48 protein-coding genes and 5 tRNA genes (2 of these 53 cut by a window edge) are annotated in these 57,509 nt (G+C 73.1%); 15 read left to right on the top strand and 38 right to left on the bottom strand.

The annotated features are described in order from the left end of the window. The 9 genes from rnc to OH807_RS26895 all read right to left on the bottom strand — a co-directional run. Positions 1-142: the start of a ribonuclease III gene (rnc, locus tag OH807_RS26935; protein WP_406203458.1), read on the bottom strand. It extends 650 nt beyond the left edge of the window; the window shows 142 of its 792 coding nt (coding positions 1-142); the start codon lies at positions 140-142; the stop codon falls past the left edge of the window. Positions 143-162: 20 nt separating this feature from the next. Further along, positions 163-336: a 50S ribosomal protein L32 gene (rpmF, locus tag OH807_RS26930; protein WP_188303282.1), complete on the bottom strand. Its 174-nt coding sequence runs from the start codon at positions 334-336 to the stop codon at positions 163-165. A gap of 2 nt (positions 337-338) precedes the next feature. Then, positions 339-995 carry a YceD family protein gene (locus OH807_RS26925; RefSeq protein ID WP_406203454.1) on the bottom strand — a complete coding sequence of 219 codons (657 nt, stop codon included), beginning with the start codon at positions 993-995 and terminating at the stop codon, positions 339-341. Positions 996-1,160: 165 nt separating this feature from the next. Continuing rightward, on the bottom strand, positions 1,161-2,387 hold the full coding sequence (locus OH807_RS26920) for a cell division initiation protein (protein WP_406203451.1): 1,227 nt from the start codon (positions 2,385-2,387) through the stop codon (positions 1,161-1,163). 256 nt (positions 2,388-2,643) lie between these two features. After that, positions 2,644-3,135 (bottom strand): pantetheine-phosphate adenylyltransferase, encoded by a 492-nt coding sequence (gene coaD, locus OH807_RS26915; RefSeq protein ID WP_406203448.1) that lies wholly within the window; start codon positions 3,133-3,135, stop codon positions 2,644-2,646. 52 nt (positions 3,136-3,187) lie between these two features. Then, entirely contained in the window at positions 3,188-3,772 is a 585-nt protein-coding gene (gene rsmD, locus OH807_RS26910; protein WP_406203445.1) for a 16S rRNA (guanine(966)-N(2))-methyltransferase RsmD, read from the bottom strand. 129 nt (positions 3,773-3,901) lie between these two features. Further along, positions 3,902-4,435, bottom strand: a complete 534-nt coding sequence (locus OH807_RS26905; RefSeq protein WP_406203442.1) for a hypothetical protein — start codon at positions 4,433-4,435, stop codon at positions 3,902-3,904. 148 nt (positions 4,436-4,583) lie between these two features. After that, positions 4,584-6,815, bottom strand: a complete 2,232-nt coding sequence (gene recG, locus OH807_RS26900; RefSeq protein WP_406203439.1) for an ATP-dependent DNA helicase RecG — start codon at positions 6,813-6,815, stop codon at positions 4,584-4,586. Between the two features lie 52 nt (positions 6,816-6,867). Further along, positions 6,868-8,499 (bottom strand): DAK2 domain-containing protein, encoded by a 1,632-nt coding sequence (locus OH807_RS26895; protein ID WP_406203437.1) that lies wholly within the window; start codon positions 8,497-8,499, stop codon positions 6,868-6,870. Between the two features lie 282 nt (positions 8,500-8,781). Here OH807_RS26895 and rpmB point away from each other — a divergent pair, with 282 nt between their 5' ends. Beyond that, entirely contained in the window at positions 8,782-8,967 is a 186-nt protein-coding gene (rpmB, locus tag OH807_RS26890) for a 50S ribosomal protein L28 (RefSeq protein ID WP_014138233.1), read from the top strand. A 147-nt stretch (positions 8,968-9,114) separates the two neighbouring features. Here rpmB and thiD read toward each other — a convergent pair whose 3' ends face one another. The 3 genes from thiD to OH807_RS26875 form a co-directional block, all read right to left on the bottom strand. After that, positions 9,115-9,927 carry a bifunctional hydroxymethylpyrimidine kinase/phosphomethylpyrimidine kinase gene (thiD, locus tag OH807_RS26885; protein WP_406203433.1) on the bottom strand — a complete coding sequence of 271 codons (813 nt, stop codon included), beginning with the start codon at positions 9,925-9,927 and terminating at the stop codon, positions 9,115-9,117. 23 nt (positions 9,928-9,950) lie between these two features. After that, entirely contained in the window at positions 9,951-10,976 is a 1,026-nt protein-coding gene (locus tag OH807_RS26880; protein WP_406203430.1) for a 6-phosphofructokinase, read from the bottom strand. 217 nt (positions 10,977-11,193) lie between these two features. After that, positions 11,194-12,159, bottom strand: coding sequence for a thiamine-phosphate kinase (locus OH807_RS26875; protein ID WP_406203427.1), 966 nt, complete (start codon positions 12,157-12,159; stop codon positions 11,194-11,196). A gap of 199 nt (positions 12,160-12,358) precedes the next feature. Here OH807_RS26875 and OH807_RS26870 point away from each other — a divergent pair, with 199 nt between their 5' ends. Together OH807_RS26870 and OH807_RS26865 are read left to right on the top strand one after the other, a co-directional pair. Continuing rightward, on the top strand, positions 12,359-12,592 hold the full coding sequence (locus OH807_RS26870; protein ID WP_406203424.1) for an Lrp/AsnC family transcriptional regulator: 234 nt from the start codon (positions 12,359-12,361) through the stop codon (positions 12,590-12,592). Positions 12,593-12,612: 20 nt separating this feature from the next. Next, a complete protein-coding gene (locus tag OH807_RS26865) occupies positions 12,613-13,131 on the top strand; it encodes a DUF3515 domain-containing protein (protein WP_406203421.1) in 519 nt (172 codons plus the stop codon). A 79-nt stretch (positions 13,132-13,210) separates the two neighbouring features. On the opposite strand, the gene OH807_RS26860 is transcribed toward OH807_RS26865, so the two are convergent. The 3 genes from OH807_RS26860 to OH807_RS26850 form a co-directional block, all read right to left on the bottom strand. Beyond that, positions 13,211-14,353 carry a D-alanine--D-alanine ligase family protein gene (locus OH807_RS26860; protein WP_406203418.1) on the bottom strand — a complete coding sequence of 381 codons (1,143 nt, stop codon included), beginning with the start codon at positions 14,351-14,353 and terminating at the stop codon, positions 13,211-13,213. Positions 14,354-14,433: 80 nt separating this feature from the next. Then, a complete protein-coding gene (locus OH807_RS26855) occupies positions 14,434-15,435 on the bottom strand; it encodes an NAD(P)H-dependent glycerol-3-phosphate dehydrogenase (RefSeq protein WP_406203415.1) in 1,002 nt (333 codons plus the stop codon). Continuing rightward, positions 15,432-16,262 carry a lysophospholipid acyltransferase family protein gene (locus OH807_RS26850; protein ID WP_406203412.1) on the bottom strand — a complete coding sequence of 277 codons (831 nt, stop codon included), beginning with the start codon at positions 16,260-16,262 and terminating at the stop codon, positions 15,432-15,434. Before OH807_RS26850 ends, OH807_RS26855 begins: the two co-directional genes overlap by 4 nt. A 214-nt stretch (positions 16,263-16,476) precedes the next feature. Here OH807_RS26850 and cofC point away from each other — a divergent pair, with 214 nt between their 5' ends. Together cofC and OH807_RS26840 are read left to right on the top strand one after the other, a co-directional pair. Beyond that, positions 16,477-17,184, top strand: coding sequence for a 2-phospho-L-lactate guanylyltransferase (gene cofC / locus OH807_RS26845; protein ID WP_406203409.1), 708 nt, complete (start codon positions 16,477-16,479; stop codon positions 17,182-17,184). A 43-nt stretch (positions 17,185-17,227) separates the two neighbouring features. After that, positions 17,228-17,449, top strand: a complete 222-nt coding sequence (locus OH807_RS26840; protein WP_406203406.1) for a hypothetical protein — start codon at positions 17,228-17,230, stop codon at positions 17,447-17,449. A 107-nt stretch (positions 17,450-17,556) separates the two neighbouring features. Here the strand turns inward: OH807_RS26840 and OH807_RS26835 are convergent, their stop codons facing one another. The 4 genes from OH807_RS26835 to leuC form a co-directional block, all read right to left on the bottom strand. After that, on the bottom strand, positions 17,557-18,279 hold the full coding sequence (locus tag OH807_RS26835; RefSeq protein WP_406203403.1) for an HU family DNA-binding protein: 723 nt from the start codon (positions 18,277-18,279) through the stop codon (positions 17,557-17,559). A gap of 133 nt (positions 18,280-18,412) precedes the next feature. After that, positions 18,413-18,760 carry a hypothetical protein gene (locus tag OH807_RS26830; RefSeq protein WP_406203400.1) on the bottom strand — a complete coding sequence of 116 codons (348 nt, stop codon included), beginning with the start codon at positions 18,758-18,760 and terminating at the stop codon, positions 18,413-18,415. Between the two features lie 202 nt (positions 18,761-18,962). Next, positions 18,963-19,559 (bottom strand): 3-isopropylmalate dehydratase small subunit, encoded by a 597-nt coding sequence (gene leuD / locus OH807_RS26825; protein WP_406203397.1) that lies wholly within the window; start codon positions 19,557-19,559, stop codon positions 18,963-18,965. Positions 19,560-19,564: 5 nt separating this feature from the next. Further along, complete coding sequence (gene leuC, locus OH807_RS26820) at positions 19,565-20,986, bottom strand: 3-isopropylmalate dehydratase large subunit (protein WP_406203394.1); 1,422 nt, start codon at positions 20,984-20,986, stop codon at positions 19,565-19,567. Positions 20,987-21,217: 231 nt separating this feature from the next. Between leuC and OH807_RS26815 the strand changes: the two genes are divergently transcribed. Beyond that, complete coding sequence (locus OH807_RS26815) at positions 21,218-21,931, top strand: IclR family transcriptional regulator (protein WP_406201522.1); 714 nt, start codon at positions 21,218-21,220, stop codon at positions 21,929-21,931. 135 nt (positions 21,932-22,066) lie between these two features. Here OH807_RS26815 and OH807_RS26810 read toward each other — a convergent pair. The 8 genes from OH807_RS26810 to OH807_RS26775 form a co-directional block, all read right to left on the bottom strand. Then, positions 22,067-22,141: transfer RNA gene (locus OH807_RS26810), tRNA-Gln, on the bottom strand. Between the two features lie 43 nt (positions 22,142-22,184). Beyond that, positions 22,185-22,260: transfer RNA gene (locus tag OH807_RS26805), tRNA-Glu, on the bottom strand. Positions 22,261-22,286: 26 nt separating this feature from the next. Further along, positions 22,287-22,359 (bottom strand) — tRNA-Glu (locus tag OH807_RS26800). Between the two features lie 27 nt (positions 22,360-22,386). Continuing rightward, positions 22,387-22,459: transfer RNA gene (locus OH807_RS26795), tRNA-Glu, on the bottom strand. 40 nt (positions 22,460-22,499) lie between these two features. After that, positions 22,500-22,571 (bottom strand) — tRNA-Gln (locus tag OH807_RS26790). Positions 22,572-22,836: 265 nt separating this feature from the next. Further along, positions 22,837-24,336 (bottom strand): glutamate--tRNA ligase, encoded by a 1,500-nt coding sequence (gene gltX, locus OH807_RS26785; protein ID WP_406203391.1) that lies wholly within the window; start codon positions 24,334-24,336, stop codon positions 22,837-22,839. Then, entirely contained in the window at positions 24,329-25,129 is an 801-nt protein-coding gene (locus tag OH807_RS26780) for a fumarylacetoacetate hydrolase family protein (RefSeq protein WP_406203389.1), read from the bottom strand. Before OH807_RS26780 ends, gltX begins: the two co-directional genes overlap by 8 nt. A 304-nt stretch (positions 25,130-25,433) precedes the next feature. Beyond that, the gene (locus OH807_RS26775) at positions 25,434-25,655 is read right to left on the bottom strand and encodes a hypothetical protein (protein ID WP_406203386.1); all 222 of its coding nucleotides are present in this window, start codon (positions 25,653-25,655) and stop codon (positions 25,434-25,436) included. A gap of 625 nt (positions 25,656-26,280) precedes the next feature. On the opposite strand from OH807_RS26775, the gene OH807_RS26770 reads away from it, so the two are divergent. The 8 genes from OH807_RS26770 to OH807_RS26735 all read left to right on the top strand — a co-directional run bounded on the left by OH807_RS26770 (position 26,281) and on the right by OH807_RS26735 (position 37,391). Then, positions 26,281-30,150 carry a nitrate- and nitrite sensing domain-containing protein gene (locus OH807_RS26770; protein WP_406203383.1) on the top strand — a complete coding sequence of 1,290 codons (3,870 nt, stop codon included), beginning with the start codon at positions 26,281-26,283 and terminating at the stop codon, positions 30,148-30,150. 10 nt (positions 30,151-30,160) lie between these two features. Beyond that, positions 30,161-30,574, top strand: coding sequence for a roadblock/LC7 domain-containing protein (locus OH807_RS26765; RefSeq protein WP_030057391.1), 414 nt, complete (start codon positions 30,161-30,163; stop codon positions 30,572-30,574). A 163-nt stretch (positions 30,575-30,737) separates the two neighbouring features. Then, entirely contained in the window at positions 30,738-31,163 is a 426-nt protein-coding gene (locus OH807_RS26760; RefSeq protein WP_406203380.1) for a DUF742 domain-containing protein, read from the top strand. Then, positions 31,144-31,722 (top strand): GTP-binding protein, encoded by a 579-nt coding sequence (locus OH807_RS26755; RefSeq protein WP_406203377.1) that lies wholly within the window; start codon positions 31,144-31,146, stop codon positions 31,720-31,722. Before OH807_RS26760 ends, OH807_RS26755 begins: the two co-directional genes overlap by 20 nt. 400 nt (positions 31,723-32,122) lie before the next feature. Beyond that, positions 32,123-35,563, top strand: coding sequence for a nitrate- and nitrite sensing domain-containing protein (locus OH807_RS26750; protein ID WP_406203374.1), 3,441 nt, complete (start codon positions 32,123-32,125; stop codon positions 35,561-35,563). A gap of 10 nt (positions 35,564-35,573) precedes the next feature. Beyond that, entirely contained in the window at positions 35,574-35,987 is a 414-nt protein-coding gene (locus tag OH807_RS26745; RefSeq protein WP_030057391.1) for a roadblock/LC7 domain-containing protein, read from the top strand. Positions 35,988-36,148: 161 nt separating this feature from the next. Continuing rightward, entirely contained in the window at positions 36,149-36,826 is a 678-nt protein-coding gene (locus tag OH807_RS26740; protein ID WP_406203371.1) for a DUF742 domain-containing protein, read from the top strand. Next, positions 36,807-37,391, top strand: a complete 585-nt coding sequence (locus OH807_RS26735; RefSeq protein ID WP_329880176.1) for an ATP/GTP-binding protein — start codon at positions 36,807-36,809, stop codon at positions 37,389-37,391. The genes OH807_RS26740 and OH807_RS26735 overlap by 20 nt, the downstream gene beginning before the upstream one ends. Before the next feature lie 118 nt (positions 37,392-37,509). Here the strand turns inward: OH807_RS26735 and cimA are convergent, their stop codons facing one another. The 4 genes from cimA to OH807_RS26715 form a co-directional block, all read right to left on the bottom strand. Continuing rightward, complete coding sequence (gene cimA, locus OH807_RS26730; protein WP_406203367.1) at positions 37,510-39,132, bottom strand: citramalate synthase; 1,623 nt, start codon at positions 39,130-39,132, stop codon at positions 37,510-37,512. Between the two features lie 350 nt (positions 39,133-39,482). Beyond that, a complete protein-coding gene (locus OH807_RS26725) occupies positions 39,483-40,595 on the bottom strand; it encodes a branched-chain amino acid aminotransferase (protein WP_406203364.1) in 1,113 nt (370 codons plus the stop codon). Between the two features lie 217 nt (positions 40,596-40,812). Next, positions 40,813-41,850: a 3-isopropylmalate dehydrogenase gene (locus tag OH807_RS26720; protein WP_406203361.1), complete on the bottom strand. Its 1,038-nt coding sequence runs from the start codon at positions 41,848-41,850 to the stop codon at positions 40,813-40,815. 62 nt (positions 41,851-41,912) lie between these two features. Continuing rightward, on the bottom strand, positions 41,913-42,491 hold the full coding sequence (locus OH807_RS26715; RefSeq protein ID WP_406203358.1) for a Uma2 family endonuclease: 579 nt from the start codon (positions 42,489-42,491) through the stop codon (positions 41,913-41,915). A 153-nt stretch (positions 42,492-42,644) separates the two neighbouring features. Between OH807_RS26715 and OH807_RS26710 the strand changes: the two genes are divergently transcribed. Next, positions 42,645-45,158 (top strand): YfhO family protein, encoded by a 2,514-nt coding sequence (locus OH807_RS26710; protein WP_406203355.1) that lies wholly within the window; start codon positions 42,645-42,647, stop codon positions 45,156-45,158. Positions 45,159-45,245: 87 nt separating this feature from the next. Here OH807_RS26710 and OH807_RS26705 read toward each other — a convergent pair whose 3' ends face one another. The 7 genes from OH807_RS26705 to OH807_RS26675 all read right to left on the bottom strand — a co-directional run. Beyond that, on the bottom strand, positions 45,246-48,596 hold the full coding sequence (locus tag OH807_RS26705; protein ID WP_406203352.1) for a S8 family serine peptidase: 3,351 nt from the start codon (positions 48,594-48,596) through the stop codon (positions 45,246-45,248). Between the two features lie 253 nt (positions 48,597-48,849). Beyond that, positions 48,850-49,011, bottom strand: a complete 162-nt coding sequence (locus tag OH807_RS26700; RefSeq protein ID WP_406203350.1) for a hypothetical protein — start codon at positions 49,009-49,011, stop codon at positions 48,850-48,852. Positions 49,012-49,359: 348 nt separating this feature from the next. Beyond that, the gene (gene serA, locus OH807_RS26695; protein WP_406211203.1) at positions 49,360-50,949 is read right to left on the bottom strand and encodes a phosphoglycerate dehydrogenase; all 1,590 of its coding nucleotides are present in this window, start codon (positions 50,947-50,949) and stop codon (positions 49,360-49,362) included. Positions 50,950-51,202: 253 nt separating this feature from the next. Beyond that, the gene (gene ilvC, locus OH807_RS26690; protein ID WP_406203347.1) at positions 51,203-52,201 is read right to left on the bottom strand and encodes a ketol-acid reductoisomerase; all 999 of its coding nucleotides are present in this window, start codon (positions 52,199-52,201) and stop codon (positions 51,203-51,205) included. Positions 52,202-52,335: 134 nt separating this feature from the next. Further along, positions 52,336-52,860: an acetolactate synthase small subunit gene (ilvN, locus tag OH807_RS26685; RefSeq protein WP_329927879.1), complete on the bottom strand. Its 525-nt coding sequence runs from the start codon at positions 52,858-52,860 to the stop codon at positions 52,336-52,338. 79 nt (positions 52,861-52,939) lie between these two features. After that, a complete protein-coding gene (locus OH807_RS26680; protein ID WP_406203343.1) occupies positions 52,940-54,787 on the bottom strand; it encodes an acetolactate synthase large subunit in 1,848 nt (615 codons plus the stop codon). A gap of 333 nt (positions 54,788-55,120) precedes the next feature. Beyond that, positions 55,121-57,509: the 3' portion of a putative bifunctional diguanylate cyclase/phosphodiesterase gene (locus OH807_RS26675; RefSeq protein ID WP_406211201.1), read on the bottom strand. The gene runs 542 nt beyond the window's last position; the window shows 2,389 of its 2,931 coding nt (coding positions 543-2,931); the start codon falls outside the window, past its right edge; the stop codon is at positions 55,121-55,123.

The raw sequence follows: 57,509 nt of genomic DNA, 5'->3' as shown, positions 1-57,509 counted from the left end.
CCAGAAGGGCGCGCTCGAGCGTGTACCCGAGGCGCCCTTCCAGGACGTCGTATTCGGTCGAAGCCGGCCCGCCGGCCTTTCCGCCGCCCGAAGTGGCCTTCGAGGCGGTGGCCGCCTTGCGGGAAGAGTTACCGTCCGACATCGATCCGTACACCCCGCCGATCAGACCGAGAGGACCTGGCGGCGGTTGTACGTGCCGCAGCTCGGGCACGCAATGTGGCCGAGCTTCGGCTCGTGGCAGCTGTCGCACGCCACGAGGGCCGGAACGACGGCCTTCCAGTTGGAACGGCGGTGGCGCGTGTTGCTGCGCGACATCTTCCGCTTCGGAACAGCCACGGCTACTTCTCCTGGTTCTCGGCGGCACCCTCACGGGTGTCGCTGTTCTTGATCCCGTCACCCTCGTCGCCGGGGGCGGCGGAGAGTCCCTGCAGAGCCGCCCACCTGGGGTCGACGGCATCGTGGTGGTGCGCCGGGTCGTCGCTCAGGCGCGCTCCGCACTCGGAGCACAGGCCCAGGCAGTCTTCCTGGCACACCGGCTGCAGCGGCAGTGCGAGCACCACCGCGTCACGCAGCACCGGCTGGAGGTCGAAGAAATCGCCCTCCAGACGGTAAGTCTCATCTTCCGAGTCCTCGTCGAGGATCTCGGTCCCGCCGGTCCGGGCGCGATGGCGCTCGTCGGACTCCGGGTAGTAGTACAGCTCCTGGAAGTCGACGTCGAGGTCGTCCTCGACGGGCTCCAGGCACCGTACACACTCGCCCTCGACGTGGGTCTCGGCGGTGCCGGTCACCAGCACGCCCTCGACCACCGACTCCAGGCGGAGTTCCAGCTGGATCTCGCTCTTCTCCGGGACACCGATCACATCGATGATCCCGAGGCCCGCGGGGGCCTCCAGGGTGCGGGACACCTTGCGCAGCGAGCCCGGGCGACGGCCGAGCTCGTGCGTGTCGAACACGAGTGGGTCGCGGTGGTCGAGGCGGTTCAAGGTGTCCTGCACTTCCTGAGAAAACTGATGCGAGGCGCTGCTCGTCGGGCGATGCGCGGGCAGACCGACGGCCCGACAACGAGAGGCCGGAGTGGTCAGACTACCGGAGTCTCCCGCCAGGCCCAACTTCGGTCCGTGCCGCCCGGCCGGGGCCGGAGCGGTCCGGACGCTCACGCCCTACCGGCCGCCGAGCTCCCGGAGCCTGGTCATGTCGATCATGCTGGTGTCGAAGAAGCTGGTCTCGTCCAGGCCCGCCTGCTGCTGCTGCGGAAGGGCGGGCGGGTTGGCCGGCGGCTGCGGGTAGCCTCCCCCGGCCTCCGGCTGGGGGTTCCCCCAGGCATCGTACTGCTGCGCGCCGTAGCCCTGCTGCGGCTGCACGTAGCCGTAGCCGCCCTGCTCCTGCCCGGCCGGGTAGCCGGGCTGCTGCGGGTGCTGCGGGTGCTCCTGCTGCACGTAGCCGCCGGTCTGCTGCCCCCACTGGGTGCCGTACGGGTCGGCCTGGCCGGCCGGGTCGTAGCCGCCGCCGTACACCTCGGCGTACTGGCCGCCGGGCTGCTCCGCGGCCGCCGCGTACTGGTCGGTGCCGGGGGCCTGCCAGCCGGCCGCGGCCGGGGTCTGCTCGGGCCAGGTCTGCTGCTGCGGGACGTCCTCGCGGTACCAGGCGATGTCGTCGCCGTTGGCGTCGGCGGCGAAGCCCGCCGCGACCGCCTCGGCCCGGTCCTTGGCCTGCTGGGCCTGGTCGGCGGCGGCCAGGTAGGCGCCGAGCTCGTCGATCGGGGCCTTGCCGAGCAGCTTGTCGCGGCCCTTGCCGACGGCCTCCAGGGTCGCGCTGAGCACGTTCTCCAGGGTGGCGAGCTTCACATCGACGTACTCGTCGACCTCGGGGCTCGGGGTGATCCGCGACTGCGGGCGGAACTCCTCGCCGTCGCTCTCGCCGTCGGCGTCGGACTCGAAGACGCTGGAGTCGCCGCGCAGCTTGGTCCGGCCGCGGCCGACCGCGCCGAGCGTCTTGGTCAGCACCACCTCGAAGTTGGCGAGCTTGCTGTCCACGTAGTCGTCGGCCTCGACGCGCTTGGTCTCGACCTCGGCGCGGGCCTCCGCGAGGATGCGGTCCGCCTCGGCCTGGGCCCGGCGGACCACCTCGGTGTCGGAGATGAGCGAGCCGCGCTCGCTGTGCGCGCCCTGGATGATCCGCTCGGCCTGGGCCTCGGCCTCCGCCACCACCTGCTCGTGGTCGGCCATCACCGACTGGGCCTGGGCCAGTTCGGCGGGGAGCGCCGCCCTGAGGTCCTGGAGCAGACCGACCAGCTCGGCTCGGTTCACGACGCAGGAGGCAGACATGGGCATCGAGCGGGCGTTCTCGACGGCCGCGACGATCTCGTCGACCTTGTTCTGCACGTCCACGGGGCTTCGTCTTTCCGTGTGCCGCCGACAGTCCGGCGGAGGCAGGCCCGGCGCGGTGGACCTCACCGCAGGGCAGGACTACAGACTGTACGGCCACCGTGGGGCGAGGTCACAACGCCCGTGCCGGGCCGCCCGACCGCGCTCGGGACAACTCGTGACGAACCGGCAGAAACGGACCCGGCTGCCGACGGCCGCCGAGGGCCCGGGAGGCCCCGGCGGGCCCGGACCGGACGGGTCCGGGCCGCCACCGGGCCGGCTACCGCTCCGCCCGGCGCTCCGCGATCCGCTCGACCAGGCGGCCGTGCACCGCCTCCGGCAGCAGGTGCGAGACGTCGCCCCCGTACGAGGCGACCTCCTTGACCAGCGTGGACGACAGGAAGCTGTACGTCGGCGAGGTCGGCACGAAGAGCGTCTCGACGCCGGTCAGGCCGTGGTTCATCTGGGCCATCTGCAGCTCGTAGTCGAAGTCGCTGACGGCCCGCAGGCCCTTGACGATCGCCGGGATGCCGCGCTCCCGGCAGAAGTCCACCAGCAGGCCGAGGTGGGACTCCACCACGATGTTCCCGTACGGGGCGGTGACCTCCTCGATCAGGCCGATCCGCTCCTCGACGGTGAACATGCCCTGCTTGTTGCGGTTGATCAGGACGGCGACATGCACCACGTCGTAGAGCTTCGAGGCCCGCTCGATGATGTCGAGATGACCGTTGGTGATCGGGTCGAACGATCCGGGGCAGACGGCGCGGCGCATGGCGTGGATGCTCCCTCGTGGGGTGACGGGTGCTGCGGGCCCCTCGGCCCGGCTACGGGTTCTGGCGGGCCTCGGCGGCGGCGCGACCGTACCAGAGCGTCCCCTCGCCGTAGCGGCGGGACCGCACGGCGTCGAAGCCCTCGGGCCAGCCGAAGTCGCCACCTCGGGTGCTGCGCTCAACGGTGACGAGTGCATCCTCCGCGAGCCAGCCCCCGGCCAGGAGTGTGAGCAGCATCTCGCGCACCTCGTCGTCGGTGACGACGTACGGCGGATCGAGGAAGGCCAGGTCGTACGCGGCCTCCGGGGGCGGACCGGCGATCACCTTCTCGGCCCGGGCGGCCCGCACCTCGACGCCCGGCAGGGCGACCGTCCGGACGTTCTCCCGGATCACCCGGGCGGCCTGGCCGTCCGCCTCGACCAGCAGCACGTGCGCGGCGCCGCGCGACAGGGCCTCCAGGCCGACCGCACCCGAACCGCCGAAGAGGTCGAGCATCCGGGCCCCGTGCAGGGTGCCGCGCAACGCCTCCAGGGTGGAGAACATCGCCTCGCGGGCCTTGTCGGAGGTGGGTCGGGTGCCCCGGCCGGGCGGTACGGCCAGCCGGCGGCCGCCGGCCGCCCCGGCGATCACGCGGGTCATGGTGGTGGGAGGTCCTTTCGTCGCTGCCCGACCACGCTATACGGCCCGCTCCCGCCCCGGGCGGAAGGGGCGCGCCGGAGACGGGCGACGCCCCGCCGGACGGGCCGGCGGGGCGACGCCCGGCGGGGGTCAGCTCGCGTCGGCCGCCGGGGCCTGGGCCGGTACCGACGCACCGAGCAGCGCCGGCGAGGCGTAGCGGGACCACGAGAGGCAGCCGTCGGGCGGGCAGAACTCGGGGCGGCGCGGGTCGTGCCCGAGCTCGCGCAGCTTGGTCCGGACGGAGTCGGGCGTGCGGCCGAAGCGGGCGGCGATCCGGGCGACGGTCTCGCCGTCGTGGAACCGCCGGACGAGCTCCTCCTCGTGCTGCGGCACCCAGGGGGCGCCGTGGCCGGGGTAGAGCTCGCGCAGCACGTCGCGGTCGGGGATGGGCTCGGAGACGTCGGCGACGATCGCCAGGGCCCGGAGCGCGCGGTTGAGCGCGATCCGCAGCGAGGCGACGTCCTCGACCGGCAGCCGGAGCTTGCCGGAGGCGAGCGGCGAGGCGGCCGCCCCCTCCCGCCAGCCGGTGAGGGTGAGGGTGACCTCGCGGTCGTCGTCGCTGGCGAGTTCGATCCGGAAGACCTTGTCGCCGAGCGGGAGCTCGTTGAGATGACGGAATGCCATGGCAGGACCCCCAAATGTCGTGCCAGGTACGCACCTTGGGGGTGCGTCCCGAACAACTACATTCTCTCCCGGGGGTCTGACAATCGGGCCGGGCGGCCGGCCGCGCTGCCGCACCTGCCGTCGTCCGGCGCGATCCGCCGGGTGGGCCTCAGCCCTTCTCCATGTAGGCCGCGCGGTCCGGGTCGAGCAGGCTCTCCAGCGCGGTGCGCAGCTCCGGGTGGCCGGCCAGCTCCGGGTCCTCCGCGACCAGACGGGTGGCCTCGGCCCGGGCGGTGACGATGACCTCCTCGTCCTCCAGCACCGAGAGCACCTTCAGCGAGGACTTCACCCCGGACTGCGCCTGGCCCAGCACGTCGCCCTCCCGGCGCTGCTCCAGGTCGATCCGGGACAACTCGAAGCCGTCCAGCGTGCCGGCCACCGCGTCCAGCCGGGCCCGGGCGGGGCTGGCCGCCGGCATGTCGCTGACCAGCAGGCAGAGGCCGGCCGCGCTGCCGCGCCCGACCCGGCCGCGCAGCTGGTGCAGCTGGGAGACGCCGAACCGGTCGGCGTCCATGATCACCATGGCGGTGGAGTTGGGGACGTTGACCCCGACCTCGATCACCGTGGTGGCCACCAGGACGTCCACCTCGCCGGCCGTGAACCGGCGCATCACCTCGTCCTTGGCGTCCGGCGCCAGCCGGCCGTGCAGGATCTCCACCCGCAGGCCCGCCAGCGGGCCCTTCAGCAGCATCTCGGCGGTCTCCACCACGGAGAGCGGGGGGCGGCGTTCGTCGCTCCCGGCGCCGGCGTCCGCCGCGTCCGCGACGTTCTCCAGATCCTCCGGAGCCGCGGCCCGGCGCTTCTTCCCCGCCGCCTTCGGCTCCGGCTCCTCGTCCCCGATCCGCGGGCAGACCACGTAGGCCTGGTGGCCCTTGGCCACCTCCTCGCGGACCCGCTCCCAGGCCCGGGCCAGGAAGTTGGGCTTCTCCACGGCCGGCACGACGTGGGTGGAGATCGGCGACCGGCCGGCCGGCAGCTGGTCCAGCACCGACGTCTCCAAGTCCCCGAAGACGGTCATCGCGACGGTGCGCGGGATCGGGGTCGCCGTCATCACCAGCAGGTGCGGCGGCTGCTCGCCCTTGGCCCGCAGGGCGTCCCGCTGCTCGACGCCGAAGCGGTGCTGCTCGTCCACCACGACCAGGCCGAGGTCCTGGAACTGCACCTTGTCCTCGATCAGCGCGTGGGTGCCGATCGCGATGCCGGCCTCCCCGCAGGCCATGTCCAGCATCGCCTGGCGCCGGACCGGCACGCCCATCGAGCCGGTCAGCAGCACCACCCGGGTGCCGAGGTCCGAGCCGCCGAGCAGGCCGCGCTCGGCGAGGTCCCCCATCATCTCCACGATCGAGCGGTGGTGCTGCTGCGCCAGGACCTCGGTCGGTGCCAGCAGTACGGCCTGGCCGCCCGCGTCGACCACGGCGAGCATGGCGCGCAGCGCGACGAGGGTCTTCCCGGAGCCGACCTCGCCCTGGAGCAGCCGGTGCATCGGGTGCTCGCTCGCGAGGTCGGCGGCGATCTCGGCGGACACCTTCTCCTGACCCTCGGTGAGGGTGAACGGCAGCCGGGCGTCGAAGGCGTCCAGCAGGCCGCCCGGGCGGGCCCGGCGCGGCTTGGCGGGCAGCGCGGAGTCGGCGGCCCGGCGCCGGGCGAGCGCGACCTGGAGGACGAAGGCCTCGTCCCAGCGGAGCCGGCTCTGGGCGTGCTCGCGGTCGGCCTGGCTGCGCGGGCGGTGGATCAGCTCCAGCGCCTCGGGCAGCGGGATCAGCTCGTGCCGCTCGCGCAGTTCGGCGGGCAGCGGCTCGCCGACGTCGTCGAGGTGCTTGGTGAGGGCGGTCTCGATGCAGATGGACAGCTTCCAGCTGGGCATCTGGGCGCTGGCGCCGTAGACCGGGATGAGCCGGCCGGCGAACTGCCGCGCGGCGTCGGACCCGGCCTCCTCGTCGAGGAGCTGGTAGTCCGGCGAGACCAGCTGGCGGCTCCGGTTGAAGACGCCGACCTTGCCGGCGAACAGCCCCTGGGCGCCGGCCTTCAGCTCCTTCTGCCGCCAGCCCTGGTTGAAGAAGACCAGCGAGAGCCGGCTGCGGCCGTCGGTGACGACCACCTCCAGGCGGTCCCCCTTGCGGCCGCGGAACGGGATCAGGGTGACCTTCTCGATCCGGGCCAGCACGGTGACGTGCTCGTCGATCTCCAACTCGTCCAGGCTGGTGAGCTGGCCGCGTTCGACGTAGCGGCGCGGATAGTGGTGCAGCAGGTCCCCGACCGTGCGCAGCTTGAGACTGTCGGCGAGCACCTTGGCGGTCCGGTCGCCGACGAGCTTGGTCAGTGGTTCATCGAGAGCGCCCATCAGGCCCCTTCCTACACCACCGCGCCGACAATCCGGGCACTGCCCGGCCGGGCTACTCGACGCCGATGAGCAGCGGGGCGGACTCCTGTCCGCCGTGGAAGACCACCGCGTCGACCTCGGGCCGCCGGTGCCGGGCGTGCGTGACCAGCCGTTCGGCCAGACCCTCCGGTGCGCCCTCGCCGAGGATCAGGGTGACCAGTTCGCCGCCCGCGCCGAGCATCCGGTCCAGGACGAGCGTCCCGACCTCGTCCGGCCCGGAGCCGATCACCACCACGTCCCCGTCGATCAGCCCGAGCACGTCCCCGGCCTGGCAGACCCCGGCCATCGTCCAGGACTCCCCCTCGGCGACGGCGAGTTCGGCGTACCGGGTGGCGCCGGCGGCGGAGGTCATGGCGACCACGTCCTCGTCGAAGCGGCGGCCGGCCTCGTGCACGGCGAGCGCGGCCAGGCCCTGCACCGGCGACCGGGTGGGCAGCACGGCGATCCGCACGCCCTCCTCGCGCAGCTGGTCGGCGGCGGCGCCGGCGGCGGCCCGCAGTTCGGGGTCGTTGAGCAGCAGCACGACCTCGCGGGCGGCGGCCCGGCGGACGGCGGCGGCGAGTTCGGCGCTGGCGGGCGGGCGGTCCGGGTCGGCGTGCAGGACGACCGCGCCGGCCTGCTCGCAGAGTTCGGCCAGGCCCGCCCCGGAGACCACCGAGAGCACCGCGCGGGTGCGCTCCTCGCGCTCGGCGCCGTCCCCGGCGGTGCCGGAGCGGGCGGCGGCCTCGGCGAAGTGCGTGATCCGGATCTGGTGCGGCCGGCCGGCCCGCACCCCGGCCTCGACGGCGGCGCCCGCGTCGTCCACGTGCACGTGGACGTTCCAGAGGCCGTCGCCGCCGCCGACCACCAGCGAGTCGCCGAGCCCGGCGAGCTGCTCGCGCAGGGCGGGCAGCGCGGTGTCGGGGGCGTCCAGCAGGAAGATCACCTCGAAGGCGGGGTGGCCGGGCCCGGGCGGCCGGAGGTGCCGGTCGCAGCGCTCCGCGGTCCGCACGTCCCCGCGCAGCGCGACCGGGCCCATCGGCTGGTGCCCGGCGACGGCGTCGGCGAGCGCGCCGAGGACGGCGACCAGGCCGCGCCCGCCGGCGTCCACCACGCCGGCCTCGGCCAGCACCGCGAGCTGCTCGGGGGTGTGCCGCAGGGCGTCCCGGGCGGCCCGGTACGCGGTGTCGGCGACCTGCCCGAGCCCGTCGCCGGCCCGCACGGCCTCCCGGGCGGCGACCCGGGCGACGGTCAGCAGCGTCCCCTCCACCGGCTCGGCGACGGCCTGGTAGGCGGAGTCGGCGGCCCGTTGGAGGGCGGCCCGCAGCTGGTCGGCGCCGCCGCCCTCGGCCAGCGTCTCGGCGGTGCCGCGCAGCCACTGGGCGAGGATCACCCCGGAGTTGCCGCGGGCGCCGATCAGGGCGCCGCGGGCCATCGCCCGGGCCGTCTCGGCGAGCCCGGGGGCCGGGCCTGCCCCGGGGTCGGCGAACCGGCTCTCCACCGCGGCGGCGGCCGACTCCACGGTCAGGTACAGGTTGGTGCCGGTGTCGCCGTCCGGGACGGGGTAGACGTTGAGTGCGTCGATCTCCTCGCGGGCCTGGCCGAGCGCGCGCAGCGCCAGCTGGCACCAGCTGCGCACCGCCGGGGCGTCGAGCGTGTGCAGCACCAGGTCTCCTCCGGGTGGGACGCCGCGATGGCCTCTGGGTGAACGGCGAGGGGTGATACCGGCAGGTTATCGGGGGCCGGGTGCGGGTGCGGGACGGGACGAGGGCAGCGATCACCTGCGCGGTCGTGGTAGTTTCGTTGAACGGAAGCAAGCGTTGTATGCTCTTCCGGTTGCCTGGAACAGTCCAGGCTCACCCCTTTGGTCCGGTCCGGTTCACGCGAGTGCCCCGGTGGGTCGGTGGGGTTTCGAACGTAAATGATCTGAAGTCTTGGAGTGACTCCTGTGGCTGCCAACTGCGACGTCTGCGGCAAGGGGCCGGGCTTCGGCAACAGCATCTCCCACTCTCACCGCCGTACCCCCCGTCGTTGGAACCCCAACATTCAGACGGTGCGCGCTGTGATTGGGCGGACGCCGAAGCGGCTCAACGTCTGCACCTCGTGCATCAAGGCCGGTAAGGTCTCGCGCTGACGCGCAGACCGGTACGCCGGTCCTCCAGTCAGCCGGTTCATCCCTGGATGAACCGGCTTTCTGTTTGACCGGCGTACGCCGTTCCGTTCCTACGACCGAGGGGCGGGCCCACGGGCCCGCCCCTCGGTCGTTGCGCGTCCGGGGCGGTCAGCGCCAGCGCCAGGCGTGGTCGACCGGGCCGATCCCGGCGCCCAGGGCGAAGCCGGCCGCGATCGCGCCGGTGATGTACTCCTTGGCCGAGCCCACCGCCTCCGGCAGCGGTTCGCCCCTGGCCAGCCCGGCGGCGATCGCGCTGGCCAGCGTGCAGCCGGTGCCGTGGGTGTGCCGGTTGTCGTAGCGCGGTGCGCGGTACCAGTACTCCTCGCCGGCCCCGCCGTACAGCAGGTCGGCGGCCTCGCCCTCCAGGTGGCCGCCCTTGACCAGCACCCAGCGGGGGCCGAGGTCGAGCAGCGCCTTGGCGGCGTCCAGCATCGCGCCCTCGCCGTCGACGGTGCGGCCGGTGAGCTGCGTCACCTCGTGCAGGTTGGGCGTGGCGAGGGTGGCCACCGGCAGCAGCTTCTCCCGGACGGTGGCGACCGCCTCGGCGGCCAGCAGCGCGTCGCCGTGCTTGGAGACGCCGACCGGGTCGACCACCACCGGAGCGTCCACGCCGGCCAGCAGGTCGGAGACGGTCTCGACCAGCTCGATCGAGGCGAGCATGCCGGTCTTCACGGCCTGCACCCCGATGTCGTCCACCACGCTGCGGAACTGGGCCCGGACGGCCTCGGCCGGCAGCTCCCAGTACCCCTGGACGCCGAGCGAGTTCTGCGCGGTGACAGCGGTGATCACGCTCATGCCGTGGACGCCGAGGGCGAGCATCGCCTTGAGGTCGGCCTGGATGCCGGCGCCGCCGCCGGAGTCGGAGCCGGCCACCGTCAGGACCCGGGGCGGTGCCTCGCGAGGGGGTGCAGTCGAAACCATGGCCCCAACCTACCTGCGGCGGCTCAGAGCACGGCTTCGGATTCCGCCCAGCGGTCCTGCGGCACGGTCTTGAGCCGGGTGACCGCCTCGGCGACCGGTGCCAGCACGATGTCGTTGCCGCGCAGCGCCGTGAAGTGGCCGAACGCGCCCTTGTGGACGGCCTCCACCGCGTGCCAGCCGAAGCGGGTGGCGAGCACCCGGTCGCGGGCGGTGGGGGTGCCGCCGCGCTGGGTGTGGCCGAGGATGACCGGGCGGGCCTCCTTGCCGAGCAGGTTCTCCAGTTCGTGGGCGAGCCGGTTGCCGATCCCGCCGAAGGTCCGGTGGCCGAACCGGTCGACCTCGCCGTGGTCGAAGCGCATGGTGCCGGGCATCGGGGCGGCGCCCTCGGCGACGGCGATGATGGCGAACTTCTTGCCCCGGGCGAAGCGGTCCTCGACCATCCGGGCCACCGCCTCGATGTCGAACGGCTTCTCCGGGATCAGGATGCCGTGCGCACCGGCCGCCATGCCCGCCGTGAGGGTGATCCAACCAGTGTGCCGGCCCATCAACTCCACCACCATGACGCGCTGGTGGGATTCGGCGGTGGTCTTCAGCCGGTCGATCGCCTCGGTCGCGACGTGCACCGCGGTGTCGAAGCCGAAGGTGACGTCGGTGGCGTCGATGTCGTTGTCGATGGTCTTCGGCACCCCGACCACCGGGAGTCCGGCGTCGCTGAACATCCGGGCGGCGGTCAGGGTGCCCTCGCCGCCGATCGCGATCAGCGCGTCGATGCCGATGTCCCGGGCGAGGGTCTGCGCGTTCTCCACCGCCCAGGCGATCCGGTCGCGCTGGACCCGGGCCGAGCCGAGGATGGTGCCGCCGAGGGTCAGCAGGCCGGTGACGTCGTCGTGCGAGATCGGCCTGGTCCGGCCTTCGATCAGGCCGAGGAAGCCGTCCTCGATGCCGACGATCTCGTCCCCGTGCACATCCGTGCCGCGGTGCACCACGGAGCGGATCACCGCGTTGAGGCCGGGGCAGTCGCCGCCGCTGGTCAGGACACCGATGCGCATGGTGGCTGTGCTCTCCCGCTCCGCAGTGGTTCAGACCACCCGCGCAGGACGGGCGGGCAGGTCCGTTCGGCGCAAGCCTACGCGGTGGCCCCGTCCGGGCCCGTACGCCGCGCGCCGGGCACCCCCTTCCGCGGGCCGGCGCCAAAGCGGACGGGAAGGCGGACGGGGTGGCGGGGCGGAGCCGCAGGGGCTCGCCCGGCGGGGCCCGGAGCCACCGTCACTCGGCGAAGTGGTCCCAGCCGCCGACCCGGTCCCAGGCGGCGCCGTCCACCGTCACCCGGCCGCCGCGGGCGGCCCTGGCCCGGGCCGTCACCTCGCCCACCACCCGCCAGCGGGCGGGGAGTTGGACGCTGCGCGGGAAGGTCGCCACGATCGCGTGGTCCTCGCCGCCGGAGAGCACCCAGACCAGTGGGTCGACGCCGACCGCCTGGCCGATGTCGGCCATCTGGGCCGGGACGTCGAAGTCGGCGGCCCGCAGGTCGATGTCCACCCCACTGGCCCGGGCGACGTGGCCGAGGTCGGCGACCAGCCCGTCGCTCACGTCGACCATCGCGGTCGCGCCCAACTCGGAGCCGGCCGGGCCCGCGTGGTACGGCGGCTCCGGCCTGCGGTGCGCCTCGACGAAGGCGCGCGGCGAGCGGAAGCCGCGCTGCAGCACCGTGAGGCCGGCGGCCGACCAGCCGAGCCAGCCGGTGACCGCGACCACGTCGCCCACCTGGGCCCCGGCGCGCGTCACGGGCGCGCGCCCCTGAAGGTCCCCGAGCGCCGTGATGGCCAGCGTGATGACGTCGCCGCGCACCACGTCGCCGCCGACCACCGTCGCACCGGCCACCTGGCACTCGTCGCGCAGGCCGTCCATCAGTTCGGTGGCCCAGGTGGTGGGCAGGTCGGCGGGGGCGACCAGGCCGAGCAGTATCGCGGTCGGCACCGCGCCCATCGCGGCCACGTCGGCGAGGTTCTGGGCCGCGGCCTTGCGGCCCACGTCGTAGGCGGTCGACCAGTCCCGGCGGAAGTGCCGGTTCTCGATCAGCACGTCCGTGGTCGCCACCACCCGGCCGTCCGGCGCCTTCACCACGGCTGCGTCGTCGCCCGGTCCGAGGTCGACCGCGTCGGTGAGCGGCACCCGGGCGGTCAGCTCCCTGATGAGGCCGAACTCGCCGAGCTCGCCCACGGTCCCCTGCATCTGCCGTCCTCTCGCACACCGTCCGGTTCATGCCCCCGCGCGCAGCGTACGCCCTCCGCAGGTGCAGAGGTCTCCCCTCCCCGGCCCGCTGCGCGGTAGCGTGGTGATCAGACTGCCGGTGAGCCCGATCCCCACCCCCGACGCCCGCCCGGGTGATCACCGCGGCCATCCCCGTACCCAGCCGCCGGGAGGTCCCCCCGTGGTACAGGCATACATCCTGATCCAGACCGAGGTCGGCAAGGCCACCGCCGTGGCCGAGTCCATCTCCAAGATCCCCGGCGTCCTCCAGGCGGAGGACGTGACCGGCCCGTACGACGTGATCGTGCGGGCCGAGGCCGAGACCGTGGACGACCTCGGCCGCCTGGTCGTGGCCAAGGTCCAGCAGGTCGAGGGCATCACCCGGACCCTCACCTGTCCGGTGGTCCACCTGTAAGCCCCGGCTACCATCGGCGGGTGGCCCGACGACTCCGCCTCCCCCGCCTGCTGGCGGACCTGCCCGCCCCGATCCGGTGGCTGGCCCTGCCGCTTGCGCTGACCTGCACCGTGGTGGTGCTGATCGGCAGCTGGAGCGCGCCCGAAGAGATCGGGACGCCGACGCCGACGGGCAAGGCGGCCGGGTACTGCCAGGCCCTGGCCGCCGCGCTCCCGCAGGAGCTGCTCGGCCGTGCCCGCAAGGACCCGTCGCCGGCGTCGCCGTACGTGGCCGGCTGGGCCGGCGGCTCCTCGCGCATCGTGCTGCGCTGCGGCGTGGACCGGCCGGACGAGCTGAACGGCGAGCATGCCAAGGACCTCTCCCCCACCATCGACGGCGTCACCTGGTGGACGAAGAAGCTGTCCGACGGCGGCTACCGGTTCACCACCACACTGCGCCTGGCCAACGTCGAGGTGACCGTCCCCGGCGGGGCCTCCGACAACCCGCTGGACCCGGTCGCCGCGCTGAACCCCGCGGTGAAGGCCAACATCCCCTCCTGACCGCGAGGCACCGACGGCACCGACGGAGGGGCGGGCCGGGAGCTCCCCGGCCCGCCCCTCCGTCGTCCGCGCGCGGCCGCTACCGCAGGCCGGTCGGGCGGCGCAGCGCCGCCCGGAGCAGCCGGTCGATCAGCTCCGGGTACGACAGCCCGGTGGCCTCCCACATCTTCGGGTAGGCCGAGATCGGGGTGAACCCGGGCATGGTGTTGATCTCGTTGATCATCCAGCTGCCGTCGTCCAGCAGGAAGAAGTCGACCCGGGCCAGGCCCTCGCAGCCGAGCGCCTCGAAGGCCTCGACCGCCTGGCGGCGGATCTCGGCGGTCTCCCCGGCGGTCAGCTCCGCCGGGACGCGCACCTCGGAGGAGTCGATGTACTTGGCCTCGAAGTCGTAGAACTCGTAGTCCCCGCCGACCAGCACCTCGGCCGGCACGCTCGCCCGCGGACCGTCCTCGAACTCCAGCACCCCGCACTCGATCTCGCGGCCGGAGACGCCCGCCTCGATGATCAGCTTGGGGTCGTGCCGGCGGGCCTCCTCGATCGCGGTGTCGAGGTCGGCGAGGTCCTTGACCTTGGTGATGCCCATGCTGGAGCCGGCCCGGCAGGGCTTGACGAACACCGGCAGGCCCAGACCGGCCACCCGCTCGCGGACGGCGGCCCGGCCGGCCTCGCTCTCCCACTCGCGCGGGCGCACGACGGTGTACGAGCCGACGCCCAGGCCGTGCGAGGCCAGGACGCGCTTGGTGAACTCCTTGTCCATGCCGACCGCGCTGGAGAGCACGCCGTTGCCGACGTACGGCACGCCGGAGAGCTCCAGCAGGCCCTGGAGGGTGCCGTCCTCGCCCCACGGGCCGTGCAGCAGCGGGAAGACCACGTCGACCTCGCCGAGGGCCTTCGGGGCGGCGCCGGCCTCGCTCCAGACCACCTCGCGGCTGCCCGGGGTGACCGGCAGCGTGACCTGGCCGTCGACGGCCTCGGCGACCTGGGCGACGTCCGGGAGCCGGCCGTCGGTGATGGCCATCCGGGCCGGGTCGTCGCTGACCAGCGCCCAACGGCCCTCGTGGGTGATGCCGATCGGCAGCACGTCGTACTTCTCGCGGTCGATCGCCCTCAGCACGCTGCCCGCGGTGGAGACCGAGATGGCGTGCTCGGAGCTGCGGCCACCGAAGACGATCGCAACGCGCGGCTTCGCGGACGGATTCTGGGAGGTCTGTTCGATGCTCATATCGCGTTTGAGAGTACCGTGCGGGGTGTTTCCGGAAAGTCAGCCACCCTGGGGAAGTCCACCGTTCCCGGCGAACGCGGTCAGTGCCGCTCCGCCTTGGCCGAACGCGACATCAGGGTCTGCAGGGCCTCCTGGGTGGGGCGCCCGTTGTGCACCACGTCCACCACGGCCTCGACGATCGGCATGTCGACGCCGCTGCGCCGGGCCAGGTCGAGCACCGACTCGCAGGACTTGACGCCCTCCGCGGTCTGCCGGGTGGCCGCGATGGTCTCGGCGAGCGACATCCCCCGGCCCAGGTTGGTGCCGAAGGTGTGGTTGCGCGACAGCGGCGAGGAGCAGGTCGCCACCAGGTCACCCATCCCGGCCAGCCCCGCGAAGGTGTAGGGGTCGGCGCCGAGCGCCATCCCGAGCCGGGTGGTCTCGGCCAGCCCGCGGGTGATCAGCGTCGCCTTGGTGTTGTCGCCGAGCCCCATGCCGTCGGCCATGCCGACCGCCAGGCCGATCACGTTCTTCACCGCGCCGCCCAGTTCGCAGCCGATCACGTCGGTGTTGGTGTACGGCCGGAAGTACGGGGTGTGGCAGGCCGCCTGGAGCTGCTTGGCGACCGCCTCGTCGGTGCAGGCCACCACGCTCGCGGCGGGCTGCCGGTTGGCGATCTCCCGGGCCAGGTTGGGGCCGCTGACGACCGCCACCCGCTCCGCCCGGACGTCGGCGACCTCGGCGATCACCTCGCTCATCCGCTTGGCGGTGCCGAGTTCGATGCCCTTCATCAGGCTGACCAGCACCGTCTGCGGCTCGATCAGCGGCGCCCAGGCGGCCAGGTTCTCCCGCAGCGTCTGCGAGGGCACCGCGAGCACCGCGAAGTCGGCCCCGGCCAGCGCCGCCGCCGGGTCCGTGGTGGCCCGGATCGAGGGCGGCAGCGGGACGCCGGGCAGGTAGTCGGGATTGACGTGGGTGGTGTGGATCGCGTCCACCAGCTCCCACCGGCGGCCCCAGAGCGTCACCTCGCAGCCCGCGTCGGCGAGCACCATCGCGAAGGCGGTCCCCCAGGAGCCCGTCCCGAACACGGCGCATCGGGTCACTTGCCCGCCTCCTCGGCGTCGTTGTGGCGCTTGCCGGCCGCGCGCTGCCGTTCGGCCGCGGCCGCCGTGGCCCGGCTCCGGGCCGCCGCGCGCATGTCGTAGCGCTCGGGCGGGGCCTCCTCGCCGCGGATGCCGGCGAGTACGGCGGTGATGGCCTGCATGATGTCCTCGGTCGCGTCCCGCAGCACCTGTGCGGTCAGCTCCTGCCCCTGGTACTTGCTCAGGTCCACCGGCGGGCCGGCCGCCACGGTCACCTTGTGCCGCGGGAAGAGGTTGAACCGGCCCTTGCCCGAGGTGCCCCGGCCGTACGGCGGGATGATCTCGTGCGCGCCCCAGTGCGCGACCGGGATGACCGGCGCACCGGTCATCAGGGCGACCCGGGCCACCCCGCTCTTCCCGGTCATCGGCCACAGGTCCGGATCCCGGGTGAGCGTTCCCTCCGGGTAGAACTGCACGCACTGGCCGCCGTTCACCGCGTCGATCGCGGCCCGGAACGCCTGCGCGGCGTCGGTCGACTCCCGGAACACCGGGATCTGGCCGGTCTTGCGCAGCATGAATCCGATGAACGGCACCGAGAACAGCGAGGACTTGCCGAGGATCCGCGGCGGACGCCCGCTGTTGTACTGCCAGTGCGCGTAGACCACCGGGTCGATGATCGAGTTGTGGTTGACCGCGGCGATGAAGCCCCCCTCCTTCGGAAGGTGCTCCCAGCCCCGCCAGTCGGGCTTCACCAGCGCGGTCGTCACCGGCTTCACCAGCACGGCCGCGAAGCGGTACCAGATGCCGTAGTCGGCGTTGCCGAAGCTGGCGTACGAGCGGCGGGCCACCCCAGGTCCTCCTCATCCGGTGCGGCACGTGGGGTGCCGCAGTCCCTCGGCTCCGGCACCCCCCGCGGGGGCCCGGGCGCCGAACAGTCTCGCCCGACCGCGAAGCGGCTGTCGAGCAACCTCGCCAGCACGTCGGGCGGGCGTGATCAAACGCACGTCCGCACAGCTCGGACGGCCTGGCGGGGGTTCCGGCACCGGCGTCACAATGACGCCGATGACCCAGGACACCGTACGCCCCAGTGGGCCCGTCGCGCCCCCCGCACCCGCCGCCGGCTGGTCGCTGGTGCTCCCGCTCAAGCCGCTCGCCCTGGCGAAGACCCGGCTGGCCCCGTTCGCCGGGGAGCACCGTCCGGACCTGGCCCTCTCCTTCGCCCTGGACACCGCCGCCGCCGCGCTGGCCACGCCGGGCGTGGCCCGGGTGCTGGTGGTGACCCGGGACGCCCGGGCCGGTGCGCGGCTCGCCGCGCTCGGTGCCGTGGTGGTCGACGACGAGCCGGGCGGTGACCTCAACCGGGCGTTGGTGCACGGCGCGGCGGCCGCGCTGGCGCTCGCCCCGCGCGCCCCGCTGGCCGCGCTCTCGGCCGACCTGCCGGCGCTGCGCCCGGCCGAGCTGGCCCGGGTGCTGGCGGCCGTTCCGCCGGCCGGGCGGGCCTTCCTGGCCGACGCCCCGGGGCTCGGCACCACACTGCTCGCCTGCGCCCCCGGCAGCCCGCTCTCGCCGGCGTTCGGTGACGGCTCGCGGGCCCGGCACGCCGCCGGCGGCGCCCGCGAACTGCGGCTGGACGGCGTGCAGTCGGTCCGCCGGGACGTCGACACCGGCGCCGACCTCGGCGAGGCGCTGGCCCTGGGGGTGGGCCCGCACACCGGTGCGCTGTCGGCCCGGCTCGGCTACGCCCCGGGCCCGGCCGCCGGGGCCGGCTGAGACACCACCCGGGGCTGTCGGTGCCGCTCGCTATGCTGCTTTCATGCAGGCCACCGCGTTCACCTTCGACCCCGCCACCCGGGCCGGCTCCGTGCTGCTCGACGACGGGACCCCGGTGCCGTTCGACGCGGCCGCCTTCGACGCGGGCGGCCTGCGGCTGCTCCGCCCCGGCCAGCGGGTGCGGATCCGCACCGAGGGCACCGGCGGGGCGCGCCGGGTGGTCTTCCTGACGCTGCAGACCTTCCCGGACCCGGCCGAGGCCTGACCGGCCGGCGCGCCCGGGTGCCGGGCCCGGAACCCGAAGAGCCGTGGCGGCCCGTCCGCCCCGGTCCCGGGGGGAGGTGCGCCACGGCTCTGGAAGGCCGTTCGCGACTACTTGGCGCTGGTCTTGCGCGCGGTGGTCTTGCGGGTGGCGGTCTTCTTCGCCGGAGCCGTCTTCTTGGCCGTGGCGGTCGCCTTCTTCGCGGCGGTGGCCGTGGTCTTCTTGGCGGCGGCGGTGGTGGTCGCCTTCTTGGCGGCGGCCGCGGTCTTCTTGGTGGCGGCGGCGGTGGTCGCCGTCTTCTTCGCCGCGGCCGGGGTGGCCTTCTTGGTGACGGCCGCCTTCTTGGCGGTGGTGGCCGTGGTCTTCTTGGCGGCGGCGGTGGTCGCCGTCTTCTTCGCCGCGGCCTTCTTGGTGGCGGCGGGGGCCGCGGCGGCGGCCGTGGCCGAACGCTTGGTGGCGGCGCGCTTGGCGGCCGGGGTCGCGGCGACGCCGCTCTTGCCCGGGGTGAGGGAGCCCTTGGGGGCCTTCTTCACCGAGGGGCCTTCCTTCGGCAGCTTCTTGCTGCCGCTGACCAGGTCCTTGAAGCCCTGGCCGGGACGGAAGCGGGGCACCGAGGTCTTCTTGACCTTGACCTTCTCGCCGGTCTGCGGGTTGCGGGCGAAGCGCGCGGAGCGCTCCACCTTCTCAAAGGTGCCAAAACCGGTGACCGACACCCGGTCGCCGGCCACAACGGCGCGGACCATGGTGTCGAGCACTGCGTCGACGGCCTCTGCGGCAGCCTTGCGACCGCCCAGCTGCTCGGCCACCGCTTCGACAAGCTGAGCCTTGTTCACGTCTTCCCCTTCGGAAACGGGCGCCGGATGATTCCATCCGTTCATTTCGCACGTTAGGTATGTATCTGCGGACTTTCAATTACCAAACGCGCGAATCACCCTAGTGTCGCAATGGATTTGCGCGTCGGCGACCTCAGACGACCGGCGGGGGCCCGTCGTCGAGGTCCTGCACAAAGCGACTCAACCGCCTTGCCGCCCCCGGAAGATCGCGCTTGGCGGTCTCGGTGACGATGAGGAGTTGTCGGGTGAGAGCGGTCTTTGCATCGGCAGACACGTTCAGCGCATGCACGCGGGCGTGAGCTTGCTTCAACCGCTCGGCCACAAGCGCGTAGAGCGCTGCGACTTCCGGGTCGTCCGGCTCCTCAGCAGCTGAGGTGGCGGCGTCCGGCCGATCGTCAATTCGGCGTTCGGATCCCCGGCCCGTGGACTCCGGTGACGCGGGTTCGCCGCCCGCGTACGGAGGTTCATGGTGCCGGTGCATGTACTGATTGTGCCATCTACCCGCAGTTGTGCTTGCCCGGGGCCCTCTGCGGCATTGCCAAATCGGCAATCGGGGGCCGCCCGGGGAGGCGAACTCGTGCTCCGGAACGCCGGATGGCCCGCCCCCCCGAGGGGGGAACGGGCCATCCGGCGGAACGTCAGAATGCTTGTTCCCCAGCGCTTCTCGCGATCGGAGCGGGTTCTCAGGCGACCGGCAGGGTGCGCGGCTTGAACGCCGGCCGGGTGGCCTCGAAGGCCGCGATGTCATCCTCGTTACGAAGGGTGATGCTGATGTCGTCCAGACCGTTCAGCAGCCGCCAACGCACGTTGTCGTCCAGCTCGAAGGAGGCGGTCAGGCCCTCGGCGCGCACCTCGCGGGCCTCCAGGTCGACGGTGATCTCGGCCGTCGGGTCGGCCTCGGTGAGCGCCCAGAGCCGCTCCACGGTCTCCTGCGGCAGGACGACCGTGAGCAGGCCGTTCTTCAGCGAGTTGCCGCGGAAGATGTCGGCGAACCGGGAGGAGATCACGGCGTGGAAGCCGTAGTTCTGCAGCGCCCAGACCGCGTGCTCGCGGGAGGAGCCGGTGCCGAACTCGGGGCCGGCCACCAGGACGGTGGCCCCCTCCCGCTCGGGGCGGTTGAGGATGAACGACTCGTCCTTGCGCCAGGCCTCGAACAGCCCGCCCTCGAAACCGGAACGGGTGACCTTCTTCAGCCAGTGGGCCGGGATGATCTGGTCGGTGTCGACGTTGCTGCGGCGCAGCGGAACGGCCCGGCCGGTGTGGGTGGTGAACTTCTCCATGCTGCTCAGGCCTCCACAGCGACGTCGGACGAGAGATCGGCGGGTGCGGCCAGTCGGCCCAGGACGGCGGTGGCGGCGGCGACCTGCGGGGACACCAGGTGGGTGCGACCGCCCTTGCCCTGACGGCCCTCGAAGTTGCGGTTCGAGGTCGAGGCGCAGCGCTCGCCCGGGGCCAGCTGGTCCGGGTTCATGCCCAGGCACATCGAGCAGCCCGCGTGGCGCCACTCGGCACCGGCGGCGGTGAACACCTTGTCCAGGCCCTCCTCGACGGCCTGCAGGGCGACCCGCACCGAGCCGGGGACGACCAGCATCCGCACGCCCTCGGCGACGCTGCGGCCCTCCAGGACGGCGGCCGCGGCCCGGAGGTCCTCGATCCGGCCGTTGGTGCAGGAGCCCACGAAGACCGCGTCGACGGTGACCTCGCGCAGCGGGGTGCCGGCCTCCAGGCCCATGTACGTCAGGGCGTTCTCGGCGGCGGTCCGCTCCTGCGGGTCGGCGAAGGAGGCCGGGTCCGGCACCGAGGCGCCCAGCGGGGCGCCCTGGCCCGGGTTGGTGCCCCAGGTGACGAACGGGGTCAGCTCGGTCGCGTCGATGAAGACCTCGTGGTCGAAGACCGCGTCCTCGTCGGTGACCAGGGTCTTCCAGTACTCGACCGCGGCGTCCCAGTCCTCGCCCGCGGGGGCGTGCGGGCGGCCCTCCAGGTAGTCGAAGGTGGTCCGGTCGGGGGCGATCATGCCGGCCCGGGCACCCGCCTCGATCGACATGTTGCAGATGGTCATCCGGGCCTCCATGGAGAGGCTGCGGATGGCCGAGCCGCGGTACTCCAGGACGTAGCCCTGGCCGCCGCCGGTGCCGATCCGGGTGATGATCGCCAGGATCAGGTCCTTGGCGGTGACACCCTCGGGCAGCTCGCCCTCGACGGTGATGGCCATCGTCCTGAACGGGGCCAGCGGCAGCGTCTGGGTGGCCAGCACGTGCTCCACCTGGCTGGTGCCGATGCCGAAGGCCAGGGCGCCGAACGCGCCGTGGGTGGAGGTGTGGGAGTCGCCGCAGACCACGGTGGTGCCGGGCTGGGTCAGGCCCAGCTGCGGGCCGACCACGTGCACGACGCCCTGCTCGACGTCGCCCAGCGAGTGGATCCGCACGCCGAACTCGGCGGCGTTCCGGCGCAGCGTCTCCAGCTGGATCCTGGAGACCGGGTCGGCGATCGGCTTGTCGATGTCCAGGGTCGGGGTGTTGTGGTCCTCGGTGGCGATCGTCAGATCGGTCCGGCGGACCGTGCGCCCGGCCAGCCGGAGGCCGTCGAAGGCCTGCGGGCTGGTGACCTCGTGGAGCAGGTGCAGGTCGATGAAGAGCAGGTCGGGCTCGCCCTCCGCGCGCCGCACGACGTGATCGTCCCAGACCTTCTCTGCGAGTGTCCGTCCCATCGGATTCCCTCCAGCCGGCCGCGTTGCCGGCCTTCTCGTGTCGTCGGGGTCAGTGCTTACGCCGCCCTGTGAGGCTCGCGTCGCGCGACCTGCACGCCGGATCGGTGTCCACGATGCGGACGCCTTGTTGGGGTCGCATCCTGGATGTCTCCCGGGCTGCTGCATCCAGAGTGGCGCTTTTCCCGGAAGATTGAACTTGCGTCTCGCGGAATGAGACTGCAGTCTTAGGGCATGGACAACTCTAGCGGCGTCGGCGTTCTCGACAAGGCCGCTCTGGTGCTGAGCGCACTGGAGTCGGGCCCCGCCACGTTGGCGGGGCTGGTCGCCGCCACCGGTCTGGCGCGGCCCACGGCCCACCGACTCGCCGTCGCACTCGAACACCACCGACTGGTCACCAGGGACATGCAGGGCCGGTTCATCCTCGGCCCCCGTCTCTCCGAACTCTCCGCCGCGGCGGGCGAGGACCGGCTGCTCGCCACCGCGGGCCCGGTCCTGACCCACCTGCGCGACGTCACCGGCGAGAGCGCGCAGCTCTACCGCCGGCAGGGCGAGATGCGGATCTGCGTAGCCGCCGCCGAGCGGCTCTCCGGCCTGCGGGACACCGTCCCGGTCGGCAGCACCCTGCCGATGAAGGCCGGCTCCGCCGCCCAGGTCCTGCTGGCCTGGGAGGAGCCCGAGCGGCTCCACCGGGGCCTCCAGGGCGCCCGCTTCACCGCGACCGCCCTGAGCGGCGTACGGCGCCGCGGCTGGGCCCAGTCGATCGGCGAGCGGGAGCCGGGCGTGGCGTCCGTCTCCGCGCCCGTGCGCGGCCCCTCCAACCGCGTGGTGGCCGCCGTCTCCGTCTCCGGCCCGATCGAGCGGCTGACCCGCCACCCGGGCCGCATGCACGCCCAGGCCATCATCGAATCCGCCAACCGCCTGACCGAGGCGCTCCGCCGCAGCTGATCCCCCGGCCACCGCGACCGGACCACCGCGAAAGGGCCCGCTCACCGAAGTGAGCGGGCCCTTTCGCGGAGAATGCGGCCGGGAATTACCCGGAAAACACAAAAGGCCCTGGATCACCAGGGCCCTGCTTACTTCTGGCTGGGGTACCAGGACTCGAACCTAGACTAAATGAACCAGAATCACTCGTGCTGCCAATTACACCATACCCCAACAAAGCAATCGGCCGATGGGACGACCCACCGGCTTCGTGCTCTGGTACCCCCGACCGGATTCGAACCGGCGCTACTGCCGTGAGAGGGCAGCGTGCTAGGCCGCTACACAACGGGGGCTTCCTGGCGATCCCTTGCGGGATCCGTACCCCCGACCGGATTCGAACCGGCGCTACTGCCGTGAGAGGGCAGCGTGCTAGGCCGCTACACAACGGGGGCTTTCCAGGTGATCCCTTGCGGGATCCGTACCCCCGACCGGATTCGAACCGGCGCTACTGCCGTGAGAGGGCAGCGTGCTAGGCCGCTACACAACGGGGGCTTGATCTTCAATTCAACTGCTGGGTCTTGCTCGTACTGCGCTGGGGTACCAGGACTCGAACCTAGACTAAATGAACCAGAATCACTCGTGCTGCCAATTACACCATACCCCACCGGAGTTGAACCCTTGCGGGCTCTCCTCGGCGTTGCGCCTCTCGGTCCGGTCCCGACGGGGTTTCGCTCCCTCGTCCGTTCCCTCCCGGGCGGCGCAGAAAGAACATTACCCGACGTCTGGCCTGGCTCCAAAATCGATAACCCCAGGCAGCGGCACGGGCGGCTGCCGGCCAGGTCAGAACCCGGCCCGCAGCCGCCCGCGGGATCCCACGCACGGCCCTCGGGCAGCCGTCGGCCGGCCCTCGGAGCGGCGCCCGCCGCCCGTCAGGCAGCCGGGAGCACGGCCAGCGCGGCGGTCAGCCGGCGCAGCGTCTCCGGGCGGCCGAGCAGCTCCATCGACTCGAAGAGCGGCGGGGAGACCCGGCGGCCCGTGACGGCCACCCGCAGCGGCGTGAAGGCGAACTTGGGCTTGATGCCCAGCCCCTCCACCAGCGCCTCGCGCAGTGCGGCCTGGATCGGCTCCGGCGAGAAGTCCTCCAGCGCCTCCAGCGCCGCGATGCTGGCCTGCAGCACCGGCCGCGCGTCCGCGGTGAGCACCTTGGCCGCGTCGTCCGGGTCGAGGGCGAAGTCCTCGGGGGCGACGAACAGGAAGCCGGCCATCGCGGCGATCTCGCTCAGCACGACCATCCGCTCCTGGGTGAGCGGCGCCACCTTGGACAGCAGCTCCAGCTGCTCGGCGGTCGGCTCGGCCGGCAGCAGCCCGGGGGCCTGGAGGTACGGCACCAGGCGCCGGACGAAGTCCTCCGGGGCGAGCCGGCGCAGGTGCTCGGCGTTGATGTGCTCGCACTTCTTCAGGTCGAAGCGGGCCGGGTTGGCGTTGACGTCGGCGATGTCGAACGCCTCGACCAGCTGCTCCACGCTGAAGATGTCGTCGTCCGCGGAGAGCGACCAGCCGAGCAGCGAGAGGTAGTTGAGCAGGCCCTCGCGGATGAAGCCGCGCTCGCGGTACAGGTTGAGCGAGGCCTGCGGGTCGCGCTTGGAGAGCTTCTTGTTGCCCTCGCCCATCACGTACGGCAGGTGGCCGAACCGCGGGGTGGTGCCGTTGCCGACGCCGATCTCGCCCAGCGCCTCGTACAGCGCGACCTGGCGCGGGGTCGAGGAGAGCAGGTCCTCGCCGCGGAGCACGTGGGTGATGCCCATCAGGGCGTCGTCCACCGGGTTGACCAGGGTGTACAGCGGCGCGCCGTTGGCCCGGACGATGCCGTAGTCGGGCACGTTCTCCGGCTCGAAGCTGAGCGTGCCGCGCACCAGGTCGTCGAAGGCGATGGTGCGGTCGGGCATCCGGAACCGCAGGATCGGCTCGCGCTTCTCCAGCTTGTAGACGGCGACCTGCTCGTCCGTCAGCTCGCGGCAGTGGCCGTCGTAGCCGGAGGGCTTGCCGGCCGCGCGGGCCGCCTCGCGGCGGGCGTCCAGCTCCTCGGTGGAGCAGTAGCAGTGGTAGGCGTGGCCGGCCTCGTGCAGGCGGCGGGCGACGTCGGCGTAGATGTCCATCCGCTGCGACTGGCGGTACGGCTCGTGCGGGCCGCCCGTCTCCGGGCCCTCGTCCCAGTCGAAGCCGAGCCACTTCATGGCGTCGAGCAGCTGGTTGTACGACTCCTCGGAGTCGCGGGCGGAGTCGGTGTCCTCGATCCGGAAGACCAGCTTGCCGCCGTTGTGGCGGGCGAAGGCCCAGTTGAAGAGGGCGGTCCGGACCAGGCCCACGTGCGGGTTCCCGGTCGGGGACGGACAGAAGCGAACCCGAACGCTCGGGTCAGTGTTAGCCACGCTTGATCACCTTGTTGGCGAGAGTGCCGATGCCTTCGATGGAGACGGCGACCTCGTCGCCGACGTTGAGCGGGCCCACCCCTGCGGGCGTGCCGGTGAGGATGACGTCGCCGGGCAGCAGCGTCATGGCCTCGGAGATGTGGACGATCAGCTCCGCGACCGAGCGGACCATCAGGGAGGTGCGGCCGGTCTGCCGCAGCTCGCCGTTGACCGTGCAGGTGATGGCGAGGTCGGCCGGGTCGAGGTCGGTCTCGATCCACGGGCCGAGCGGGCAGGCCGTGTCGAAGCCCTTGGCCCGGGCCCACTGGCCCTCGCGCTGCTGGACGTCGCGCGCCGTGACGTCGTTGGCGCAGGTGTAGCCGAGGATCACCTCGGGCACCCGGTCCAGCGGCACCTCCCGGCACATCCGGCCGATCACCACGGCCAGTTCGGCCTCGTGGTGGACGTCCGAGGAGAACGGCGGGTAGGCGATCTGCTCGGTCGGGCCGATCACCGAGGTGGACGGCTTGAAGAAGGTCAGCGGCACGTCGGGGACGTCGTTGCCGAGCTCCGCGGCGTGCGCCGCGTAGTTGCGGCCGACCGCGACGATCTTGTTGGGGAGCATCGGGCTGAGCAGCCGGACGTCCTGGAACCGGTAGCTCTCACCGGTGGGCTGGGGCTGCCCGAACGGGTGGCCCGCCAGGGCGTGGACGACCAGAGACTCGGGCTGGGCGGGGTCGCCCTCGACCACACCGAAGGAGACGCTGCCGGCGGCAGGGCTCCCCTCCCGGACGGAAAACCTGGCAATGCGCACGACTGGGGTACCCCTCGCTTCGTCGGCCGCCCGGGGCGCGCCCGGGCGCTGGTGGGTGCCGCGCCCCCGTGGGCCCGGCCCCGCTCGATCGCGAACCAGGCTATCGCGCGGGCACCCCCGTGGCCGCTTTGCCCCTGTTCAGCGTGGTTGCGCCCGGATGCGCGGCCGCGGCCCGGTCCGCGCCGGCCCGGCGGGCGCGGATCCGGCCGCCGGAGCGGGGGTGGAAGCGGGGGTGGAAGCACGAAGGGCGCCGCGGCCGCCCGGCGGGGGCGGCCGCGGCGCCCTTCGCGGCGCGCGGGGTGGCTCAGTCCTGCGGGACGGCCACGACCGGAGCGACCATCAGCCGGGTGCGCCGCGGGTTGGCGGTGCTGACGGGCAGCTCGGTGGCGTAGGTCACCACGTCCTGCGGCGTGCGGGCGCCGGGGATCCTGCTGAAGTCCTCGACCGAGGCCAGCGTCGTCCGGCGCGGGTTCGCCGTGGAGCCGCCGGTGGGCGTGGACTGGGTGGCCGTGTTCGCCTGGGACATCGCGTCAGCACCTCGGGTTCGCGGCCGGCCCGGCGTGGAACCGGAGCCGCCTGAGTGGTTCGGGGAGATTCTGGGCAGGCTGATCGAGGCCGTGCGCCGGATACCGCAAGGTTACGGATCTCTTTCCACAGCCACCGTGACCAAAGCTACACATTGACCTGTGATTTTGCTCACAAATTCACACCCAATTCTCCGATATCCGACATATCGCCGCATCAGGATTTACCGGCATAGCGGATATATCGGGCATTCGGGAAGGTCTACTCGTCCAGTTGATCTCGGGTCGCCTTGGCATGTATCCGACGAGTGTCCGAAAAAGGCGGTATTCCGGTCCTGTTACCGCACAGTCAGTGAAACCACGCGCGCGGTCGGTAGCGTGACCGGGTGGGGCCTGGCGGCCCTTGTTGGGATTCCCCGGCTGTGCTGGAATGCCACGGACCGTGGGTAGGGAGAAGTCCACCCCGGTGACCCGCTCTCCCGGACCGGCCGGGGTGCGGATGGAAACTCCACACCGTCCAGGCTGCGGCGACGCGGCGGGACGCCCGGTCCAGAGGTTGCGACGCCAGTGCAGGGACGTTTCAAAAGGGGTAGCGGCGCCGCGGGTGACCCGGAGTCGCGAGAGCCCGTGGCAGGCCCCCAGCAGGCGGCAGCGCCCGGCGGGTCGGCCGGGCCCGGGCCCGAAGCGGGCGGCCGCCCGGAGGACGACGGCCAACAGGATCGGAAGTCCACCCGGGACAAACTGCGGAAGTCCCTCACCCGGCGGCGCGCCACCGGTCTCAGCCGGCTCGCGATGCGCAACTGGCGGATCCGGACCCGACTGATCGCGCTGCTGACGCTGCCCGTGCTGGTCGCGCTGGTCCTCGGTGGCCTGCGCATCCAGACCTCGCTGGAGGCCTCGCAGCAGCTCGCCCAGATGGCCAACCTGTCCGACCTGGCCAAGAAGGCGACCAACCTCGCCGACGCCCTGCAGAACGAGCGCGACATCAGCGCCGGCCCGATCACCGCGGATCCGCAGAAGCCGCTCGACGACGACATCGTCGCGGCCCGCAAGATCACCGACGACCTGAACCGCACCTTCACCGCGTCCTCGGACAAGTTCGAGAACCTCGAACTCTCCGGTGGAAAGGCCCTGCTCTTCCAGATCCGCCGCGACCTGAACTCGATCTCGGACGCGCGTGGCAACCCGTACCAGAACAACCAGAACATCCAGGCCACGATCACCGCGTACGACGTGATCATCCGAGACCTGCTGTCGATCTCGCAGGACATCGCGCTCGCGTCCAACAACCGCGACCTGGTCCGCGCCACCCGCGCGCTCCAGCAGTTCTCGCTGGCCAAGAACGCCACCTCGCAGCAGCGCGCGCTGATCAGCGCCGCGCTCGCCAACCGGCCGCCCGACCTCAGCCTGAGCGACGAGTCCTTCGGCATCCGCCTGCGCACGTCCTACGACAACGCGCTCACCAGCTTCAACAACATCTACACCTCGCACGACCTGGACAACCTGCGCGGCCAGCTCAGCTACAACTCGGTGGTCGCCGACGCCGACCGCTACTCGCGCTCGATCCTCCAGCAGAGCGGTATCCACCAGACCGAGCCCGTCTCGTACAAGGACTGGTACGAGAAGATCACCGCCAAGATCACGGCCGAGCGCCGGATCGAGGCCAAGCTGATCGAGGACCTCGACGGCAAGGCCCAGGACCTGCAGTCCCAGGCCGACACCGAAGCATTGATCATCGGTGCCGCCGTCGCCCTCGTGCTGCTCGTCGCCCTCGGTGGCGCCGGTCTGATCGCCCGCTCGATGGTGCGCTCGCTGACCCGCCTCCAGGCCGCGGCCGAGGACGTCGCCGAGCGGCGGCTGCCCGAGCTGGTCAAGACGCTCTCCGAGAGCGACCCGCACGACGTCGACGTCACCGTCGAGCCCGTCGCCGTCGACTCCACGGACGAGATCGGCCACGTGGCGCACGCGTTCGACATGGTGCACAGCGAGGCCGTCCGCCTCGCCGCCGAGCAGGCCCTCCTCCGCGGCAACATCAACGCGATGTTCACCAACCTCTCGCGCCGCAGCCAGGGCCTCATCCAGCGCCAGCTGTCGCTCATCTCCGAGCTGGAGAGCCGCGAGGCCGACCCGGACCAGCTGGCCAACCTGTTCAAGCTCGACCACCTCGCGACCCGCATGCGCCGCAACGGTGAGAACCTCCTCGTCCTCGCGGGTGAGGACCCGGGCCGCCGCTGGACCAGGCCCGTCCCGCTGGTCGACGTGCTCCGCGCCGCCGCCTCCGAGGTGGAGCAGTACGAGCGCATCGAACTCGCCTCGGTGCCCTCCGCCGAGGTCGCCGGCCGCGTCGTCAACGACCTCGTCCACCTGCTCGCCGAGCTGCTGGAGAACGCCACCTCGTTCTCCAGCCCGCAGACCCGCGTCCGGGTGACCGGCCACGCGCTGCCGGACGGCCGGGTGCTGGTCGAGATCCACGACACCGGCATCGGCCTCAGCCCCGACGACCTCGCCGACATCAACGAGCGCCTCGCCAACCCGCCGACGGTGGACGTCTCGGTCTCCCGCCGCATGGGCCTCTTCGTGGTCGGCCGCCTGTCGCTGCGTCACGGCATCCGGATCCAGCTGCGCCCCAGCGACTCCGGCGGCACCACCGCGCTGGTCATGCTCCCGGTGGACGTCACCAACTCCGCCGACCGCCGCGGCCCCGCCCGGCCCGGCCCGGCCCAGGCCAAGCAGCAGCGCGGGGTCGCCCCGACGCCGCGCCAGCAGCGCCAGGTGCCCGGAGGCCCGGGCGGCGCCCCGGCCGCACTCGGCCAGGGCCCGGCCGGCGGCGCCCCGCAGAGCCGTCCGCAGCTCGGCCAGGGCGGCCCCGGCGGCCCGGGTGCCCAGGGCGGTCCCGGCGCGCCGGGCGGCCAGGGCGGCCGCACCGGCGGCGGTCTGCCGACCCGACAGGTCGGCCAGGCACTGCACGAGAACCAGCCCGCGGGCCGGGGCGGCCAGCCGGGCCGGCCCGGTCAGCAGACCCAGCCCGGTCAGCAGCCGCAGCAGGCCCAGCAGTCGCAGCAGGGCGGGCTGCCGCAGCGCACCCCGGGCCGCCAGGGCCCGCAGCAGGGCGGCCCCGGCGCCTCGCTGCCGCGCCGCGGCCAGCAGCAGCCCGGCGGACCGCAGCAGGGTCCGGGCCGGCCGGCCGACGGCCGTCGCCCCGGCCAGGAGCGGCCCCGCCCCGACGGCCTCGACGGCGGTCCGGGCGCCCGGACCGGCGAGCAGCCGCAGCACGGCTGGGCCGACCAGGCCGGCCGTCCGGGTGCGCCGCAGGGCGCCCGCCCGGGCAACCGGCCGCAGGACGGCCTGCCGCAGCGCCGCCAGCCCGGCCAGGGCCCGCAGGGCCCGGGCGGACCGGGCGGACCGGGTCCGCGACGCCCGCAGGGCCCCGGTACGGACGTCCCGCCGCAGGGCCGGCCGCAGCAGCAGGGCCAGCCCCAGCAGCTCCCGCCGCAGGCCCAGCCGCAGCCGCTGCCGTCGGCCGAGTCATCGGCGACGGAGAGCACCGCGCAGTTCGCCCGGCCGCGCTTCGAGGCCAGCGAGATCGACCCGCGTGACCCGCTGGGCCTCGGCCTGGTCGAGCCGGTCCTGCCGAGCATGCCGAACCCGGCCGCCCGGCCGGAGCCGGTCCGCCCGGAGCCGGTCCGTCAGGAGCCCGTCCGCCAGGAGCCGATGGCGCTGCCGACCGGTCCGTCGCACGGCGGCACCCCGGACGGCGCCCAGGGCTTCGAGTCGGTGGAGCAGAGCTGGTACCGGGAGAACGGCCGGCCCGACCAGGCCCAGCCGGCCGAGGCCGCGCAGGCGGCCCGGGCCCGGCAGTACCAGCCGCGCCGGCCCGGGACGACCGCGCCCGGGTTCCCGGACGACGCCCCGCAGGGCCGACAGGCCCAGCAGCAGGCACAGCAGCAGGCCGCCCAGGCTCAGGCCCAGCAGGCTCAGGCCCAGCAGGCCCAGGCCCAGGCTCAGCAGCAGGCCCCCCAGGGCCGGCCGCAGCCCGGCCAGGCCGGTCAGCCCGGTCCGGCCGGTCCGGGCCCGCAGGGCGGTCAGCCCGGTGAGCCCGGCCAGGGCGACGCGCCGTGGCGCCCGTCGGCCAACGACGAGCGCTGGCGCCGGGCCGAGCAGGTCCGCGAGCCCTCGACCAGCGGCGTGACGATGTCCGGCCTCCCCCGGCGGACCCCGCAGGCCAACCTGGTCTCCGGCACCGCCGAGGCGTCCCCGCTGACCGGTCCGCAGGTCTCCCGGGCGCCCGAGGAGGTCCGCGGCCGGCTGACCAACCTGCGCCGCGGGATCCAGCAGGGCCGCCGGGCCGGGGCCGAGCAGGCCTCCGGCCAGGGCGGTCCGGCGGGCCAGCCGGGCCAGGGAAACCAGTCGGGCTTCCAGCATGGTGCCCAGCAGCCAGGGTTCGATAGTTTCGGGGGCCGCACCGACGGCAACGGCGCAGATCATCAGGAGCGTTGAGTTGAATCAGATGAGCCAGGCCGCACAGAACCTGAACTGGCTGATCACCAATTTCGTGGACAACACCCCCGGGGTGTCGCACACGGTGGTGGTCTCCGCCGACGGCCTCCTGCTGTGCATGTCGGAGGGCTTTCCCCGCGACCGCGCCGACCAGCTCGCCGCCGTCGCCTCCGGCCTCACCTCCCTCACCTCCGGCGCCAGCCGGATCTTCGAGGGAGGCGAGGTCAACCAGACCGTCGTCGAGATGGAGCGCGGCTTCCTCTTCCTGATGGCCGTCAGCGACGGCTCCGCCCTCGCCGTACTCGCCTCGCCGGACTCCGACATCGGCCTGGTCGGCTACGAGATGGCCCTCCTCGTCGACCGCGCCGGCGCCGTCCTCACCCCCGCTCTCCGCGCAGAACTCCAGGGCAGTCTCCTGCACTGAGTGGCCTGAGCGGCTCCACCCATCCGTCCCACCCCGTCGCCGGGTCCGACCCGACCGGACCCGGCGCCTCACCCTCAGCTACCCGCAGGCAGCTGATCTTCGCCTCAGCTGGCATCGCCCCAGCTGGAACCGGCTGCCCAAGGCTGCAGCACAAGGAGGACCCATGACCCCGCCTTCGACACCCGCCGGCTCGTACGGCAGCGGGTACGGCAGCGGCTACGGCGGGCAGCAGTCCGACGGCTACGAGCAGCAGCCGCTGGTCCGCCCGTACGCGATGACCGGCGGCCGCACCCGGCCCCGGTACCAGCTCGCCATCGAGGCGCTGATCTCGACCACGGGCTCCGCCGAGCGGAGCGGTGGCCTGCTGCCCGAGCACGCCCGGATCGTGAACCTCTGCCGTGAGGTCAAGTCCATCGCGGAGATCTCCGCACTGGCCGGCGTGCCGCTCGGTGTCGCCCGCATCCTCGTGGCCGACCTTGCCGAGGCCGGCCTCGTCGCCATCCACCAGCCCGCCGCCGCGGGCGAGTCGGGCGGAACGCCCGACGTCACGCTGCTCGAAAGGGTCCTCAGTGGACTTCGCAAGCTCTAACGGAGCCACCCGCGCCACGACCTCGGCGAAGATCGTCGTCGCCGGCGGCTTCGGTGTCGGCAAGACCACGCTCGTCGGCGCCGTCTCCGAGATCAACCCGCTGCGCACCGAAGCCGTCATGACCTCCGCGTCCGCCGGCATCGACGACCTCAGCCACGTCTCCGGCAAGACGACCACCACCGTCGCGATGGACTTCGGCCGCATCACCCTCGACGAAGACCTCATCCTCTACCTCTTCGGCACCCCCGGCCAGGACCGCTTCTGGTTCATGTGGGACGACCTCGTCCGCGGCGCCATCGGCGCCGTCGTCCTCGTCGACACCCGCCGCCTCGCCGACTGCTTCCCCGCCCTCGACTACTTCGAGAACAGCGGACTCCCCTTCGTCGTCGCCCTCAACGGCTTCGACGGACACCAGCCCCACACCTCCGACGAAGTCCGCGAAGCCCTCCAGCTCGGACCGGACACCCCCGTCGTCACCCTGGACGCCCGACGCCGCGACAGCGCCAAGAGCGCCCTCATCACCCTCGTCGAACACGCCCTCCTCGCCCGCCTCCGCTGACCCGGGGGCCAGGACGGCAGCCCCGGTGCCCCGCCGCACAGGCGGGGCACCGGGGCGTCCTTGCCTGCGGAGCGGGTGACGTCCGGACGGCCCGCGCAAGACCCGCGCATAAGCAGCGGATAACAGTTCGGTAGGCATTTTGTGATCAACAGTGACCATGAGTAACGAATTAGCATCGCTCAGCGCCAGAAGACCACGGTTTTGCGGCGGCATGTTGGTGAATGTCCGAAATATGCCGCAGCGGGACGACATCAGGCGCTGTTTGTCCCCCATCCCTGCACGTGCTGAAATTCCAGCTACCCCTAAATCCTGTACGGCAGTCCCACCCAGCAGCGGGTCGCTGCCAGGGGTAGCGCTGGATTGATCCATGGCCGCCAATCGGCCGAGAGGTTGTTGTCGAGTGAGGCGTAAGCAGCAAGTCGCCCCGCAGCGGCGCTCCGAGCCCCGCCAGAGCGAGCCGAACGGTACCGCAACGGACCCGGCCGGATTCTCCGCGTTCACGCCGGTCGAGGAACGCCCGCCGGCCCCCACCCCGAAGTCGCCGGCCGCACCCGGCCCGGAGCGCCGCAGCGGCGACTCGGCGGAGGACGGAAGCGGCGGCAAGGGCAGTCGGTACGACTTCCTCCGGCCGCGGAACTGGCGTGTGCCGGCCCGTCTGATAGCCATCCTGCTGATCCCCGTGATCATCGGCCTGGTCTTCGGCGGCCTGCGCGTCAACACCTCGGTCGACGGCTACGTCAAGGCCTCCCGCGCCGAGAAGACGGCACGCCTGGCCAAGGCCGCCACCGAGCTCGCCGAGGCCCTGGAGAGCGAGCGCGACAAGACGCTCTCGCCGCTCCTCACCGGCCAGGACCCGAACGGTGACCTGGTCAAGACCCGGGCGACGACGGACACCGCGCTCAAGGCCTACAACGCCGCGTACCAGGCCACCGACAAGTCCGGCGAGCTTCCCCGCCGCCACGAGTCGTTCCAGAGCCTCGTCATCTTCCTGCCGCACCTGCGCGACGTCGCGTACAAGCCGGAGCTGTTCGCCACCGCGACCCAGTCCGCGTACTCGGTGATGGTCGCCCCGCTGCTGGCCTACGACAACTCGGTCGGCCTCGGCAGCAGCAACATCACCAGCAAGGGCCGCGCGATCTACGCGATGTCGCTGGCCAAGGCCTCGGCCTCGACCCAGCGCGCGCTGATGCTCCACCTGCTGGTCGGCATCTCGGCCCAGTCCACGACCCGGTACGAGAACACCGACCTGATCCAGCAGCTGCTGGTCTCCCAGAAGCTCGAGCAGGTCTCGCTCTCCGAGTTCAACACCGGCAGCGCCCCCGAGGACGCCAAGCGGTTCTCCGACGCCCAGGTCGCGCAGAGCACCATCGACCAGCGCTCCGCCTACAAGATGCCCAACGGCAGCACGCCCACCATGGTGGGCCTGCTCGGCCTCGGCGCCGCGTACAGCCAGTCCGCCGCCGAGGGCATGACCAAGGGCAAGGCCGCCGCCGACGCCGCCTACAAGGAGGCCAAGGACGCCGGTCTGACCAAGGAGAACTGGGAGCAGGCCGCCAACGCGCACATCTCGACGCTGCGCGCCACCGAGGTCGCGCTGCTCGACGACGTCGTCAACGACGCCACCGACCTGCGGGACAACGCGCTCTACGACGCCATCCTCAACTCGGTGATCGTGCTCGCCGCGCTGGTCCTCGCCGGTGTGCTCACCGGCTACGTGGCCCGCTCGATGATCCTCGGCATGCGCACCCTGCGCAGCGCCGCCCTGGAGATCGCCGACCACCGTCTGCCCGACCTGGTCGAGAAGCTCTCCAAGACCGACCCCGACCGGGTCGACACCTCCGTCACCCCGATCCCGCTGTACGGCAAGGACGAGATCGGCGAGGTCGCCCGGGCCTTCGACCAGGTCCACCGGCAGGCGGTGGCGCTCGCCGCCGAGCAGGCGCTGCTGCGAGGGAACGTCAACGCGATCTTCACCAACCTGTCGCGTCGCAGCCAGGGCCTCATCCAGCGCCAGCTGGCGCTGATCACCGACCTGGAGAACAACGAGGCCGACCCGGACCAGCTGGAGAACCTCTTCAAGCTGGACCACCTCGCGACCCGTATGCGCCGCAACGGTGAGAACCTGCTCGTCCTCGCGGGCGAGGAGGCCGGCCGCCGCTGGAACACGCCGGTCCCGCTGGTCGACGTGCTCCGCGCCGCCGCCTCCGAGGTGGAGCAGTACGAGCGCGTCGAGCTCTCCGGCATCCCCGAGGCCGAGGTCGTCGGCGCCGCCGTGACCGACCTCGTCCACCTCCTCGCCGAGCTGCTGGAGAACGCCACCTCGTTCTCCAGCCCGCAGACCCGGGTGCTGGTCAACGCGACCCGCCTGCCGGACGGCCGGGTGCTGGTCGAGATCCACGACAAGGGCATCGGCCTCACCGCCGAGGACTTCGCCGAGATCAACGAGAAGCTGGCCGAGCCGCCCACGGTCGACGCCACCATCTCCCGCCGCATGGGCCTCTTCGTGGTCGGCCGGCTCTCCCAGCGGCACGACGTCCGCGTCCAGCTCCGCCCCTCGGGCGAGTCCGCGGGCACCACCTCGCTGGTCATGCTCCCGCCGTTCCTGACCCAGATGGGCGCGATGCCGGAGCCGGAGGAGCAGTTCACCGTCTCCCGGATCTTCGCCGAGCAGGAGCCGGGCCCGAACGACTGGGCCGCCGTCGGCGAGCAGCCGCGCAGCGCCGCCGAGCTGGGCTTCGACGACCACCTCACCGGCAACGGCAGCGCCGGCTCCAGCGGGTTCAGCCCGGCCCTGGAGGCCGTCCAGCGCTCGCAGCGGCTCGACCAGGTCCGCCGGGCGGCCCTGGAGTCCGGCCCGGAGACCGCGCAGATGCCACCGGTGCTCGACGCCGAGGTCGAGGAGGAGTACCCGGCGTACGGCCGGCGAAACGACGAGACCTACGGCCAGGACGACCAGTACGGCGGCCAGGGCTACAACCCGGCCGGGTACGCCGACGAGCAGTACGGCTACGACCAGAACGGCTACGCCGGGACGGACTACGGGCAGGACGCGTACGGCCAGGACGCCTACGGCCGGCTCCCGCAGCAGCAGGAGTACGCCGACGACCAGTACGGCGCCTCCCAGGGCCAGGGCGACCAGTACGGCCGGCAGTACGACCAGTACCAGGGCTACGACGAGGGCTACGACGGGGACCAGTACGGCCGGCCGGCCGAGGAGTCCCCGGCCGGCCACCCGTACAGCCCGGAGCCGGCGGCGCTGCCCGCGGCCGAACCGGCCGGCACCCTGCCGTCCGGACTGCCGCAGCGCCGTCCCGGCCAGCAGCTCGCGGGTGGTGGCCCCGGCTCCGCCCCGATCCAGAGCGGGCGCCAGGACACCGGCGAGACCCCGAACTGGTTCGCCGGCGCCAAGGACACCTCGGCGCCGACCGAACCGCGCGGACACGAGGTGTCCGCGCTGGGCGGGTACGGTCCCACCGGACCGACCGGCCCGACCGGTGCCGCCTGGCAGTCGCCCAACGACGGCGCCTGGCAGCGGGCCGAGCAGCTCCGCGAGCCCTCCTCGGCCGGCACTACGGCGTCCGGCCTTCCGCGCCGGGTGCCCAAGCAGAACCTGGTGGCCGGGAACGCCAAGCCCACCCCGCAGGACGGGCCGCAGGTCTCCCGCAGCCCCGAGGAGGTCCGTGGCCGCCTCACGAACCTGCGCCGCGGTGTGGAGCAGGGCCGCAGTGCCGGTAACACCGGAAGCTTCCGGATCGACCCCGATCAGGCAGACCAGTCCGGCAACGGACAGCAGAACCGCAGCACCGATCTCTTCGGCGGCTCGAACCACCAGGAGCGTTGAGTTGAGTCAGATGAGCCAGGCCGCACAGAACCTGAACTGGCTGATCACCAATTTCGTGGACAACACCCCCGGGGTGTCGCACACGGTGGTGGTCTCCGCCGACGGCCTCCTGCTGTGCATGTCGGAGGGCTTTCCCCGCGACCGCGCCGACCAGCTCGCCGCCGTCGCCTCCGGCCTCACCTCCCTCACCTCCGGCGCCAGCCGGATCTTCGAGGGAGGCGAGGTCAACCAGACCGTCGTCGAGATGGAGCGCGGCTTCCTCTTCCTGATGGCCGTCAGCGACGGCTCCGCCCTCGCCGTACTCGCCTCGCCGGACTCCGACATCGGCCTGGTCGGCTACGAGATGGCCCTCCTCGTCGACCGCGCCGGCGCCGTCCTCACCCCCGCTCTCCGCGCAGAACTCCAGGGCAGTCTCCTGCACTGACGGTTCGTCGGATACCGTCCTGGTATTCGAAGCACCTCACGCCCGACCCCGGGCCCGCTTCGGCGGGCTCGGGTTCGGACGTTGTACGGCCTTCGCACCACCGGCTCCGGACCTGTGCCCGAGCTCGCACCGCACCGCCGCACCTTGTGAGGAGAGGACCCGTGACACCGCCCGACGACCGCAGCGGCCAATACGGCGTTCCGTACCCTGGCACAGGCCATGACGCCTTCGGAGCACCCGGCGTCGTCGGCCACGGTCAGCAGTACGGCCAGCAGTACGGTCAGCAGCAGCAGTACGGCCAGCAGCAGTACGAGCAGTACGGCCGGCCCCAGCCCTCGTACGACGCGCCCCCGGCCGGCTACCCGGCACAGGACGGGACCGGTCACCTGCCCGGCCGGCACGCCGGCCACCCGGCGCCCGGCCACCGGAGCCCCGACCCCGGCTACCGGCCGGCCCAGGAGCCCGGGCACGTCGAGGAGTTCGAGGACGACTACGACTCCGGACCGCTGATCCGGCCGTTCGCGATGACCGGCGGGCGCACCCGGCCCCGGTACGAACTCGCGCTGGAGGCGCTGGTCTCCGCCGACGTCGACCCGCAGCGTCTGGCCACCCTGCTTCCCGAGCACCAGCGGATCTGCACCCTCTGCACCGAGGTGAAGTCCGTCGCCGAGGTGTCGGCGCTGCTCTCCCTTCCCCTGGGAGTGGCGCGGATCCTCGTGGCCGACCTGGCCGAGGCCGGCCTGGTCGCCATCCACCAGCCCGCTTCCGGCGGCGAATCCGGAAACCAGCCCGACGTCACGCTGCTCGAAAGGGTCCTCAGTGGACTTCGCAAGCTCTAACGCGGCCGCCCCCACCCGCGCCACCACCTCGGCGAAGATCGTCGTCGCCGGCGGCTTCGGTGTCGGCAAGACCACGCTCGTCGGCGCCGTCTCCGAGATCAACCCGCTGCGCACCGAAGCCGTCATGACCTCCGCGTCCGCCGGCATCGACGACCTCAGCCACGTCTCCGGCAAGACGACCACCACCGTCGCGATGGACTTCGGCCGCATCACCCTCGACGAAGACCTCATCCTCTACCTCTTCGGCACCCCCGGCCAGGACCGCTTCTGGTTCATGTGGGACGACCTCGTCCGCGGCGCCATCGGCGCCGTCGTCCTCGTCGACACCCGCCGCCTCGCCGACTGCTTCCCCGCCCTCGACTACTTCGAGAACAGCGGACTCCCCTTCGTCGTCGCCCTCAACGGCTTCGACGGACACCAGCCCCACACCTCCGACGAAGTCCGCGAAGCCCTCCAGCTCGGACCGGACACCCCCGTCGTCACCCTGGACGCCCGACGCCGCGACAGCGCCAAGAGCGCCCTCATCACCCTCGTCGAACACGCCCTCCTCGCCCGCCTCCGCTGACCCGGCGCGAGCGAGGTACCGACGGAGTGGACGATGCGGCCCACGGACCCCTGGGGGCGTCCGTGGGCCGTCGGCGTGCCGCCCGGCACCGGCGGGTGCCGGTGCCCGGCGGGAGCGGCTATTCGGTGGGCTCCAGGCCCGCGCGGATCAGGCCGTAGGTGTAGGCGTCGTCCAGGGCCCGCCAGGAGGCGGCGACCACGTTGTCGGCCACCCCGACGGTGGACCAGCTGGACGTGCCGTCGGAAGTCTCGATCAGGACCCGGGTCTGGGAGCCCGTACCGTGCTGGCCCTCCAGGATGCGGACCTTGTAGTCCACCAGCTCCAGCTTGGCCAGCTGCGGGTAGATCCGCTCCAGCGCGGTGCGCAGCGCCTTGTCCAGCGCGTCGACCGGCCCGTTGCCCTCCCCCGTGGCGATCCGCCGCTCGCCCCTGGCCCAGAGCTTGACCGTCGCCTCGTTGCCGGCGAATCCGTTGGGCCCCTGCTCGCTGATGGTCCGCCAGGACTCCAGCGTGTAGAAGCGCTCGCGGCTGCCCCGCACCTCGTCGCGGAGCAGCAGCTCGAAGGAGGCGTCGGCGGACTCGTAGGTGTAGCCGAGGTTCTCCTGCTCCTTGACCCGGGCGACCACCCGGCCGGCGAGGTCCCGGTCGGTGGAGAGGTCGTAGCCCAGTTCCTTGCCCTTGAGCTCGACGGAGGCCCGGCCGGCCATGTCGGAGACCAGCATCCGCATGGTGTTGCCGACCGTCTCCGGGTCGATGTGCTGGTAGAGGTCCGGGTCGACCTTGATCGCGGAGGCGTGCAGGCCGGCCTTGTGGGCGAAGGCCGAGTAGCCGACGTACGGCTGGTGGGTGGAGGGGGTCAGGTTGACCACCTCGGCGACGGCGTGCGAGATCCGGGTCATCTCGGCCAGGCTGCCGGGCGGCAGCACCCGGCGGTCGTACTTGATCTCCAGGGCGCCGACCACCGGGAACAGGTTGGCATTGCCGACCCGCTCGCCGTAGCCGTTGGCGGTGCACTGGACGTGCGTGGCGCCGGCGTCCACCGCGGCCAGGGTGTTGGCCACCGCGCAGCCGGTGTCGTCCTGGGCGTGGATGCCGAGCCGTGCGCCCGGCTTGTACGTGTGGCAGTCCTTCAGCACGTCGGCGACGATGTCGCGCACCCCGGCCGGCAGCATGCCGCCATTGGTGTCGCAGAGCACCACGACGTCGGCGCCGGCCTCGTGGGCGGCCCGGACCACCGCGAGGGCGTAGCCGCGGTTCGCCTTGTAGCCGTCGAAGAAGTGCTCGCAGTCGATGAAGACCCGGCGCCCCTGCTCGCGCAGGTACGCCACGCTGTCCCGGACCATCTCCAGGTTCTCGTCCAGCGTGGTGCGCAGCGCCAGCTCGACGTGCCGGTCGTGGGCCTTGGCCACCAGGGTGACGACCGGCGCCCCCGAGGTGACCAGGGCGGCCAACTGCGGGTCCTCGGCCGCCTTGCCGCCGGCCCGCCGGGTGGCGCCGAAGGCGACCAGCTGGGCGTTGTGGAGGTCCAGTTCGGCGGCGGCCCGGGCGAAGAACTCGGTGTCGCGCGGGTTGGCGCCCGGCCAACCGCCCTCGATGAAGCCGACGCCGAACTCGTCCAGGTGCCGGGCGATGGCCAGCTTGTCGGCCACCGTCAGGTTGATGCCCTCCCGCTGCGCACCGTCGCGCAGGGTGGTGTCGAACACGTGGAAGCTGTCGTCGGGGAGGTTGCTCGCCTGGGTCATGACCCTGGGTTCTCCGTTCCGGGAGGTCGGTTGCTGCTCTGCCGGTTCTGGTCCGGCTCCACTGTCCAGCATCCCGCGCGCTCCCCGGTGTCCCTCGGCCCCTTGTGGGGGCTCCGGCCGGTCCGGGGGCAAAACAAAAGACCCCTCGCGGGTGCGAGAGGTCTGCGCGCGGGTCTGGACGCTGGTGGTCGCTCCGCATCGGGTAGTGCGGAAGCGGTCACTGCGGACCGGCGCGCCTGCTGCTAATAATCAGCGAAAGCGAGGACACGTTCGCAGTCTGGCACACCGGTCCGGCCCCCGGCCCGGCCGTCTCGGCATCCGGAACGGCCGGGGCAGGAGGCGGTGCGGACTCAGACGATCTTGTGCAGCCAGCCGTGCGTGTCGGGGGCCTGGCCGCCCTGGATGGCGAGCAGGGACTTCCGCAGCGCCATGGTGACCGGGCCGGGCTCGCCGGTGCCGACGGTCCAGTCGCCGCCGACCGACTTGACCGAGCCGACCGGGGTGATGACGGCGGCCGTGCCGCAGGCGAACACCTCGGTGAGGGTGCCGTCGGCGTTGCCCTTCTTCCACTCCTCGGTGGAGATCTTCCGCTCCTCGACCTCGTGGCCGAGGTCGGCGGCGAGCTGGAGCAGCGAGTCGCGGGTGATGCCGGGCAGCAGCGCGCCGGAGAGCTCGGGGGTGACGATCTTCGCGTCCGCGCCCTCACCGAAGACGAAGTACAGGTTCATGCCGCCCATCTCCTCGATCCACCGGTGCTCGGCGGCGTCGAGCCAGACGACCTGGTCGCAGCCCTTGGCCGCGGCCTCGGCCTGGGCCACCAGCGAGGCGGCGTAGTTGCCGGCGCACTTGGCGGCACCGGTGCCGCCCGGAGCGGCGCGGACGTAGTCCTCGGACAGCCAGACCGAGACCGGCTTGACGCCGCCGGGGAAGTAGGCGCCGGCCGGCGAAGCGATGATCATGAAGAGGTAGGAGTTGGCCGGACGGACCCCCAGGCCGACCTCGGTGGCGAACATGAACGGCCGCAGGTAGAGGCTCTGCTCCGGCTCGTTCGGGACCCAGTTCTGCTCCTGCTGGACCAGCAGCTCGACGGCCTCGACGAAGGTCTCCACCGGCAGCTCCGGCATCGCCAGGCGGCGGGCGGAGGACTGGAAGCGGGTGGCGTTGGCCTCCGGACGGAAGGTCGAGATCGAGCCGTCGGCCTGGCGGTAGGCCTTGAGGCCCTCGAAGATCGCCTGGCCGTAGTGGAGCGTCATGTTCGCCGGGTCGATCTCCAGCGGCGCGTACGGCGCCAGCTGGGCGTCGTGCCAGCCCAGGCCCTCGGTCCAGCGGATGGTGACCATGTGGTCGGTGAAGATGCGTCCGAAGCCGGGGTTGGTCAGCCGGGCCTCGCGCTCCGCGTCGGACAGCGGGTGGGCGGAGGGCTTGAGGTCGAACGTGATGGGCGCCTGGGTGGGCGTGCTCATGGCTGTATGTCCTTCACCGTGGGGTTGGTCCGGGCCGCCTCCGTCGGTGAACGTTTCGGCGAACGAACGCACGACGGCACGGCCCACTGTCGATACTCGCATCCAGAGGGCCGTGCCGAACAGTTGCGAGCTCCTTGGGGAGCCGCAAGCTGCGGTTATGCGCTTGTGCGCTCCGACCCTTCCGGCCGGAACCCCGCTCGTCGCGGGTTCGGCCGGGTCAGCCGGATACTCGGGCGGCGAGCGCGTCGCCGACCTGGGACGTCGTGCGGGTGCCGGCCCGCTCGGTCAGGTCCGCGGCGACGGCGGCCTCGACGGCGGCCGCCTCGGCGGCGAAGCCGAGGTGGTCGAGCAGCATGGCGACCGACAGCACCGTGGCGGTCGGGTCGGCCTTGCCCTGGCCCGCGATGTCCGGCGCCGAGCCGTGCACGGGCTCGAACATCGAGGGGAAGTCGCCGCTCGGGTTGATGTTGCCGCTGGCCGCCAGGCCGATGCCACCGGTGACGGCGGCGGCCAGGTCGGTCAGGATGTCGCCGAACAGGTTGTCGGTGACGATCACGTCGAACCGCTCGGGCTGGGTGACGAAGAAGATCGTCGCCGCGTCGACGTGCAGGTAGTCGGTGGTGACCTCGGGGAACTCCCGGCCGACCTGCTCGAAGATCCGGGTCCACAGGTGGCCGGCGTGCACCAGCACGTTGTTCTTGTGGACGAGGGTGAGCTTCTTGCGCGGCCGCGCCTGGGCCCGGCGGTAGGCGTCGCGGACGACCCGCTCGATGCCGTAGGCGGTGTTCAGGCTGACCTCGGTGGCCACCTCGTGCTCGGTCCCGGTGCGCAGCGTGCCGCCGTTGCCGACGTACGGGCCCTCGGTGCCCTCGCGGACGACCACGAAGTCGATCTCCGGGTCACCGGCGAGCGGGGACTTCACGCCGGGGAAGAGCCGGCCCGGCCGCAGGTTGATGTGGTGGTCGAAGGCGAACCGCAGCTTCAGGAGCAGCCCTCGCTCCAGCACGCCCGACGGCACGCTCGGGTCGCCGATGGCGCCGAGCAGGATCGCGTCGTGGGACTTCAGCTCCGCCAGCACGCTGTCCGGCAGGGTCTCGCCGGTCCGGTGGTAGCGCCGGGCGCCGAGGTCGTACTCGGTGGTCTCCAGCTTCACGTCGGCGGGCAGCGCGGCGGCCAGGACCTTGAGGCCTTCGGCCACCACTTCCTGGCCGATGCCGTCGCCGGGGACTACTGCGAGACGAATGGTGCGAGACATGCTCGGACCCTACTCCCGCGTCCCAGGGGCTGACACCTGGCGTCCACTATCCGGACGAACGGTCAGGTGAGGTCGATGTCGAGCGGGAACGGCCGTTCGAGCTTCAGCTGCTTGTGGTGGATCCCGGTCAGGCCGTAGGACATGGTGGCCGGGTCGAGCTCGTAGGTGTGGACGACCGGACGCCCCTCGTCGTCGCTCTCGACGCGCCAGAAGTGGCGGATGCCGGCAGCGGCGTACTTGCGCGGCTTGACCTGGCGGTCGCGCTCCCGGGACTCCTCCGAGACGACCTCGACAGCGAGCAGGACGTCCTCCGCAGCGGAAAAGGTCTGCTGAGGGCCGGTGTCACCCTGTTCGTCCACCACCATGAGGTCCGGCTCGGGCCGGTTCCGCCGGTCGAGTTTGAGCGTCATCTCCCGGCAGACCTCCCAGCCCTCCGGGGCGGCCGTCTCCAGCGCCCGCTCCAGCCGGCGGAGGGTGCGCATGTGGAATCGCGTCTGCGGACTCACGAAGATCAGGCTCCCGTCGAGCAGCTCGGTGTGCGGCGGGAGATCCGGCAGCCGGTCGAGGTCCTCGGCGGTGTACCCCTCGGCCGGGGGACGGATCCAGGCCGGGTACGGCTCGATGGTCATGATTCCTCCCATGCGGGCATCCTGACGGCGTTCTCAGGCTACTCGGCGGGGTTCTTCCGCACGTCCCTCCCACGAGGGAGCGCGTACGCCGCTGTCCGCGCCGGGGGCGCGCCTATGCTCACGGGCATCCGGTCCGGCATTCCTCGCAGAACGGGGCAGAACACCATGGACGCGCGCTGGCGGGAGGCACGGGTCTGCGCGGTCGCCGCCGGACTGGCCATGGCCGGGTACGCCGTCGCGGCGGCGCTGCACGGGGCCTGGCCGCCCGGGGCGGCGGCCACCGCGGTACCGTTCCACGCCCAGCTCTGGGACCAGGCGCACGGCCGCTCCCCCGGCGACCTGCTGTTCAACTGGAACAGCGGCTACGGGGCACCCTTCCTGGCCGACTTCTTCGCCAACCTGATGGACCCGTTCTCCTGGCTCACCGTCCTGCTGCCGCGCAGCCAGGGGCAGCTCGCGGTCTTCCTGGTGGCCCTGGGCAGCATCGGCCTCGGCACCGGCCTGATGGCCCACGCGCTGGGCCGGCTGCACCCCGGCCCGCACTGGCTGCGGGCGCTCGCCGCCGTCGGCTACGGGCTCTGCGCCTGGGTGACGACCGTCGCCGGGCCGGCCCCGATGTGGCTCTGGGGCCTGGTCTCGCTGCCGCTGCTCGTCCTGTCCGGCGACTGGTGCCTGCACGAGCGGCGCTGGACCGCCGCCACGCTCTGCGTCGTCGTCGCGTGGGCGGGCAACCTCTACACCGCCGCGATGGCCACCATCACCGCCGGCCTGGTGCTCGGCGTGCGGCTGCTGGCCGTCCGGCGGGATTTCCGGGGCGTCGTCCGGGTGACCGGGCGGGCCGTCACCGCGGTCACCGCCGGGGTGCTGCTCGCCGCACCCGTGCTGTTCGTCGCCGTCCGGGCCGCGCAGGAGGCGCAGCCGGAGTCCCCGCTGCAGCCGCTCGGCCCGGCCGGGTTCGGCGGCCACGTCGCCCGGCTCCTGCCGGGCACGCACGGCGGCCCGCCCGTCCCCGACGTGTCGATCGGCCTGCTCGGGCTGCTGCTGGTGGCCGGGCTCCCGTTCAACCGCCGGGTGCGGCCCCGCGAGCGGATCGTCTGGTGCGGGCTGCTGGCCCTGGTGGTGCTCGGCTTCGTCTGGACGCCGACCCTGCTGGTCTGGCACGGCCTGGCGATCCCGGCCGGCGGCCCGTACCGGGTGGCGTTCGTGCTCAGCGGGCTGCTGGTGCTGGCCGGCTGGGTCTCGCTGGCGCACCGGCCGGACACCGTGACCCTGCTCGGCGGGGCCGCGGTGGTGCTGCTGGTCGCCGCCGTCGCCGCCGGGCAGCACTCCGTCCGGGCGTCCACCTGGGCCCTGCTGGTGGCCGGCGGCGCCGTCCTGCTCGCCGCGCTGTGGATCCTGGAGCACCGGCACACCGACCGCCGGGCGGGCGCCGCGGCCACCGCCGTCCTCGGCTGCGCGGTGCTCGGCGGCGCGGTCTGGTCCGCGCACGCGGCCCTGGACGCGGCGCCGTCCGGCACCGCCTCCGGGGCGCCCGTCCGGGCCGGGTACGCCGCCCTGCGGCAGGCCGCCGACTGGCCGCAGGCCCGGACCGACCCGGGCCCGCACGCCTTCACCCCGAACGACCCGCTGCTGCTCGACGGCCAGGGCGGCGGCTACGCCACCGGCTACCTGCCCACCGTCACCGCGCTGCTGCTGCACGACCTCGGCGCGGGCTGGGCGGCCGGCGGCCGGCAGACCGCGAGCGTCACCGACCCGGTCGGACAGGCGCTCTTCGCCGTCCGGACCCACCTCGACGACGGGCCGCCGCCGACCGGCTTCAGCGTCGCCCGGGCCGCCGCTCCCCCGCTGGTCACCGTCCTGCCGCCGGGGGCGCGGACCGACACCTCCTCGGTCTGGTCCCGGCAGGAGTCGCTGCTCGGCGGGCAGGTCTACGACGTGCCCGATCCCGTCCCGGCCGGCGGCCCGGCACCGACCGCGCACGGCAGCAGCGGCTGGTCCGTCCCGGCCACCCCGGCCGGCGCGGAGGGCACCGCGTTCACCGCGGCCTGCACGCCGGGCGGCACGGCGTTCTTCCACGGGGTCTGGTTCGACGGCACGGTGAGCGGCCTGGGGGCGGTCTACCGCAGCGACGGGGTGCAGCCCACCACGGCCGTGCCGATCCACCGGCTGGGTGTGGTGCCGGCCGACGGCGTGGTCCGGGTGGTCCTGCACGCCGACACCGTCACCCAGGTGCCGGCCCGGCCGGTCGGCTGCCTGCGGCCCGGTGCGCTGGAGGCAGCCGTCGCCCGGCTCACCGCCACCGGCGCCGCCCGGGTCACCGTGGACGGGCACGTGCTCACCGCCCGGCTGCGCACCGGCGGCACCGGCACCGCGCTGGTCTCCGTCCCGGCCACCGCCGGCTGGACGTGTGCGACCGGCGGCGGGCCGGCCGCGGCGCCGCGGTCCGTGCTGGGCATGATCGGCGTCCCGCTCGGCGGCTTGGGCACCGACCGGATCACCTGTTCCTTCCGGCCGCCCGGGCTCACCGAGGGCCTCACGCTGGCCCTCGCCTCGGCCGCCGTCACCGCCCTCACCACCGTGTTCGGGCGCCTCCGCCACCGGCCGGCCCGCCCGCCGCGCCGACTGCGCCGGGCCGTCGGCGGGGCCCCGGGCGGGGCTCCGGGCAGGAACGGGGCCTGACGGCAGGGAGCCGCCGCCCCGGACGGGGCGACGGCTCCGAGGGGCGGCGGCTCCGAGGGGCGGCGGCTCCGGTGGCCGCGGGCGGCGTCAGGGCAGCGGGAGGACCTGCCCCCGGCGCCCGTCACGGTTGAAGTGGTGCAGGAGCAGCAGCCGGGACGTGTCGCCGTCGCCGCGGCGGACGTCGAGCACGGTGCCCGGGGGCAGGGCCGCCGCCATCGCGGCGGGGCCGCCCGGACCGGTGCGGACGTCCACCGAGGGGTGCAGGACGTCGACCGTGAGGGTGGGCCGGGTGCCGCGCAGGCCGATGGCGGAGAAGGCCTCGGCCGGGTCGGGCCGGCCGGTGGTGGCGGGGCCCGTCCAGAACCCGTACCGGACGGTGCTGCGGCCCTCCCGGACGCCCGGGAGGGCGCCGATCCGGACCGGGAGCACCAGCACGTCGCTGTCCAGCAGCGCGGTGTCGGTGTCGCCCCAGCGGGCGTTGAGCGGCTGGACGTCCAGCTCGGCGCCGGTCCGGGCGTCGACGGTGCGGGCCACCAGGACGTCGCTGCCGCGCTGGCGGTCGGCCTTCACCACGACGTCGGTGGTGCCGTCCTCGTCGGTGTCCAGCGAGGCCCGGACGGCGAAGACGCCGACGGGCGTGGCCGCCGGTGCCCAGACCTGCGCGCCGAGGTAGAGCATGCCCGCTCCGTCGGCGACGGCGGGCGCGTCCGAGGCGGCGCCCACCGCGCGCAGGTTGGCGGCCCGGTCACCGGGGCGTTCGACGCAGACGTCCTGCGCGGACTGCGGTTCGGTGCTGTCCTCCGGGACGATGCCCGCGCCGGGGCCGACGGCGGCGCCGCTGTCGGGCGGGCAGTCGGGCCAGCGGGCGCCCTCGCCGCCGAGGGCGAACGCGCTGAGCAGTCCGGGCTGTCCGGCGGGCGCCGGGCTGCCGCCGAGGGTGACGAGCGCGCCGGAGCGGCCGAGCCGGATCGGGGCCGCGGCGGTGAGGTCGGAGGCGGGCCGGGGGGCGGCGAGCACCGGGACGCGCAGCACGGGCAGGCCCTGGTCCGGCTCGGGGGTGAGCAGCAGCCGGCCGGAGAGTTCGCCCCGGAAGGTGCGGGCCCGGCCGCCCTGGAGGGTGGCGATGGTCGGGTCGGGGGTACGGCCGAGCTGCCCGGGGACGGCCAGCGTGACCCGGACGCGGGCGGTGCCGCCGGCCGGTACCTCGACCCGGGCGGGGCTGATGTCGAAGCGGGCGCCGGGCAGTTCGGTGGCGGCGGCGTAGCCGGTGCGGTAGGCGACGGCGGCGTCGGAGAGGTTGCGGACCTCGACCTCGCGGGTGGCGGTGAACGACCCGCCGACCGCGACCGGCCCGAACGAGACGCCGACGCTGCCCTCGGGGGCGCCCTCGCCCGCCGCGTAGGCGACGGCGGGGGTGCGGACGGCGGCGTCGACCCGGGCCCGGCCGGCGCCGGTGCGCTCGGGGCCGTAGACGGGACCGGTGCCGCCGTCCCCGAGCCAGGTGTCCCCGGCGGTGTTCATCAGCGCGGCCTTGACCTGCTCGACCGTCCACTCGGGGTGGGCGGCCCGGACGAGGGCGGCCAGGCCGGTCACGTGCGGGGTGGCCATCGAGGTGCCGTCCTCGCGCTGGCCGCCGCCGCCGCTGCCGGCCTTGGCGGACCAGATGGTCTCGCCGGGGGCGGCCAGGTCGGGCTTGACCACGCCGGGCACCCCGATGCCGCGCGAGGTGAAGTCGGTGAGGGTGTCGGTGCGCTGCGGCTGGTCCTGGGGGACGACGCCGTGCAGCGGGTTGCCGGGTGCGGCGAGCCGGACGTCGACCGGACCGGCCGCGGCGCCGTCGTGCAGGCGCTCGCCGTCGGCCCGGGCGAGCAGGGCCAGCGGGATGCGGTCGTTGCCGGCGATCTCGGCGAGGTGGTCGTCGTCGGCGGCGAGCAGGGCGCCGATCGCTCCGGCGTCGGCGGCGTGGTCGGCGCGCGGGCCGGAGCCGCAGGCACGCTCGGACTCGCGGGTCCGCCAGGCCAGCACGGCGATCTTCCCGGCGAGCCGCTGCCGGTCGGCCTCGCCGAAGGCGGTGCAGCCGTCGGCCTGGTCGGCGGGCAGTACCAGCCGGCCGGTCACGTCGGCGGTGGACCAGCCCCGGTACCGGCCGCTCCAGTGCGCCGGGACGGTGCCGGCGAGCGGCTCGGGGCCGAGCACGGTGATGCCGTCGGCGTCGCTGTGCGGGTCCACGGAGGCGGCGACGGCGAGCGCCCGGGCGGCGGTGCCGGGGCTGCCGGAGATTCCGTAGACGTCGCCCTCGTTGCCGGCGGCCGCGACGACGACGGTGCCGAGGGCGGAGAGCCGGTCGACGGCGACGGAGTCGGCGTCGTCGGTGGAGCCGAAGCGGCTGCCGAGGGAGAGGTTGACGACGTCGAGCCGGTCGCCGAGGTCACCGTCGCCGTTCGGGTCGGCGGCGACGTCGAGGGCCTGGGCGAGCTGGTCGGTGGAGCCGTCGCAGCCGAACACCCGGATCGCGTAGAGCTGGGCGCCGGGTGCGGCGCCGGGGCCGACCCGGAAGTCGGCCGGGTCCAGGCCGGGCCGGTAGGGGCCGGTGTACGGGTGCCCGTCGGCGGTGACGCCGAGCCCGGCGGCGGTGCCGGCGACGTGGGTGCCGTGGCCGTTGAGCGCGCAGTCGATGGGGTTGTCGTCGGGGTGCGGCTCGGGCTGGTAGTGCGGGGAGGCCGGGTCCGGGTCGTAGTCGTCGCCGACCAGGTCGCGGCCGCCGGCCACCTTGGCGTTGGGGAAGAGGCCGGCCGGTGCGCGCGCGGCGCCGTCGACCGCCTTGAACGCCTCCTCGGTGCCGGGGCCGCCGAAGTCCGCGTGGGTGTAGTCGATGCCGCTGTCGATGATGCCGATCCGGACGCCCTGCCCGGTCGTCCCGCCGGCGTCCGCCGAGGGGCCGGCCCAGACCTCGGGAGCGCCGGTCAGCGGTACCGAGTACGCGTTGTCCCGCTGCTTGCGCAGCACCGGGTGGACGGCCCGGACGCCCGGCAGGGCCCGCAGGGCGGGCAGCCGGTCGGCGGGCGTGGTGACGGCGAGGCCGGTGAGCAGGGTCCGGGTGCGGTAGAGCTCGCGGGCGGTGGGGGCGGCCCCGCGGACGGCCCCGGCCAGCCGGTCGAGCGCGGCGGAGGCCCGGGAGAGCTGTCCGGAGCCGGCCTGCGCGGCCTCCCGCCGGACGGCGTCCGGGGAGCGCCGGGCCCGCCGGGCGTCGGTGGCGGCCCGCTGCCAGGCCGGCCCGGCGGCCTCGGTGGCGAGCTCCAGCAGGACGGTGACCGGCCGGCCCGGCGGGGCCGTCGGTGGACTGCCCGGCGGCGCCGCTCCGAGCAGCGCCGGCCCGGTGAGCAGGGCGAGGGTGATGCCGATCCGGGTGACCGGTCGACGAACGGGTGGCTGGCGCACTGGGACCTCTCCCCCGGCAAGGGGGACTGATCCGCACGCCGTGCCGCTGACGCCCGCCCGCGCGGACGTCGATCACCCCTCCGGGGCCCCACATATAGGAGGCCCACGCCGGGGAGCGCGAGCAACATCCCTCCAACGGGCGCCACGTGCACTCTCCCGGGTGACGAGGCGTCAGCCCGGCCGGCCCATTCGGCGGATGAACGCCACCCGGGGCCGCGCGCCGGCCGCGGCCCGCCCGCGAGTCGGCCCCGGCTCAGCGGTGGCCGGTCACGCCGCCGTTGTCGCGGCGGTCCAGGGCGCGCTGCAGCGCTGCGGCGGCGAAGGGGTTCCGCTCGGCCGCACGGCGGCGGCGCGGGGCCCGGGCGGGGGTGGCGGAGGGGGCGGGAGTGGCGTGGCGGTCTGCGGTGGGGGGCATACCGGCTCCTTGAGTCGAATGCGTCGCGAGGGCGCGGCGCAGAGGGTTGGGGAGGTGCCGCGGAGCACGCCGCACAGGGGCGGCGACGGGCGGCGGGAGGTACGCCGGGCGGGGGTCACCCACCCGCAGCGCGTACGGGCGCACACACGGGCCGGGCTCCCTGGCTGCAGGGGCGGCACACCGTATGGCTCTTCCACGGTACGACCAGGGCCGTGCCCTGTCTGCACGAATACTTGGATTTCCTAGTATCTGAGACGAGGGCCACCCGGAGACACGTCACAGCCACGCAACAGGGCCCGGACCACCGGTGAACGGCGGTCCGGGCCCTGTCGGGGGCTACCGGGTTGCTCAGGCGCCCAGGTCGACCGAGCGGGCGAAGCGGGCGCCGATCTCGGCGGCGATGGCCGACAGCACGTCCTGCGGGATCTGGCTGTCCACGGTGATGGAGGCCAGCGCGCCGCTGCCGTCGCGGGCCACCTGCATGCCGGCGATGTTGATGCCGGCGTCGCCGAGGTGGCGGCCGAGAACGCCGACCACGCCCGGGCGGTCCTCGTACTTGAAGAACGCCATGTGGTCGGTGAGCGCGACGTCCACGTCGAAGGCGTCCACCCCGACGATCTTCTGGGTCTGCTTCGGGCCGGCCAGGGTGCCGGAGATGGCGATCTCGCCGCCGTCGGCGAGAGTGCCGCGGACGGTGATCACGTTGCGGTGCTCGGCGCTCTCGCTGGAGGTGGTCAGCCGTACCTCGACGCCGCGCTCCTGGGCGAACAGCGGGGCGTTGACGTAGGACACCGTCTCCGCCACCACGTCCTCGAACACGCCCTTGAGGGCGGAGAGTTCGAGCACCTTGACGTCGTGCTGGGTGATCTCGCCGCGCACCTCGACGTCGAGCCGGACGGCCACCTCGCCGGCCAGCGCGGTGAAGATCCGGCCGAGCTTCTCCGCCAGCGGCAGGCCCGGGCGGACGTCCTCGGCGATCACGCCGCCCTGGACGTTGACCGCGTCCGGGACGAGCTCGCCGGCCAGCGCCAGGCGCACCGACTTGGCGACGGCGATGCCGGCCTTCTCCTGGGCCTCGTCGGTGGAGGCGCCCAGGTGCGGGGTGGCGACCACGTTGTCGAAGGCGAACAGCGGGGAGTCGGTGCACGGCTCCTTGGCGTAGACGTCCAGGCCGGCGCCGGCCACCCGGCCGTCGCGCAGGGCGCTGGCGAGCGCGGCCTCGTCCACGATGCCGCCGCGGGCGGCGTTGACGATGCGCACGGTCGGCTTGACCTTGTGCAGCGCCTCGTCGCCGATCAGGCCGATGGTCTCCGGGGTCTTCGGGAGGTGGACGGTGATGAAGTCCGAGGCCTCCAGCAGCTCCTCCAGCGTGACCAGCTTGACGCCCATCTGCGCGGCGCGGGCGGCCTGGATGTAGGGGTCGTACGCGACGATCTTCATGCCGAACGCGGACATCCGCTGGGCGACGAGCACGCCGATCCGGCCGAGGCCGACGACACCGAGGGTCTTCTCGCTCAGCTCGACGCCGGTGTACTTGTTGCGCTTCCACTCGCCCTGCTTGAGCGCGGCGTTGGCCGGCGCGATGTTGCGGGCGACGGAGATCAGCAGGCCGCAGGCGAGTTCGGCGGCGGTGACGATGTTGGAGGTCGGCGCGTTGACGACCATCACGCCGGCCTTGGTGGCGGCGGCGACGTCCACGTTGTCCAGGCCGACGCCGGCCCGGGCGACCACCTTGAGCTTGCGGGCGGCGGCCAGCGCCTCCGCGTCCACCTTGGTGGCGGAGCGGATCAGGATGGCGTCCACGTCCGCGATCGCGGTCAGCAGTTCGGTGCGGTCCGCACCGTTGCAGTGCCGGATCTCGAAGTCGGGCCCGAGGGCGTCGACGGTGGCGGGCGACAGCTCTTCGGCGATCAGTACAACGGCGGTTTTGGATGTCACAGTGCTCACGACAGTGTGTCCTTAACTCTGCGGTTCTCCCCGGCACGAAGGTGGCGTGGACGGCGGGGGGACGGTGGCATGCCGCGTAGGTAGACGCACGACGCTGTGGGCCTGACGCGCACTCGGAAGTGTATCGACGGGCTGGGTGGCGGGCTGCTCCCGTCCGGCGAAATCACCCGGACGGGAGCAGCCTAGTTGTACAAGGACCCTATGAAATAAGGGGAGCCGGAATCGGGCGGTGACCCGGGGAGGCTCAGGCCTCTTCCTTGACCCAGCTCATCAGCTTGCGCAGCTTCTTGCCGGTGGTCTCCAGCAGGTGGTCCTCGTCGGCCTTCTTGTACTCGTTGTACTTCGGCAGACCGGCCTTGTACTCGGCGATCCAGGTGTTGGCGAAGGTGCCGTCCTGGATCTCCTCCAGGACCTTCTTCATCTCGGCCTTGGTGGCGTCGGTGATGATGCGGGGGCCGGTGACGTAGTCGCCCCACTCGGCGGTCTCGGAGACCGACCAGCGCATCTTCTCCAGGCCGCCCTCGTACATCAGGTCGACGATGAGCTTCAGCTCGTGCAGGCACTCGAAGTAGGCGATCTCCGGCTGGTAGCCGGCCTCGACCAGGGTCTCGAACCCGGCCTTCACCAGGGCGGCGGTGCCACCGCAGAGGACGGCCTGCTCACCGAACAGGTCGGTCTCCGTCTCCTCCTTGAAGGTGGTCTTGATGACGCCGGCCTTGGTGGCGCCCAGGCCCTTGGCGTAGGACAGCGCCAGGTCGAAGGCCTTGCCGGAGGCGTCCTGCTCGACCGCGACGATCGCGGGGACGCCGCGGCCCTCCTCGTACTGGCGGCGGACCAGGTGGCCCGGGCCCTTCGGGGCGACCATGCAGACGTCGACGTCGGCCGGGGGCTTGATGAAGCCGAAGCGGATGTTCAGGCCGTGGCCGAAGAACAGGGCGTCGCCGGCCTTCAGGTGCGGGGCGATGTCCGCCTCGTACACGTCGGACTGGATCGGGTCCGGGACGAGGATCATGATGACGTCGGCCTCGGCCGCCGCCTCGGCCGGGGTGACGACGCGCAGGCCGGCCTCCTCGGCCTTCTGGCGCGACTTCGACTCCGGCTTCAGGCCGACCCGGACGTCCGCACCCGAGTCGCGCAGGGACAGCGCGTGGGCGTGGCCCTGGCTGCCGTAGCCGATGACCGCGACCTTGCGGCCCTGGATGATGGACAGGTCGGCGTCGTCTTCGTAGAACAGCTCGGCCACGGGGGCACATCTCCTTGCGTGATGGTCTTGCCGGGTACTGCTTTTCCTACGGTACGTGCACCCGGCGGGGTGTGGGGCGGTGCTTCAGGGGGTGAGACGGGCCGCGTTCCCGGTGGTCACACGGCCTGCGGGCGTCACGCGCTGCGGTCGAGGGCGCGCAGCGAGCGGTCGGTGATCGACCGGGCGCCGCGCCCGATCGCGACCAGGCCGGACTGGACCAGTTCCTTGATGCCGTACGGCTCCAGCATCCGGAGCATGGCCTCCAGCTTGTCCGAGCTGCCGGTGGCCTCGATGGTCACCGCGTCCGGGGACACGTCGACCGTCTTGGCGCGGAACAGCTGGACGATCTCGACGATCTGCGACCGGGTCTCGTTGTCGGCGCGGACCTTCACCAGGACCAGTTCCCGCTGGATCGCAGCGGACTGGTCGAGCTCGACGATCTTTATCACGTTGACGAGCTTGTTGAGCTGCTTCGTGACCTGTTCCAGCGGGAGGTCCTCGACGTTGACCACGATGGTCATCCGGGAGACGTCCGGGTGCTCCGTCGGGCCGACGGCGAGGGAGTCGATGTTGAAGCCCCGACGGGAGAACAGCGAGGCGATGCGGGCGAGCACGCCGGGCTTGTTCTCGACCAGGACGGAGAGGGTGTGCTTGGACATGGTTCTCTGTTCCCTGAGTCGCTAGGGGTGTCCGGCGGAGCCGGTCGTCAGAAGGGTGGCGGTGGGTGACGCGGGGCCGTCAGTCGGAGTCGTCGCCGAAGTCGGGGCGGACGCCCTTGGCGAACTGGATCTCGTCGTTGCTGGTGCCGGCCGCGACCATCGGCCAGACCATGGCGTCCTGGTGGACGATGAAGTCGATGACCACCGGGCGGTCGTTGATCTCCATCGCCTGCTTGATCACCGCGTCCAGGTCCTCCGGGCGCTCGCAGCGCAGGCCGACGCAGCCCATCGCCTCGGCGAGCAGCACGAAGTCGGGGATCCGGGTGCCCTGGGCCGGCGGCTCGATGCCGTCGTGGCCGGGACCGGCGTGCAGCACGGTGTTGGAGTACCGCTGGTTGTAGAAGAGGGTCTGCCACTGGCGGACCATGCCCAGCGAGCCGTTGTTGATGACCGCGACCTTGATCGGGATGTCGTTCAGGGCGCAGGTGACCAGCTCCTGGTTGGTCATCTGGAAGCAGCCGTCGCCGTCGATCGCCCAGACCGAGGCCTCCGGGCGGCCCGCCTTGGCGCCCATGGCGGCCGGGACGGCGTAGCCCATGGTGCCCGCGCCGCCCGAGTTGAGCCAGGTGGCCGGCTTCTCGAACTGGATGAACTGCGAGCTCCACATCTGGTGCTGCCCGACGCCCGCGGCGTAGATCGCCTCGGGGCCGACCAGCTGGCCGATCCGCTCGATGACCTGCTGCGGGGAGAGCTCGCCGCCCGGGGCCGGCTCGTAGCCCAGCGGGTAGGTCTTCTTCCACTCGTTGAGCTTGACCCACCAGTCGGTGTAGTCGCCCTTGTGGCCGGCGTCGAACTCGGCCTGGACGGCGACGATCAGGTCGGCCAGCACCTCGCGGGCGTCGCCCACGATCGGCACGTCCGCCGGGCGGTTCTTGCCGATCTCGGCCGGGTCGATGTCGGCGTGGACCACCTTGGCGTGCGGGGCGAAGCCGTCCAGCTTGCCGGTGACGCGGTCGTCGAAGCGGGCGCCGAGGGTGAACAGCAGGTCCGACTTCTGCAGCGCGGTGACGGCCGGGACGGAGCCGTGCATGCCGGGCATGCCCAGGTGCTGCGGGTGGCTGTCGGGGAAGGCACCGAGCGCCATCAGCGTGGTGACCACCGGGGCGCCGGTCAGCTCGGCGAGGATCCGCAGCTCGGTCGTGGCGTGCGCCTTGATCACACCGCCGCCGACGTACAGCACCGGGCGCTTGGCGCCCACCAGCATCCGCGCGGCCTCGCGGATCTGCTTGGCGTGCGGCTTGGTGACCGGGCGGTAGCCGGGCAGCGAGGTCTCGGCCGGCCAGCGGAAGGTGGTGGTGGCCTGCAGCGCGTCCTTGGCGATGTCCACCAGGACCGGGCCGGGGCGGCCGGTGGCGGCGATGTGGAACGCCTCGGAGATCACCCGGGGGATCTCCGACGGGTCGGTGACCAGGAAGTTGTGCTTGGTGATCGGCATCGTGATGCCGCAGATGTCCGCCTCCTGGAAGGCGTCGGTGCCGATCGCCTTGGAGGCGACCTGCCCGGTGATCGCCACCATCGGGACGGAGTCCATGTAGGCGTCGGCGATCGGGGTCACCAGGTTGGTCGCGCCCGGGCCGGAGGTGGCCATGCAGACGCCGACCTTGCCGGTGGCCTGGGCGTAGCCGGTGGCGGCGTGGCCGGCGCCCTGCTCGTGGCGGACCAGGATGTGGCGCACCTTGGCCGAGTCCATCAGCGGGTCGTACGCGGGAAGGATGGCCCCGCCCGGGATGCCGAAGACGGTGTCCGCACCCACGGCCTCCAGCGAGCGGATGAGCGACTGGGCGCCGGTCATGGTCTCGACGACGTGCTGCGGAGCGTGGGCGGCCGGGGTGTCCCCGCGGCGGGGGGATGCGGCGTGCTCGGTCATCTGCCTGTCTCTTCTCGGTTTTTGCCGGCCCGGACGGGTGCGGGCCCCGCTGGGTCGAGGGTGGGGTCCCGGTGGTCGGGCCGATCGCCGGCTCTGCCCCAATCGTCCCGCTTTTCCCGCAGAAGTCGCGAGCCAAATCGGGCGGCCGGGGCCAGGGGTCTTGCGGGGTGGAACAGCATCAGTGCAACAAAAAACCCCTCGTGCCAAGGGCATGCGAGGGGTGGCGCGTCGGTCTCTCACGAGTCGGGCATGACCCGCTCAGCCGACGCGCCCGCCAAGTACGAGAATTCGGGTGCGCATGGCAACGACCTTCCTCCCGAGCGGGGTGGACTGTCAAGCAGGTGGGACGACAGTCTCGCCATGCGGACCATGCCCCGGACTTGCCACGGCACGGTGTTCGGGCAGGTCGGAGGCACCGTGGTGATGTACGACACGCCCCGGCGCGGACTCCCCGCGGCCACTCGTACGGGTGTCCGCGGCCAGGTAGGCGCGGCGGGCCGAGAGCGAGCCGACCGGCCGCGGCATCGGGTACACCCGGCGGGCCAGCGCGCGCCGCAGCCTGGTCTCGTCGAGCGGCGGCGCGAAGGCCGACCCCTGGCCCTGCCGGCAGCCCAGCTCCTGCAGGACGGACACCTGGCGCGGCAGGTCCACCCCCTCCGCGGCGGTGACCAGGCCGAGGTCGCGGCCGAGCCGCAGGGCGTGCCCGGCCAGCGTCCGGCCCAGCCCGGACTCGCCCAGGTCCTGGACGAGGGTGCGGTCCAGCTTGAGCCCGTCGAAGGGCAGCCGGGCCAGCGCGCCGAGCGAGCCGTTGCCGGCGCCGAAGCCGGCCAGCGCGGTGGAGACCCCGAGCCGGCGCAACGCGGCCAGCCGGCGGCCGAGTTCGTCGGCCAGCCCGTCCGGGCCCATCCGGGCCACCTCGACCACCAGCAGGCCGGCCGGGAGCCCGGTGTCGCGCAGCGCGGCCACCACCGCCTCGTACATGCCGGGCGAGCAGAGCCGCTCGGCCGAGAGCCGGACCGACACCGGTACGGGGGCCGGCGCCGGCCTGGCCCGGCCGGGCAGGCCGCGCCGCTGCGCCGCGGCCGTCACCGCCTCGCGGATCAGCCAGCGGGAGAACCGGGCCGCCGCGTCGCCGTGCTCGGCGGAGCGCAGGAACTCCGCGGGGGTGAGCAGCAGGCCCTGGGTCGAGCACCAGCGGGCGTGCGCCTCGACGCCGGTGACGGCGCCGGTGGAGAGGTCCACCACGGGCTGGTGCAGCAGGGTGAAGCCGCCCTCCCGGACGGCCGCCCGCAGGCGTTCCTCCAGCTCGGTCCGGCGCTCCAGGTCGGCGCGCATCGCCGGGGTGTAGAGCACCACCCGGCCCTTGCCCTCCGACTTGGCGCGGTACATCGCGAGGTCGGCGTTGCGCATCAGCTCGTCGGCGGCGGCTCTGGGGTCGGCCGCCGGGCCGCGCTCGGGGGTGCCGAAGGCGATGCCGATGCTGGCGGCGACGGCGAGTTCGGCTCCGCCGATCCAGTACGGCTCGGAGAGCGCGACCCGCAGCCGCTCGGCGAGCTCCTGGACCTGGAGCCGGCCGAGCGGGCCGCAGACCAGGGCGGCGAACTCGTCCCCGCCGAACCGGGCGACGGTGTCCCCGCAGCGGACGGCGCCCTGCAGCCGGCGGGCGGCCTGCACCAGCAGCTCGTCGCCGACCTGGTGGCCGGCACTGTCGTTGACCGCCTTGAAACCGTCCAGGTCGAGGAAGAGCACCGCGACCCCGGCGCCCGCCCCGCCCTGCTGGCCGCGGGTCGCGAGGGCCCCGCGCAGCCGCTGGGCGAAGAGCGCCCGGTTGGGCAGGTCGGTGAGTGGGTCGTGGAAGGCGTTGTGCTGCAACTGGGCCTGGAGTATCACGCGTTCGGTGACGTCCCGGCTGTTGAGGATCAGCCCGTCGCGGTAGCGGTCGACGGTCGACTCGACGTGCAGCCACTCGCCGCTGCCGGAGCTGATCCGGCACTCCACCCGGGCCGCGGCCGGCTCGGTGCCGGAGCCGGGCGAGCGGTGCGCCAGCAGCCGGCCGCGGGCCAGGAAGCGCCGCACCTCCACCAGCACCCGGTCCACGTCCTCGGGGTGGACGAGGTCCAGCAGGTTGCCGCCGACCAGCTCCTCCGGGTCGCGCCCGTAGACGCCGAGCGCGGCCGGGGAGACGTAGGAGAGCACGCCGTTGGCGCCGGCGATCATGATGACGTCGCTGGAGCCCTGCACGAGGGAGCGGAAGTGCGCCTCCTTGTGGGCGAGCTCCTGCGCCAGCGAGAGGTTGTCCAGCAGCATCACGCCCTGCCGCAGGATCAGGGCGAGGCCGACCGTGCAGGCGGCCGCGGCCACCACCCGGTCCAGCGGGCGCCCGCCGAGGGCGTTGTAGAGGATGCCGGCGGTGCAGACCGCGGCCGCCGCGTAGGGGGTGAGGGCACTGAAAGTGGTGGCCACCCGGCGGCGCGGCAGGCCGCCGGCCGAGGGGTGCTCGCGCAGCGGGCGGCGCCAGCGCGACGACCACGGCGCCCAGGCCAGCAGCAGACTGCCGGCGAACCAGCCGGCGTCCAGCAGCTCGCCCGAGTGGTAACTGCTGCGCAGCTCGGGCGAGGTGAAGAGGGCGTCGCAGAGCACCGTGACGGCCAGGCCGACCATCGCGGTGTGGACGGCGGCGCGGTTGCCGTCCCGGCCGCCGAACCGCAGCCCGACCACCAGG

The sequence above is a fragment of the Kitasatospora sp. NBC_01560 genome, assembly GCF_045208415.1.
Classification (GTDB): Bacteria; Actinomycetota; Actinomycetes; order Streptomycetales; family Streptomycetaceae; genus Kitasatospora.
Note: the sequence above shows the minus strand (reverse complement) of the source record. Positions and strands in the feature narration are given on the sequence as shown.

What these genes read in the sequence shown, in the direction of transcription:
- coaD (WP_406203448.1), bottom strand. Translation starts at nt 3,135, where the DNA reads ATGCGCCGCGCCGTCTGCCCCGGATCGTTCGACCCGATCACCAACGGT.
- rsmD (WP_406203445.1), bottom strand. Translation starts at nt 3,772, where the DNA reads ATGACCCGCGTGATCGCCGGGGCGGCCGGCGGCCGCCGGCTGGCCGTA.
- OH807_RS26905 (WP_406203442.1), bottom strand. Translation starts at nt 4,435, where the DNA reads ATGGCATTCCGTCATCTCAACGAGCTCCCGCTCGGCGACAAGGTCTTC.
- recG (WP_406203439.1), bottom strand. Translation starts at nt 6,815, where the DNA reads ATGGGCGCTCTCGATGAACCACTGACCAAGCTCGTCGGCGACCGGACC.
- thiD (WP_406203433.1), bottom strand. Translation starts at nt 9,927, where the DNA reads ATGGTTTCGACTGCACCCCCTCGCGAGGCACCGCCCCGGGTCCTGACG.
- OH807_RS26880 (WP_406203430.1), bottom strand. Translation starts at nt 10,976, where the DNA reads ATGCGCATCGGTGTCCTGACCAGCGGCGGCGACTGCCCCGGCCTCAAC.
- OH807_RS26875 (WP_406203427.1), bottom strand. Translation starts at nt 12,159, where the DNA reads ATGCAGGGGACCGTGGGCGAGCTCGGCGAGTTCGGCCTCATCAGGGAG.
- OH807_RS26860 (WP_406203418.1), bottom strand. Translation starts at nt 14,353, where the DNA reads ATGAGCATCGAACAGACCTCCCAGAATCCGTCCGCGAAGCCGCGCGTT.
- cofC (WP_406203409.1), top strand. Translation starts at nt 16,477, where the DNA reads ATGACCCAGGACACCGTACGCCCCAGTGGGCCCGTCGCGCCCCCCGCA.
- OH807_RS26840 (WP_406203406.1), top strand. Translation starts at nt 17,228, where the DNA reads ATGCAGGCCACCGCGTTCACCTTCGACCCCGCCACCCGGGCCGGCTCC.
- OH807_RS26830 (WP_406203400.1), bottom strand. Translation starts at nt 18,760, where the DNA reads ATGCACCGGCACCATGAACCTCCGTACGCGGGCGGCGAACCCGCGTCA.
- leuD (WP_406203397.1), bottom strand. Translation starts at nt 19,559, where the DNA reads ATGGAGAAGTTCACCACCCACACCGGCCGGGCCGTTCCGCTGCGCCGC.
- leuC (WP_406203394.1), bottom strand. Translation starts at nt 20,986, where the DNA reads ATGGGACGGACACTCGCAGAGAAGGTCTGGGACGATCACGTCGTGCGG.
- OH807_RS26815 (WP_406201522.1), top strand. Translation starts at nt 21,218, where the DNA reads ATGGACAACTCTAGCGGCGTCGGCGTTCTCGACAAGGCCGCTCTGGTG.
- OH807_RS26775 (WP_406203386.1), bottom strand. Translation starts at nt 25,655, where the DNA reads ATGTCCCAGGCGAACACGGCCACCCAGTCCACGCCCACCGGCGGCTCC.
- OH807_RS26765 (WP_030057391.1), top strand. Translation starts at nt 30,161, where the DNA reads ATGAGCCAGGCCGCACAGAACCTGAACTGGCTGATCACCAATTTCGTG.
- OH807_RS26760 (WP_406203380.1), top strand. Translation starts at nt 30,738, where the DNA reads ATGACCCCGCCTTCGACACCCGCCGGCTCGTACGGCAGCGGGTACGGC.
- OH807_RS26745 (WP_030057391.1), top strand. Translation starts at nt 35,574, where the DNA reads ATGAGCCAGGCCGCACAGAACCTGAACTGGCTGATCACCAATTTCGTG.
- cimA (WP_406203367.1), bottom strand. Translation starts at nt 39,132, where the DNA reads ATGACCCAGGCGAGCAACCTCCCCGACGACAGCTTCCACGTGTTCGAC.
- OH807_RS26725 (WP_406203364.1), bottom strand. Translation starts at nt 40,595, where the DNA reads ATGAGCACGCCCACCCAGGCGCCCATCACGTTCGACCTCAAGCCCTCC.
- OH807_RS26720 (WP_406203361.1), bottom strand. Translation starts at nt 41,850, where the DNA reads ATGTCTCGCACCATTCGTCTCGCAGTAGTCCCCGGCGACGGCATCGGC.
- OH807_RS26715 (WP_406203358.1), bottom strand. Translation starts at nt 42,491, where the DNA reads ATGGGAGGAATCATGACCATCGAGCCGTACCCGGCCTGGATCCGTCCC.
- OH807_RS26710 (WP_406203355.1), top strand. Translation starts at nt 42,645, where the DNA reads ATGGACGCGCGCTGGCGGGAGGCACGGGTCTGCGCGGTCGCCGCCGGA.
- OH807_RS26700 (WP_406203350.1), bottom strand. Translation starts at nt 49,011, where the DNA reads ATGCCCCCCACCGCAGACCGCCACGCCACTCCCGCCCCCTCCGCCACC.
- ilvN (WP_329927879.1), bottom strand. Translation starts at nt 52,860, where the DNA reads ATGTCCAAGCACACCCTCTCCGTCCTGGTCGAGAACAAGCCCGGCGTG.
- OH807_RS26680 (WP_406203343.1), bottom strand. Translation starts at nt 54,787, where the DNA reads ATGACCGAGCACGCCGCATCCCCCCGCCGCGGGGACACCCCGGCCGCC.